At 40.1% G+C, this 47,407-nt stretch carries 46 protein-coding genes and 2 pseudogenes (1 of these 48 only partly in view); 24 read left to right on the top strand and 24 right to left on the bottom strand.

Going from position 1 to position 47,407, the window contains the following annotated elements; genetic code table 11:
- Positions 1–547 carry the start of a hypothetical protein gene (locus GO495_RS19705; protein WP_157301425.1) on the bottom strand. 821 nt of this gene lie to the left of the window's left edge, so the window shows 547 of its 1,368 coding nt (coding positions 1–547); the start codon lies at positions 545–547; its stop codon lies beyond the left edge, outside the window.
- A gap of 85 nt (positions 548–632) precedes the next feature.
- Between GO495_RS19705 and GO495_RS19710 the strand changes: the two genes are divergently transcribed.
- The 3 genes from GO495_RS19710 to GO495_RS19720 all read left to right on the top strand — a co-directional run bounded on the left by GO495_RS19710 (position 633) and on the right by GO495_RS19720 (position 3,435).
- On the top strand, positions 633–1,535 hold the full coding sequence (locus GO495_RS19710; RefSeq protein WP_157301426.1) for a helix-turn-helix domain-containing protein: 903 nt from the start codon (positions 633–635) through the stop codon (positions 1,533–1,535).
- Positions 1,536–1,607: 72 nt separating this feature from the next.
- Entirely contained in the window at positions 1,608–2,339 is a 732-nt protein-coding gene (locus GO495_RS19715; protein WP_157301427.1) for an SDR family oxidoreductase, read from the top strand.
- 139 nt (positions 2,340–2,478) lie between these two features.
- On the top strand, positions 2,479–3,435 hold the full coding sequence (locus GO495_RS19720; protein WP_157301428.1) for a C40 family peptidase: 957 nt from the start codon (positions 2,479–2,481) through the stop codon (positions 3,433–3,435).
- A 340-nt stretch (positions 3,436–3,775) separates the two neighbouring features.
- Here GO495_RS19720 and GO495_RS19725 read toward each other — a convergent pair whose 3' ends face one another.
- From GO495_RS19725 to GO495_RS19780, 11 genes and pseudogenes are all read right to left on the bottom strand, one after another.
- Positions 3,776–4,279 carry an SRPBCC family protein gene (locus GO495_RS19725; RefSeq protein ID WP_157301429.1) on the bottom strand — a complete coding sequence of 168 codons (504 nt, stop codon included), beginning with the start codon at positions 4,277–4,279 and terminating at the stop codon, positions 3,776–3,778.
- Entirely contained in the window at positions 4,279–4,596 is a 318-nt protein-coding gene (locus GO495_RS19730) for an ArsR/SmtB family transcription factor (RefSeq protein ID WP_157301430.1), read from the bottom strand. Before GO495_RS19730 ends, GO495_RS19725 begins: the two co-directional genes overlap by 1 nt.
- A gap of 51 nt (positions 4,597–4,647) precedes the next feature.
- Complete coding sequence (locus GO495_RS19735) at positions 4,648–5,028, bottom strand: DoxX family membrane protein (protein WP_157301431.1); 381 nt, start codon at positions 5,026–5,028, stop codon at positions 4,648–4,650.
- A 291-nt stretch (positions 5,029–5,319) separates the two neighbouring features.
- A complete protein-coding gene (locus tag GO495_RS19740) occupies positions 5,320–8,013 on the bottom strand; it encodes a cation-translocating P-type ATPase (RefSeq protein ID WP_157301432.1) in 2,694 nt (897 codons plus the stop codon).
- 28 nt (positions 8,014–8,041) lie between these two features.
- The gene (locus tag GO495_RS19745; protein ID WP_157301433.1) at positions 8,042–9,175 is read right to left on the bottom strand and encodes a permuted SH3 domain-containing protein; all 1,134 of its coding nucleotides are present in this window, start codon (positions 9,173–9,175) and stop codon (positions 8,042–8,044) included.
- Positions 9,176–9,187: 12 nt separating this feature from the next.
- The gene (locus tag GO495_RS19750) at positions 9,188–10,489 is read right to left on the bottom strand and encodes an efflux RND transporter periplasmic adaptor subunit (protein ID WP_157301434.1); all 1,302 of its coding nucleotides are present in this window, start codon (positions 10,487–10,489) and stop codon (positions 9,188–9,190) included.
- Between the two features lie 2 nt (positions 10,490–10,491).
- Entirely contained in the window at positions 10,492–11,751 is a 1,260-nt protein-coding gene (locus GO495_RS19755) for a TolC family protein (protein ID WP_157301435.1), read from the bottom strand.
- Between the two features lie 20 nt (positions 11,752–11,771).
- A pseudogene (locus tag GO495_RS32750) lies at positions 11,772–15,002 on the bottom strand (efflux RND transporter permease subunit).
- A gap of 47 nt (positions 15,003–15,049) precedes the next feature.
- Entirely contained in the window at positions 15,050–15,241 is a 192-nt protein-coding gene (locus tag GO495_RS32755; RefSeq protein ID WP_157301438.1) for an ArsR/SmtB family transcription factor, read from the bottom strand.
- A 1-nt stretch (position 15,242) separates the two neighbouring features.
- Positions 15,243–15,776 (bottom strand): AAA family ATPase, encoded by a 534-nt coding sequence (locus GO495_RS19775; protein ID WP_205691290.1) that lies wholly within the window; start codon positions 15,774–15,776, stop codon positions 15,243–15,245.
- A 51-nt stretch (positions 15,777–15,827) separates the two neighbouring features.
- On the bottom strand, positions 15,828–16,226 hold the full coding sequence (locus GO495_RS19780; protein WP_157301440.1) for a hypothetical protein: 399 nt from the start codon (positions 16,224–16,226) through the stop codon (positions 15,828–15,830).
- Positions 16,227–16,726: 500 nt separating this feature from the next.
- On the opposite strand from GO495_RS19780, the gene GO495_RS19785 reads away from it, so the two are divergent.
- Positions 16,727–16,987 carry an alpha/beta fold hydrolase gene (locus GO495_RS19785; protein ID WP_170302693.1) on the top strand — a complete coding sequence of 87 codons (261 nt, stop codon included), beginning with the start codon at positions 16,727–16,729 and terminating at the stop codon, positions 16,985–16,987.
- Positions 16,988–17,652: 665 nt separating this feature from the next.
- Here GO495_RS19785 and GO495_RS19790 read toward each other — a convergent pair.
- From GO495_RS19790 to GO495_RS19800, 3 genes are all read right to left on the bottom strand, one after another.
- Entirely contained in the window at positions 17,653–19,896 is a 2,244-nt protein-coding gene (locus GO495_RS19790; RefSeq protein ID WP_157301442.1) for a tetratricopeptide repeat-containing sensor histidine kinase, read from the bottom strand.
- A gap of 121 nt (positions 19,897–20,017) precedes the next feature.
- Positions 20,018–20,914: a LysR family transcriptional regulator gene (locus GO495_RS19795; protein WP_157301443.1), complete on the bottom strand. Its 897-nt coding sequence runs from the start codon at positions 20,912–20,914 to the stop codon at positions 20,018–20,020.
- A gap of 241 nt (positions 20,915–21,155) precedes the next feature.
- The gene (locus tag GO495_RS19800) at positions 21,156–23,108 is read right to left on the bottom strand and encodes a sigma 54-interacting response regulator (protein ID WP_157301444.1); all 1,953 of its coding nucleotides are present in this window, start codon (positions 23,106–23,108) and stop codon (positions 21,156–21,158) included.
- Between the two features lie 278 nt (positions 23,109–23,386).
- Between GO495_RS19800 and GO495_RS19805 the strand changes: the two genes are divergently transcribed.
- The 6 genes from GO495_RS19805 (at position 23,387) to GO495_RS19825 (ending at position 27,650) form a co-directional block, all read left to right on the top strand.
- Positions 23,387–24,061: a putative quinol monooxygenase gene (locus GO495_RS19805; protein WP_157301445.1), complete on the top strand. Its 675-nt coding sequence runs from the start codon at positions 23,387–23,389 to the stop codon at positions 24,059–24,061.
- A gap of 348 nt (positions 24,062–24,409) precedes the next feature.
- Positions 24,410–25,315, top strand: a complete 906-nt coding sequence (locus GO495_RS19810; RefSeq protein ID WP_157301446.1) for an alpha/beta fold hydrolase — start codon at positions 24,410–24,412, stop codon at positions 25,313–25,315.
- A 105-nt stretch (positions 25,316–25,420) separates the two neighbouring features.
- Positions 25,421–25,660, top strand: a complete 240-nt coding sequence (locus GO495_RS31980) for a hypothetical protein (RefSeq protein ID WP_170302694.1) — start codon at positions 25,421–25,423, stop codon at positions 25,658–25,660.
- A 6-nt stretch (positions 25,661–25,666) separates the two neighbouring features.
- Entirely contained in the window at positions 25,667–26,284 is a 618-nt protein-coding gene (locus tag GO495_RS19815) for a pyridoxamine 5'-phosphate oxidase family protein (protein WP_157301447.1), read from the top strand.
- A 17-nt stretch (positions 26,285–26,301) separates the two neighbouring features.
- Positions 26,302–27,171 carry a helix-turn-helix domain-containing protein gene (locus tag GO495_RS19820; RefSeq protein WP_157301448.1) on the top strand — a complete coding sequence of 290 codons (870 nt, stop codon included), beginning with the start codon at positions 26,302–26,304 and terminating at the stop codon, positions 27,169–27,171.
- 35 nt (positions 27,172–27,206) lie between these two features.
- Positions 27,207–27,650 carry a DMT family transporter gene (locus tag GO495_RS19825; RefSeq protein WP_157301449.1) on the top strand — a complete coding sequence of 148 codons (444 nt, stop codon included), beginning with the start codon at positions 27,207–27,209 and terminating at the stop codon, positions 27,648–27,650.
- A 119-nt stretch (positions 27,651–27,769) separates the two neighbouring features.
- Here GO495_RS19825 and GO495_RS19830 read toward each other — a convergent pair whose 3' ends face one another.
- Positions 27,770–28,816 (bottom strand): proline iminopeptidase-family hydrolase, encoded by a 1,047-nt coding sequence (locus GO495_RS19830; protein ID WP_157301450.1) that lies wholly within the window; start codon positions 28,814–28,816, stop codon positions 27,770–27,772.
- A gap of 123 nt (positions 28,817–28,939) precedes the next feature.
- The gene (locus GO495_RS19835) at positions 28,940–29,515 is read right to left on the bottom strand and encodes a Crp/Fnr family transcriptional regulator (RefSeq protein ID WP_240915269.1); all 576 of its coding nucleotides are present in this window, start codon (positions 29,513–29,515) and stop codon (positions 28,940–28,942) included.
- A gap of 254 nt (positions 29,516–29,769) precedes the next feature.
- Here GO495_RS19835 and GO495_RS19840 point away from each other — a divergent pair, with 254 nt between their 5' ends.
- A complete protein-coding gene (locus GO495_RS19840; RefSeq protein ID WP_157301452.1) occupies positions 29,770–30,582 on the top strand; it encodes an alpha/beta fold hydrolase in 813 nt (270 codons plus the stop codon).
- Positions 30,583–30,621: 39 nt separating this feature from the next.
- Positions 30,622–31,479: an alpha/beta fold hydrolase gene (locus GO495_RS19845; RefSeq protein ID WP_157301453.1), complete on the top strand. Its 858-nt coding sequence runs from the start codon at positions 30,622–30,624 to the stop codon at positions 31,477–31,479.
- A gap of 72 nt (positions 31,480–31,551) precedes the next feature.
- Here the strand turns inward: GO495_RS19845 and GO495_RS19850 are convergent, their stop codons facing one another.
- A complete protein-coding gene (locus GO495_RS19850) occupies positions 31,552–32,127 on the bottom strand; it encodes a TlpA family protein disulfide reductase (protein WP_157301454.1) in 576 nt (191 codons plus the stop codon).
- Between the two features lie 129 nt (positions 32,128–32,256).
- On the opposite strand from GO495_RS19850, the gene GO495_RS19855 reads away from it, so the two are divergent.
- Complete coding sequence (locus tag GO495_RS19855) at positions 32,257–32,628, top strand: hypothetical protein (protein WP_157301455.1); 372 nt, start codon at positions 32,257–32,259, stop codon at positions 32,626–32,628.
- Here the strand turns inward: GO495_RS19855 and GO495_RS32210 are convergent.
- From GO495_RS32210 to GO495_RS19865, 3 genes and pseudogenes are all read right to left on the bottom strand, one after another.
- Positions 32,605–32,831, bottom strand: a pseudogene (locus GO495_RS32210) (transposase); the annotation flags it as partial. The gene GO495_RS19855 and the pseudogene GO495_RS32210 overlap by 24 nt on opposite strands.
- Positions 32,832–33,404: 573 nt before the next feature.
- Positions 33,405–35,285, bottom strand: a complete 1,881-nt coding sequence (locus GO495_RS19860) for an AAA family ATPase (RefSeq protein WP_157301456.1) — start codon at positions 35,283–35,285, stop codon at positions 33,405–33,407.
- A gap of 224 nt (positions 35,286–35,509) precedes the next feature.
- Positions 35,510–35,977 (bottom strand): hypothetical protein, encoded by a 468-nt coding sequence (locus GO495_RS19865; protein WP_157301457.1) that lies wholly within the window; start codon positions 35,975–35,977, stop codon positions 35,510–35,512.
- A 473-nt stretch (positions 35,978–36,450) separates the two neighbouring features.
- On the opposite strand from GO495_RS19865, the gene GO495_RS19870 reads away from it, so the two are divergent.
- The 4 genes from GO495_RS19870 to GO495_RS19885 are packed head-to-tail and all read left to right on the top strand — an operon-like array spanning position 36,451 to position 40,746.
- Positions 36,451–37,464 carry a CBASS cGAMP-activated phospholipase gene (locus GO495_RS19870; protein ID WP_157301458.1) on the top strand — a complete coding sequence of 338 codons (1,014 nt, stop codon included), beginning with the start codon at positions 36,451–36,453 and terminating at the stop codon, positions 37,462–37,464.
- A 4-nt stretch (positions 37,465–37,468) separates the two neighbouring features.
- Positions 37,469–38,503, top strand: coding sequence for a cyclic GMP-AMP synthase DncV-like nucleotidyltransferase (locus GO495_RS19875; RefSeq protein WP_157301459.1), 1,035 nt, complete (start codon positions 37,469–37,471; stop codon positions 38,501–38,503).
- Positions 38,504–38,522: 19 nt separating this feature from the next.
- Positions 38,523–40,292: an E2/UBC family protein gene (locus GO495_RS19880; protein ID WP_157301460.1), complete on the top strand. Its 1,770-nt coding sequence runs from the start codon at positions 38,523–38,525 to the stop codon at positions 40,290–40,292.
- Complete coding sequence (locus tag GO495_RS19885; protein ID WP_157301461.1) at positions 40,282–40,746, top strand: Mov34/MPN/PAD-1 family protein; 465 nt, start codon at positions 40,282–40,284, stop codon at positions 40,744–40,746. Before GO495_RS19880 ends, GO495_RS19885 begins: the two co-directional genes overlap by 11 nt.
- 289 nt (positions 40,747–41,035) lie before the next feature.
- Here the strand turns inward: GO495_RS19885 and GO495_RS19890 are convergent, their stop codons facing one another.
- The 3 genes from GO495_RS19890 to GO495_RS19900 form a co-directional block, all read right to left on the bottom strand.
- Complete coding sequence (locus GO495_RS19890) at positions 41,036–41,665, bottom strand: hypothetical protein (RefSeq protein WP_157301462.1); 630 nt, start codon at positions 41,663–41,665, stop codon at positions 41,036–41,038.
- Positions 41,666–41,674: 9 nt separating this feature from the next.
- Positions 41,675–42,736, bottom strand: a complete 1,062-nt coding sequence (locus GO495_RS19895; RefSeq protein ID WP_157301463.1) for a DUF262 domain-containing protein — start codon at positions 42,734–42,736, stop codon at positions 41,675–41,677.
- A gap of 658 nt (positions 42,737–43,394) precedes the next feature.
- Positions 43,395–43,658, bottom strand: coding sequence for a hypothetical protein (locus tag GO495_RS19900; RefSeq protein ID WP_157301464.1), 264 nt, complete (start codon positions 43,656–43,658; stop codon positions 43,395–43,397).
- Positions 43,659–44,304: 646 nt separating this feature from the next.
- Here GO495_RS19900 and GO495_RS19905 point away from each other — a divergent pair.
- The 7 genes from GO495_RS19905 (at position 44,305) to GO495_RS32430 (ending at position 47,310) form a co-directional block, all read left to right on the top strand.
- Positions 44,305–44,694: a response regulator gene (locus tag GO495_RS19905; RefSeq protein WP_157301465.1), complete on the top strand. Its 390-nt coding sequence runs from the start codon at positions 44,305–44,307 to the stop codon at positions 44,692–44,694.
- A 236-nt stretch (positions 44,695–44,930) separates the two neighbouring features.
- Positions 44,931–45,266, top strand: coding sequence for a hypothetical protein (locus GO495_RS19910; RefSeq protein ID WP_157301466.1), 336 nt, complete (start codon positions 44,931–44,933; stop codon positions 45,264–45,266).
- 257 nt (positions 45,267–45,523) lie between these two features.
- Entirely contained in the window at positions 45,524–45,799 is a 276-nt protein-coding gene (locus GO495_RS19915) for a helix-turn-helix domain-containing protein (RefSeq protein WP_157301467.1), read from the top strand.
- Between the two features lie 26 nt (positions 45,800–45,825).
- Positions 45,826–46,659, top strand: a complete 834-nt coding sequence (locus GO495_RS19920; protein ID WP_157301468.1) for a hypothetical protein — start codon at positions 45,826–45,828, stop codon at positions 46,657–46,659.
- Between the two features lie 33 nt (positions 46,660–46,692).
- Positions 46,693–46,905 (top strand): hypothetical protein, encoded by a 213-nt coding sequence (locus GO495_RS19925; RefSeq protein ID WP_157301469.1) that lies wholly within the window; start codon positions 46,693–46,695, stop codon positions 46,903–46,905.
- 22 nt (positions 46,906–46,927) lie between these two features.
- Complete coding sequence (locus tag GO495_RS19930; protein WP_157301470.1) at positions 46,928–47,191, top strand: hypothetical protein; 264 nt, start codon at positions 46,928–46,930, stop codon at positions 47,189–47,191.
- Entirely contained in the window at positions 47,188–47,310 is a 123-nt protein-coding gene (locus GO495_RS32430) for a hypothetical protein (RefSeq protein WP_276611826.1), read from the top strand. Before GO495_RS19930 ends, GO495_RS32430 begins: the two co-directional genes overlap by 4 nt.
- Positions 47,311–47,407: the final 97 nt, after the last annotated feature.

Raw genomic sequence — 47,407 nt, forward strand, 5'->3', positions numbered from 1 at the left:
AACATCCGTGGATAAAAGAGGAGACGACAGACTCCGAGTATGTTGTAAAAGCGAGTTCAAATAATTCAAGGACCTTCAGGAATTCATCGTCTGTGAACTCCTGAGTGATCAGCATCTTGTCGAGCAAGGCGTTGGCCAGTGGTGCATTAACCAGGATATTCTCACTTTTTTTCAGTGCGTCTGAATATTCATCAATCGCTTTTTGAATGTTCAGCAGTTTGTCTGTTTCCTCCCCTTTCAGTTCGGAAAGAAATTCATAACATTGGGCCCGTTCTCCGTAATGCGTATTCTCAGGATCAATTTTTTCCGCCAGTGTAAGAATGTCAAAAAGCTCTTGAACAATCCCCTCCTGATGTTCTTCTTTTATCTTGCCGCAAATCAGATCATAATACCATAGAGAATAGATATTTGCATAGGCTTCTAGTAGTTCCGTTTTGTATAATTCCAGCTCTTCTGCATTCAGACTATTCACCAATGCTGCTATTCCTGCGATATCTTCTTTGTCTGTCAGCTTTTCAAGGGTTTCCTGAAACTCGTTCTGTTCCATAATGTTGGCTTCGTCTTCTTTTGGGATTTAAAGTTACTACTTTCATCTTTGGTATTTTAATATTTGAATTGCATAACTTTAGAGTATGAGGAAAACAGAGACAGCGGGAGATTATCTGGAGCGTCATGGGAAGGAGTATTCCGATGCGGGGCAGTTTAATGTGTATAAAGTGGATGAGCATTATAAAGGCGTTTCTTCTCCACCCGGCAGACGTGACTTTTATAAGATTTCCCTGGTCCTCGGTACGGAAGGAGTGATTTCTTATGCAGATAAAGTGATCCATGTAAAGGATAATGCCCTCGTTTTTGGTAATCCCATGATCCCTTATGCCTGGGAGGGGTTGTCTGAAAGGCAGGCGGGTTACTTTTGTCTGTTTACAGAGGAGTTTGTTAATAAGCAATTGAAAGGGGACAGTCTTTCTGAGTCTCCTTTATTCCGGATTAATGGCAATGCGGTGTTATTCCCGGATCAGCAATCGATGGATTTCCTGGCAGGTATCTTTGAGCAGATGCTGAAGGAGATGGCCTCTTCCTATAAAAACAAGTATGAGCTACTGCGCAGTTATGTGCAGATCCTTATGCATGAGGCATTGAAGATAGAACCACCGGAGCATATTGCTCATACATTATCATCGTCTGATCGTATTGCCGGTCTGTTTCTTGAGTTGCTGGAAAGGCAGTTCCCTGTTACGTCCCCCCGGCATGTTATCCAGCTTAAGAATGCCGGTGAATTTGCGCGTCAGTTATCTATACATACGAATCATCTGAACAGGTCTTTAAAAGAAGTGACCGGTAAAACAACCTCGGAACATATTACAGAGAGGATGATAAAAGAGGCAAAGGCTTTACTGCTTCACAGTAACTGGGATATTGCAGAAATAGGCTATTGCCTGGGTTTTGAGCATCCTTCCAACTTCAATATCTTTTTTAAGAAACAAACGGGTCAAACGCCTAATCATTTCCGGAGGCAAATTGTTGTCAGATCATAATTATTGATTTGATTCGCATAATTCTGGCGCTTATTCTCCTTGCTATCTTTGTACCACAAAACAGATAATGCAATGGAAAATATTAAAGACAAGGTTGTTGTTATTACCGGCGCCAGCAGTGGCATGGGTGCAGCTACTGCCCGTAAGCTGGCTCTTTTGGGCGTTAAAGTGGTATTGGCCGCGCGCAGGGAAGATCAGTTAAGGGCGATGGTAGCGGAGTTGGGCGAGAACTCTATGTATGTAAAAACAGATGTTACCAAGCGTGTGGACCTGGATAACCTGATTCATCAGGCAATAGAGCGCTTTGGCCATGTGGACGTGTTATGGAATAATGCAGGTATTATGCCGCTTTCCTTTTTTGAAGAGGGGCTTGTAGAAGAGTGGGACCGGATGATTGATGTTAATATTAAAGGAGTGCTGTATGGTATTAATGCTGTGCTGCCTCATATGCTGGGAAGAGGACAGGGGCATATTCTTACTACGTCTTCTGTGGCTGGTTTAAAGACGTTACAGAGCGGTGGTGTGTACAGTGGAACAAAGTTCGCTGTGCGGGCTATTATGGAAACATTACGGGAAGAAGTAGCTCAGACGATAAAAGTAACCACTATCTACCCTGGAGCTACGCATTCTGAATTAGGACATGATATTAGCAGTCCGAAGGTGAGGGCGTTGTACGGTAACCTGGAGAACATGGTTAAGATGGATGAGGAAGCGATCGCCAATGCGGTGATATATGCGATCAGTCAGCCCGGGAATATTAATGTGAATGAGGTGGTCTTGAGACCGCTTGGACAGACGAGATAAATATGACAGGGTATTCTCAAAAAATACAAACTTGTTGGTATTTTTTGAGAATACCCTTAATCCTACCTTGAGAATAGTTTTCTATAGACGTTATGTGATATACCCCTTTCTTGTTTTATTAACCTCAAAAAAGTGTTTTATGTCTCGTGAATCAATTCTTGCTACTGCAGCCGCAGAAAACGGTACAAAAGAATCTCCTAAGGAATCAAACAGAACAAAATATGGTAAATGGTATGGTCTTGACGGTGTAAAATGGTGCGCCATTTTTGTAAGTTTTGTGTATGATCATGCCGGTAATCCATTGGAACAAATAGATAGCGTACATGGTTATCAGGCTTGTCAATCCGGTTACAACTTCTGGAAAAGAAAGGGCAGGCTAACAAAGGATCCTCAGCCGGCAGACATTGTTTTATATGACTGGGACGGCGATGGAGTTTGCGACCATACAGGCATTTTTGTAAGATGGATTGATGCAGGGAAAACGAAATTTGAGGCATGGGAAGGTAATACGACCCAGGGCAATGATAGTGATGGCGGAGAAGTGATGTTACGGACACGAAACAGATCTACGGTACGCGCTTTTGTCTCTCCGCTTGCCCTTGAGAACGCGTCTCCTCTCAATAATAATGATGTCCTGGAACGGGGAGATTCCGGTACTGATGTAGTGGTTTTGCAAAAGATGTTGTTCGACCTGCATTTCAAGATTACCGTAGATGGTGATTTCGGTCCTGAAACAGAAAATGTGGTAAGGCAATTTCAAGAGAAACATCATTTAGCAGTTACAGGAAAAGTAACTACTGAATTATTCGGTGCTATTCAGGAAGAAGTGAATCAGCCGCGTATTGCAGACCCGAAATTTACGACTGGTTCATACCTGCGTAATGGGGACGCCGGCAGTGCTGTATTGGCTATTCAGAAAGCGCTTAATAAAAAAGGAGCCAATCCTAAACTGGAAGAAAATGGTGTATTCCAGAGTGCTACTCTTTCAGCGGTGAAGGAATTCCAACAACAAAAAGGGCTTGAGGTAGATGGTATAGTTGGCCCGCTGACATTCACGGCATTGGGCATTAACAATACCGTAGCAATGGTCGCATAAAAGAATCTGTTCATAACAAAAGGGAATAAGCATCATATTGATGTTTGTTCCCTTTTTGTTATCAGCCATAACTATTTATATAACGCTGCATTGAACTTGTAAATACCTGCATCGCATTTCCTTCAAGATCCTGATTTTTAAAAGCACCATACATAGTGTCAAAGCGGAGTCCTGACGTTCTTTTGTAAAAGTCGTAGAACTCGGATTTTGAAAGTAATATCTGATTGGGATAGCTGTACATAACTGCTGTGTGGCGTTTGCTGGGGGAGATGTAAATACTGTCTCCGCATAAAATGGTCCCGTCAGTGCCATCGTCATGTACTATCTCAGTTAGTTCAATTTATTTGTTTAGGGTTAACAATAATTCATCCAGTTTTTTCAGGGTTGCTAACATTCCTTGTTCCATGCCCATTTGGATGACCTGTTCCAAATCTGAAAGAGATTTATACTTAACGATGGTTTCTACTAAGGCGTTTTCGCCTTTATCTGTAAAGGTTACAAGCCATTCTGCACGGGGCAGGTCTTTATTTATTTCGCCTTCTGCATTACTAAAAGCATCCGAAGAAGTGTAGTAGTCAATTGGTTTAATTTTAAGATACTCAGTATACCCCCAATATTCTGTACCGTTGGGTTCTACCATTGCATAATGCCAGTGACCTCCTTCACGAAAATCCATTGACTTAGTCTTGGTGGTTAGCGGCGCCGGCGCAAACCATCTGTCAAGCAATTCACTTTTGGTATAACAATCCCAAACTAATTGCCGGCCGGCTAGAAACTCGCGTCTGATTGTCAGCGTATTTTTTTCCTTATCTGTAATGAAGTCGAATTGCAAATTGTGTGTCATTAATTTTTCTTTTTAATAGTTAATAAAAGTTGATCGAGTTGCAGAAAACGGCTTTCCCAAATCTTCCTGAATTGTTCCAGCCATTTGTCTATTTCTTTCATTTTGTCAATTTCAAGTTGATAATATATTTCCCGGCCATGCTGTTCCTGTTTCAACAGTTCGCATTCCGTTAAAACTCTCAGATGTTTTGAAATTGCTTGTCGTGTCGTATCAAAATGCTCGGCAATAGCATTAGGTGTCATTGCCTGCATTGCAATTAAAGCGATGATGGCCCTCCGTGTGGGGTCGGCAATAGCTTGAAAAATATCTCTTCTCATGGAAGTGTTATTTCAATTTGTTGATTCTACCTAACCGTACCGTTTGAATTATTATTTCCTTATCATCGGCAGGTACTTTTCCTTGTTGTCAATAATTACCCAAAGAATAATTGCGATCAATACAAATACGATGGGTAAACCTGATGGAGCCATGCTGATGTTGGCAAGTAGAATACCCGTCAAAACAGGTAAAATAACAATTGCGCCAAGTGCTCTGGTCCTGTTGAAGATTAATAACAAACCGCCAAGAATTTCTATGGCTCCAACCAGCGGAAGAAGCCAGCCTATTTCTATAAATGCTTTTACGGCTTTCATCATTTTCTCAGGCATTTCCTTAGGCATCGGCATGTAGTGGAAGAATTTATCCAGTCCCGAATTAATAAACAGCAGGCCGGTCAGCAGGCATAAAATAAAAAGGATTTTACTTTTCATAATTAGTTATTTATATAAGAAACCATTCGGTTGCAAATATAAGTGCAACTAATTGGTTTCGCAAAATAATTTTAAGAAATTTCTCAGGAGTTCAAAATTTGGAGATGTTCATCTGGGAGGAAATGGATTACCTGAAAGAACTTGCGGGGCCGCAAAGCCATTTACTAAAGTTACCGCTTATTATAACAGTATTTTCAATATTTGAAATTGCAATAAAAATGCAGACAAATTGCAATTTCCTGCAAAAGAGTAAAGACAATTGTAGTTCACAAGCGAATGGTCTGTTTGCTTCTAAAGCACCCATTTCATCTTTTTGACAAATTGTATTAATATTAGAGACAATACAGAAAAAACAACCACAACTGTCCAGTCCTGCCAACTATAGATTGTCACATCAAGCACTTTTCTTAGAGGTATAATCCAGTAAGATAACATTGTTATTAATATGCAAATAGCTATAGCAATCCACACGTATTTATTACGGAATACTTCTGTTTTAAAGAAAGATATTCCTTTTTCAAATGACATATTAAAAACATGAAGGATCTGGGAAAAAATGAGGGTATAGAAAAGTATATTATTGCAAAGTTCAGGACTCCACCTCTCTGCGTTATGCAACCATTCATGGCTGGTTAATACCGCACCAATGGTTGTGATTGACATAATTGTAGAATAAACAAAAATGGCGGTCCACCTTTTTTTATCAATGATCGCAATATTAGGTGAATAGGGTTTCCGCTGCATGATGTGCGGTGCCGCTTTGGTGAGGCCGAGGGCCAGGGCGGGGAGCACATCTGTAACCAGGTTGATAAATAATATCTGCAATGGAAAAAGCTGGAAATGCAAATTGAAAACAGAAGCCGTCGCAATAATTAATAACTCACTGAGATTGCAGGACATCAAAAAGACGACAAATTTTCGGATATTATCAAAAATCGCTCTTCCTTGCCTGATTGCCAGCACAATGGATGAAAATGCATCATCTTTCAATACGATATCTGCCACTTCCTGCGCTACCTGGGTTCCTCTGAGCCCCATTGCTATCCCTATATCCGCTTTTTTTAGCGCGGGTGCATCGTTTACACCGTCGCCGGTCATGCCTACTACCATTTTCTTTTCCTGGTAAAAAGTAACAAGATCCAGCTTTTGTTGTGGGTTTACGCGCGCAAAAACAGTGGCCTTTAGCCATTTGGCTTTATCATCATCTGTTAAATCTTTAAAGTGCTTCATCGAACTGCCATGCACTACTTTATCGTCCTGGTTAGCCAGTCCTAAACGTTGTGCAATATTTTGGGCAGTGGCTGGATGATCACCGGTAATCATAACTACTTTTATCCCGGCCGACTTACACTCCTGAATGGCGGCCGGGACTTCAGGCCTTGGCGGGTCAATGAACCCTATCAACCCGGCCAATGTTAAGTGGTGCAAAAAGTCCTTTTCCTTTTCTTTGGAGTTCCTAAACGCAAACGCCAGCATTCTTAATCCTGATTGTGCCCGGTTTTCTGCCGCTATAAGCCATTGCTTCTTTTTTTCTTCCGTAAACCGGACAATGTTATTTCCTTCCAGCACCGATGTGCAGTGTGAGAGTAATTCCTCCACCGCGCCTTTGGCGGCTATATAGTAACCCTGGCTACTGCTATGATGCAGGGTTGCCATTACCTTTGCTTCAGATGAAAAGGGGATTTCATCCGCTTTAGAAAATTGATGACGATATTCCTGGGCCGACTTTCCGGAAGCATAAACCATTTTTAATAATCCTGTCTCCAGCGGATCGCCGGATTCTTTTTCAATACCATTCTCAAATTCGTAAGAAGCAGTATTGCACAATGCAGCTATGCGTAGCAGGTGCTCAAAGGCGGGCTGCCCGGAGATGCTTTCATTCTCCATCCACCGGATGGATATACCGGGGATATCCACATCAATTCCTGAAGCCGCACCATTTACCTGGACAAATGAGACTTGAATTTTGTTTTGGGTAAGCGTACCTGTTTTGTCCGTACAAATCACATTTGTTCCGCCCAGTGTTTCAACCGCTGATAGTTTCTTCACGATCACATTGTGCCGGGCCATACGTAGCATTCCAAAGGCAAGGGCCAAAGTGGCTACGATAGGCAAACCTTCCGGTATTGCTGCAACGGCAAGGGCAATGGAAGTTTCAAGCATGGTTACCAGTTCGTGACCGTTTAACAACCCGGCAATAAAAACGATGATTACGAGTGCTACTGTTATCCAAATCAGTTTTTTACTAAATGACTGTATTTTCTTTTCCAACGGTGTTGCAGCCTGTTGTGCCTGTTGGACCATTGTAGCGATTGCACCGAGCTCTGTAGACATGCCGGTATTGACGACTGCTGCATACCCATTCCCCAAGGCCACAAATGTTCCTTTATAGAGCATGTTTATACGTTCGGCTAATTGTACATTGGAGGGCAAAGGGAGGCTGTTTTTTTCAACGGGGAGGGATTCGCCGGTTAGCGCTGATTCATTGGTTTGCAATTGTGATGACTGTATTACCCTTGCATCGGCCGTTACCATATCACCCGCTTCCACAAACAGGATATCTCCGGGCACCAATTCTTCCGAAGGTACTTCCTCCCGCTTACCGTTACGCATTACCCTGGCAGGAATGGTGGTTAGCTTTTTGAGCGCCTCCATTGACCGTTCGGCCTGAAACTCCATAAAAAAACCAATGACCGCGTTTATAAATATAACCGCTGTAATGGCAATGCCATCCAGCCATTCCTTGAAGAAAAAGGAAAGTCCTGCAGCGATGGCCAATAGTAATACAAATGGACTTACAAACTGATTTATCAATACCTGGAACAAGCTTGTTTTCTTACCTGCTTCAATCCTGTTATAGCCTGACACTTCAAGTCTTTCTTTGGCTTCGCTGGAAGACAGGCCGCTTTCTGCATTAGTATGAAGATCCTCAATAATGGTTAAATGGTCTTTTACCCATGGTTCTTTTATATCATTAATAGACATATTGGCTATAATATTAAATTCGTGTTCATTACATTTTCATTCCTCCCATGCCCGCGCCTTTTTTTAGCACCAAAGCGCTGTTGAGTAAATAAGCACCGCTGGTTACAATCAATTCTCCCACTTTTATTCCGTGGAGTACTTCAACTTCATTTTTATTCTGAATACCGGGTTCAATTACCCTGTTCTCATATACGCCTTCGCCTGTTTTTACCCAGGCGGTTACCATGTTGCCAATCAGAATAGCTGATTTGGGTATTACCATTGTTTTCCTATCATTTCGCCTGATGTTGACATAGGCCATCATTCCTGGCTTTAGCTGATGCCTGCGGCTGATTATTTGGAAACGCACGAGGCTGATTTTCTGGTCCGGTTCTATTGTAGGGTTATCAAAAACCGCGGTAGTATTAAAGACTTCACCGGGGTAGGTATCAAATTCAACGGTGACAGATGGCTTTTCATGTAGCCATTTTAATTCGCTGGTGTACATCTGAGCCTCGATCCAGATTGCTGATAAATCGGCCAGCCGGAAAAGGGGGCTTCCTGTTTCCACATATTGCCCTTCTCCAACAGAAAGGTCAACGAGGGTACCGGAAACGGGGCTATAATAGGTAACAAGCGGGGAAGCTACGCGAGTCGTTTCCAGGAGGGCAATTTGCTCACCGGTAAGTCCGAGTAACAACAATTTCTTCTTCGCTCCATCTACTAACTGATCCACAATCTGTTTCATGGTAACGAACTCCGCCTGCTGTTGCAGGGCATTCAAATATTCGTTCTCGTATGACAATAATTCCTCGCTGTAAATTGCATATAGCGGTTGGCCCGCTAACACCTGCTGTTGGGGGTTGTTCACAAATAATTTGTCGAGCCTTCCCCTGAGGCGGGATGTGATTACGGTTATTTTTCTTTCATCAAAATTGGTAGTTCCCAATAATGTAGAGTATTCAGCCATTGTTTTCACCCTTACCGTGTCTATATGAATGTTCGCATATTCTTCATCGCGTTTGGTAATGGTTACCATATCCATACCAGTATGGTCCTGCATGGTGGTATTACGATTGCCATGTTTCTGCGGTTTGTTATTTGGATTTCCCCCGGAACATGCAATCTGGCCGGATATTATGACGTAAAAACCAAAAGCAATTATGAGGACCTTGTTTTTCATGTCTATTCCGGTTTAATATTTAATGATGGCTTCACCGTCGGTGAGATAAGCTGCATCCATCGCAATTCTGTCATTTTGTGTTACCCCATTTAGTATTTCCACTTTGTTCATACTCCGGTAGCCGGTTTTAACAACTTTTGGCTGAAAAATATGGCTGCCTTCCCTGGTTATCCCAACCTCAACCCATACAATTGCCACCTCGCCCAGGTAGTAAACACTGCCGGCCGGCACGGTCATTGATTTTACCGGAACAGATATAGTAGCATCGATCAATGAATTTTGCTTCAAATTCCCGGACTTATTAGAAATATATACCCTGGCCTGCGTGAATTTCTGTCCATCCTGGTACAACTGTTCAATCAGTTGAATGGTTGTCTGAATTGGTTTGCCGGGCAGCAACTCACTTGATATTGTTACAGATTGGCCTTTATAAAGATATTTCTCACTTTCCTTGTTAAAGGCAATGATACCCCAGGCCTCTTTAAAATCGTTTATACGGAAAAGCGTCTGGTCTTTGCTTACGTATATGCCTTCCCGGATACTATTGTCGGTTAGCAGAGATCCCTGGATAGCGGTTGGCGAATTGCCTGCATTGCTCATTCCACTACCCATGCTACCGGAAGAATTGCCTGTATTGCCCATAATCGGGGCAGGAGAGGAATTAACCAATACATAACCGTCAACGGGGCTGTATATTGGTATGGAAAAAGGGCTATTGCCGATTTTTCCAATCTGTTGCACCTGGGCGCGGGTAAGGCCCAATAAAAGTAATTTTTCCTCAGCCTTGCGTTGCAGCACTGTATCATTCGTTTTCTGGCGTACATAGAGGTACTCTTCTATATAAGTGTTTAGTTCGGGGCTGTATAGCTCAAGCATTTTTTCACCTTTATGTACATGTTGATAATTGTATTTTACATATAGTTGTTCAATCCTACCGGCTACCCGAACCGACACTTTCCTGTCCCGACGCGTGTCGAACGCGATATATCCATTGCCGGTTATAGTAAAATCCGTTTCAGCGAAAACCGGCTGTGTTAACTTTTGCCGGGCAATGACGATACGGTTTGTTGGAAGGGTATTCCAGTGGGTTTCGCTGGTTGAAGTATCGGTCGGCATTTCATTACCCGATGTATTATCCATACCCGGCATTGAATGATGATTTATACTATCATTTATGCCGGCGGCCGGCGTGGGTTGATGTATATCATGTTTTTTTTCCTCCTGGTGGCATCCGGATAGAGCCAACATCAATGCCACGAATATGGCATTGGCGAAGCTCCTGTTATACCCTTTATATGATTGCACCCTGTTCATAATTACTTTATCTCTCTTTGATACTCAAATTCGCTTTGTATAGTAAAAACCTGACCAAGTTTATCAATACGCTCCAATTCCTTCATCAACAGCATATTCCATGCATCGAGCAATACAAAAAAGTTTCCTGTGTTTTGCCGGTAAGACAGCAGGTTGCTTTCAAGGTTTTTCCGGTAAGACGGCAATATGTTCTGATCGTAGTTATCCAGTTGTTCTTTCTCATACATCAGCATAGTTATTTTTTCATGGGTCATCTGCGTAACCATGAGTTGCATGACAGCCTTTTCCTTTTGCATTGCTTCTATTTCAAACCCCATGGATTTAACGTCGGATTTATACATTTTGGAAGACCATGGTACGATAGGAATGGTGACCATACCCATGATTGAGAACTGATTGTCCATACCAAACATATGCCCGTGTGCAATCTGCACCCCAAAATCCGGGCGGGAACCAGAGGCCGCCAGGCGCTGGTTCAATTTCATTGATTGAATACGGCTCTGCATGGATAGAATATCGTCTCTCAAAAATTGGGAGCTATCGAGTGCTGATAAATAATCGCTACTGTAATCCTTTGGTGATAACAAAGTATCGATAAGGAAAGGAGTATTTACATCCCGCACCATCAGGGTGTTAAGCCCGATATTGCTTTCAGCAATTTGCGACAGCGACATTGTTTTCATATTTGCGAGTTCGCCAAGTGATGCTTCCGCTTTGAAGATGGTGCCCAAATCAGCCTGGTTATAAGTGTACTTGTCTTTGGCTGTCTTAACCAGCATATTGAGCAATTCGCGGTATTCCTTTATCAGCTTCAGCTTCCGCTCCGCTATGTAGCGGCGATAATAGTACAGCCGGGCCGTAAAATGAAGAATATTTATTTGCCACTTAAGATCATTTTGCTGCACATTTTCCATAGATGCCAGATAGTCCCGTTTCGCATTCAACCTCCGTGTATTGGGGATCATCTGCTGCACCGAAAGCATAATACCAGCCTGGTTATCCGGGGATTGCTCCTTTATCATAGATAACCGGTAGGGAAAACGGTCTAAAGCCAGGGATACCGTAGGCGGCATCCAGGCCCTGGCTCCTTCTGCCAACAAATGGATGGAATTTATTTTTGATTCATAAGACTTCAACTGCGGATAGCTTTTGTCGATTTCAGTGAACAGGTTCGGAATAGTCATCCATATAGAGTCCTGCGCGTGAGACGCGGTAAAAACCGATTGAGTAATAATGTATAATATGACTAATTTTGTATTCATGTCGTTATTGACAGTTGTGTTTATTCATTTATTTCCAACACCACCAGCTTACCATACTTTTTTAGTTCCCATTCTTTTAACAGGTTATAAATAACAGGAAGCACAATCAATACAAATAAGGTGGAAGTGATGAGGCCGAATACGAATGGAATGGCAATTGGTTTCATCACGTCGCTGCCCGTGCCGGTGGAAGCCAATACAGGAATTAACCCGATGATATTGGCTAATACCGTCATTAGCAGCGGGCGTACACGCTGTATAGCGCCAAAAAGAATGGCCTCTTTTAGAACGGGAAGTGTGATATTCTGCGTGTTGTTCCCTTTTTCTGCGGCCAGCTTCCGGATAGTATCGTTCATGTATGCAATCATTAGTACCCCGGTTTCCACCGCCACGCCAAATAGGGCAATGAAGCCTACTGCTACGGCCACAGAAAAATTCACATGGTAGTAGTAAAGGGAATAAACGCCGCCTATCAGGGCTACCGGTATGCTAACGAATACTACTACTACCATTGTAAAGGAGTGGAAGGTTACGTACAGAATTAATGCAATAATCAATAAAACAATGGGTATGATGATTTTTAGACGTTGCTGCGCCCGCACCTGGTTTTCGTATTGGCCGCTCCATTCTATAAAATACCCCTGGGGCAATTGCTTAAAGGTTTCCTCAATTTTTCGTTTTGCCTCGTTTACAACCCCTCCCATATCCCTTCCGCGGACGTTAAACAATACGGTCCCTCTTAACATGGCATTCTCGGAATTAATCATTGGAGGGCCTTCTGTAACTTTTACATCCGCAATTGCGGAAATGGGAATAACGCCGTACTTCATTGTTTGTACGGGGATACGCCGTATCTCATCAATGTCGTTCCGGTATTCCTGTGCCAGCCGGAGATTGACGCTGTAACGTTCTCTGCCTTCGACCGTTGTTGTCAGTATCATTCCACCCAAAGCGCTTTCAATGACCATATTCACATCGTCAATATTCAGCCCGTACCGGGCAGCATCTTTGCGGCGAATTTTTATATCGAGATATTTGCCGCCCGTGAGCTGTTCCACATATAGGTCTTCCAATCCACGGATATCTTTTAGTGCGGCTTCTACCCTGCGGGAGATGCCATAGATCGTATCGAGGTTTTTACCGTATATTTTCACCCCAACATCGGTTCGGATGCCTGTGGAAAGCATGTTGATGCGGTTGATGATTGGCTGTGTCCATCCAACTACTACACCGGGGATCTGGATTTTCCCGTTCATTTCTTTAATCAACTTTTCTTTCGTCATACCGTCGCGCCACTGCTTCTTTGGTTTTAATACGATAATGGTTTCAATCATGCTGATGGGAGCATTATCAGTAGCCGTATAGGCGCGACCAGCCTTGCCTAAGACATTTTCCACTTCGGGAAATGCCTTTATAATTTTGTCCTGCAATTGCATTATGCGCTTAGCTTCTGAATTGGAAACATCGGGCAACGTGACAGGCATCAGGAGCAGGGAACCCTCATCGAGGGGAGGCATGAATTCAGAACCGAGGTTAATAACAAGAGGTACACTACCTGCTATGATGGCAAAACACAATACCAGTACCGTTATTCTCCATTTGAGACAAAGCCTGGCAACAGGTTTGTAAATGGTAATAAAGAAGTTGGACACGGGGTTTCTGCTTTCGGGTACCAGCTTACATTTCATAAATACCCGGGTGAGCATGGGAGAAACGGTAATAGAGAGAATGGCAGCGCCGATAAGCGAAAATGTTTTGGTCAATACAAGAGGGGAAAAAAGTTTTTTCTCCTGTCCTGTCAGGAAAAGAATAGGCGCAAAGGAAATAATCATGATGATTACTGAAAAGAAAACAGACCGTCCCAATGTTCGTGAAGATTCTTCGATAATAGCTATCCTTTCCTCTTCAGGTATTTCCCCGGTATGGCCGATGCGTTCCTTAACTTTTATTGATTTTTCGCTTTCCATCGCACCCTATGTTTTTTGATTTTTAAGAACCCGGTTAGTCAGTGCCCGGTAAGCATTTTCTGCCATTACAATACCCGGGTCTACCACATCGCCAATTGCCAATGCGATACCCCCAAGAGACATTATATTTGAAGTGACACCAAATAATTTCATTAACATAAAACCGATGAGAACAGAAAGCAGGATAGAGAAAATGGCGACCAGACCACTGCGGATACTGAACAGGAACAGAATTACGGTGATGCACACAATCAGGATTTCCTGCCACAAGGCCTCTTTCAACGTACTGATGGCTGCTGATATGAGGTTGCTTCTGTCGTAGGCCGTTTTAAATTTGACGCCGGGCGGCAATCCTTTTTCTATGTCTTTCATCCGTATTTTAGTCCTTTCGATAACGTCTTTCGCATTTTCACCAAAGCGCATGACTACAATACCGCCTACCACCTCTCCCTCCCCGTTTTCTTCTACGATGCCTAATCTTAAGTCCGAGCTCATTTGTACGTCAGCGATATCGCTCAGTTTTACGGGGATTGATTTATATGTACCAATGGGTATATCTTTAATATCTTCCAGGCTGGTAATATAACCCTGCCCGCGAATGAGATAACCGGTAGCATTCATTTCATAGAGGCTTCCCCCTACGTCCCGATTATTAGCAGAAACTGCACGGGTAACATCCATGAGGGAAATTCCAAAATACACGAGCTTGTGAGGGTTAACGGTAACCTGGTAACGTTTTTGAAAACCACCAAAAGAAGCTACTTCACTTACACCCTCTACGTTCTGCAGGGCGAATTTTACGTACCAGTCCTGCAAAGCTCTTAGTTCTCCGAGGTTGTAATCATTGGAATTCAATGTATACCAGAATACATGCCCGAGGCCGGTGCCATCCGGGCCCAGTCCGGGGATCACGCCCTGTGGCAAAAACTTTTGCGCATAATTCAAGCGCTCCAATACCCTTGTGCGTGCCCAATAAATGTCTACATCGTCTTTAAACACTACAAAAATAAAGCTCATTCCAAACATGGAAGTGGCACGGATGGATTTGATAAGGGGGATGCCCTGTAGGTTGGACACCAATGGGTAAGTTATCTGGTCTTCTATAATCTTCGGGTTACGGCCCATGAATTCAGTAAGAATAATAACCTGGTTCTCCGAAAGATCGGGCAGTGCATCGACCGGCGTTTCTCTTATGGAATAAATACCACCTGCCACAATCAGCATGATACCCATCCACACAAAGAAGCGGTTGTGAATTGACCAGGAAACTATTTTTTCAATCATTATAAATACATTTCATTGTAAATCTTCAATCCTTTATTACTTTTTGTTTAACAAAAATATTTGGTGAGCGATTCAACGGTTTCGTTTTCTGTACAGATACAGTAATAGATTTTCTGCCCTTCCTGTTTGCGACTGACAATCCCGGCGTTTTTTAGGATATTCAAATGCCGGGAAACAACCGGTTGCTGCAGCTTCAGTTTTCTGTAAATGACTTTTGCCGAATAAGGTTTGAATCTCATATTAAAGATTTTTCAAAATGAAATCTACACGCTTGTCAGGCGGCATAACCGGAACATGAATTACCGGAACCGGGAGTGCTTCGTATATATCGGTAAGCAGCGAATGAATTCGTTTTTGAGCTGACTCATCTTCCTTTCGCGCATAGTCCTGTTGTAGCGGAAGGCAATCGAGAATGAAAATTTTCCGGTATAAAACCTTACTCAACGCTTCCTTTAACTTTTTATCTTCTGGCAGATTCAGGAAACGATAGTATGCGAGTGCATCGGGAATTGCCCGGTCAAGGAAAACAACATCATTGGGAGAAAGCGAATTTTCCTGCTCAATCTGCATATCAAGAATGCCGGACTGGAACTCCTTCTGATTTTTTCTGACATCCTCTACCGTTCTGCCTTTAATAAGCTGAGTATCGAGGTAATGTCGGGCATGTTCAATAGTTGTTTTGTATCCCTTTGCGCCAAGTAAATTAACAATCGTTGTTTTTCCTGCTCCCGGACCACCTGTAATGACGTACCAATTTGTTATTTTTCGAGTCATTTCCATTGTATTTAACAGCGTTTAACCCCTATTGGTCAGTGGGGTTAATTTTCATGAATGCTGTTTCAAAATCCAGCTCACTTTGTACATTTTATGGAAATTATCGTAATTGATAAGCTCCTTATCTTCCTTTATAGTGGCATCTAATGCGTCGTGAAAGGGATGATTATTAGGGAATGCCTTTTTTAGGTTCGATTTTGTAAGGGGCTGTAATACATCAGAAGCGTTAGAGGTAAAAAAATATGTAGGGGCATATTTTTCTGTTTCTTTCGGAGAGTGTGCAAGGTGGGCATATTTGTATATTACAATTAGTTCTCCGGGATTAAGAACTGTATACCCCTTGTCCTTTGTGGCTGTTTTTGAAGTTAACGGTTCCTTCTGCGCAATAGAGTGCTGATTGAATGCCAGAATGCTTCCCGTCAGCAACAATAGAAAATACATCTTTTTCATTGTTTAAATTTTAGGTGTGGTTGAGTTTATCTTTTAAAGAATTGACTTGTAAAATTCTAGCTTAGCAATCAGAAACAGGGTGGAAATGTTTTGAGATCTTATATTCTGAAAACCCTGTTAAAAAGAAAAATGGAGATGAATATTTTGCCAGGTAGCCCAATAGTGATAATTAATTCCCACGCCTCATAAATAAGGACAAGAATTATGGCTTTATTCGCTTCTCTTTATATCAGATTTTGAACTATTATGAAGTTACGACCATCATCGGCATAATACTATGACAGCAGTTAAAAATGAACATGACTTATATCATGTTTTTAAAAACCGATGGATGGAATCTGCTTGTGGCAGGATGTATGCAACTATCCATAGTTGCCGATATAACGAGTAAGATCTATGCGGCCTTAGCAATTTACTATATAATGTGATGGCTATTTCCGAATTTGCAAAGCACATCACAGAGTTATCTTAAACCAGAAAACATAATATATTTAATCCTTATGTTGCTTTGCTTAATGGCCAGGCGCGACAGTTGCAGCCATTTTTTGCAACACTTTACAGGTACTATGGATAATTGGGATCCGGTAATTACAAATGCTTTGGCAAAAAAGCATCATGTTATCCTGTTTAATAACAAAGGAGTAGCCACTACAGGGGGCAAAACATCTGAAAGTGTTTCTGAAATGGCTAAGGACGCAGTTGATTTTATTAAAGTACTTGGTTATAATCAGGTTGATTTAGATTATTTAAACAAATTGTAATTTAAAGGACGCGATTTTTTAATTATACCCAGTTGATAATATGTTTATTATATTGAAAACCAGCATACCGTATAGCACTGTCGACATGGAATTCAAAATTTCCTTGATTTTTAGTGATTTTACTTCAAATGGATACTAATGATACCAGAAGCAAACTTAAAAATATCATTGACGGAGTTATCATTGAGGTGGCAGCGGATAATTGCACCGCAACCAGGAATATCCTGTGCGCAAGCTTTAGCACAAGTACAACGGTTAAAAGAGATTTCGAAAGTAAAGCAATCACAAAAAAAGAGCAGGTCGAATTCTTAATTGCATTGCCTGTAATATTCTCATATTGGGCTGGGACTCAAAATCGGAGGATTACCGGCTTAAAAAATGGGAATTGACAAAGTCAAAAGTTGATAAAGTTAGCTGCACAGGATCGAGAATTGGGAAGCATGCAACATATGTATAGGATATTATTGTCAATTTGGCTTTATCTAGTACAATTGGATATGTTAGAACCAAATTGACATAAAATGAGCAAGTTAATTGGAAGGGAGAAATAATTAAATCTCAAAATAGGAAGAAGCTTGTAATAGCATATTAACCAGCGTGTTTATAGAAACGTTCAAGGATACCTGCAGCAGGTAGTAAAGATGATTTAATGAAAGCGTTTGAGCCTATAAGCTAAATATCTCCGATGGCGTACTGTTTTGCATTTCCGATGTGGGTGAGCCTTTGGGCAAGAACATGATTTTTATAAAGGTGCCATTGTTTGATACGATGAAGGCCTCCCCATTTATATTTCCCGTCAGCCCTTTTACCAGTTGTAAACCGGTCCCAAAGTTGTCTTTGCCGGCATAGGGAAAGCCGATCCCATTGTCTTTAATGACGAGGCTAGCGACGCCGTGCTCGATGGAAAAGGTAACAACGATTTCCGGATACAAAATGGTTTGATCGAATGCATACTTGAATGAATTGGTAATTATTTCATTTATTATCAGTCCGAGGGGTACACCTTGTGAGACATCGAGTTCAATAGGGGAAATATCTAATGTAACAGTTACGAATGTGCTGCTACCAAGTGCATCCTGAAGGTGCTGTACAAGTTCGGTGATATAAACTTTCATGTTGACGGACGACACGTTCTCTGTTCTATAAAGCTTTTGATAAAGCAGAGAGGTAGCGTATACACGGTTTTGGCTGGTTTGCAATGCGAAATGAGCATCTCCACTTAGAGAATCGGATTGTAATTCGAGGAGACTTACGATGGTCTGCAAATTATTCTTAACGCGATGATTTACTTCCTGCAGTAGCCATTCTTTTTCGGTGACGAGGTGTTCCAGGTGTTCGTTTTTGATGGCCATTGTCTTATTGTTGCGCTGTTTGAGCTGGTATTGCCGGTAGAGCAAGCCTATGACGACCAGCGCAAGTACAATACCAATCATGGTGATGTTGCGGATCAGGTGAGCCTGTCGCAGATTGGTGGCCTGCAGGTTGGTTTTTTGGGTGAGCAAAGAGATGGAATCCACTTTCTTAGAGGTTTCGTATTCTACATCCAGTTGTTGAAACTGGCGTGTTTTGACATCGTTGTGGAGTAAATCGTCTTGCGTTTTGTATTTGAGTAAATCGTAAAATGCTGCTCTATAATTTCCTTCGGCCGAATCGACCTTGTAGCTGATATCATATCGGGAAACCCATTCAGGCGAGGTGGGCAACAGCGATACAGTCATACATTTATCGAGGTACAGGCGAGCTTTTGCAATATCATGCTCATTCAAATGATACTTGACCAATGCTATGCAAACGCGGTTGGCCCACTCCGCCGCCAGTGTGTTTTCTTCAATCAACTTTTCCAGGATAACAGCATATTTGTACGCTTTTTCTTGTTGTTTCCAGACGTAGTATCCGTCCATGTATACCATTCCCATGAGGGCTTTTACTCTGGCATTAGAAGAATCGAGCAAGCCCCGGGGAATCGCATCTAAAACTTCAAGGGCTTTGCGAGACTGGTGAAGGTCAAGATAAGTGCGGCCTAGTACATAAGCCATCAGCAGTGCATTCGGACCATCTTTGTGCTGTAAAGCTACGGTCAGTCCTTCATGATAATACGAAATGCTGATCTCTGCTCTGCCGGCGTTCCGGTATAGCGAACCAAGCAGATTGTTAATCGTAGCCATTTGCATACTGGAATCGTTGGTCGCCTTTGCAGCTTTCAGTGCGAGTAATGCATATTCGAATGCACGTCTGTAGTCTCCCTGGTTGTTACAATTCCTGCCGAGTAATTCATATGCATCCTGTGTTTTTTTATGCCCAATGGCCTCATATATTGCCACTGCCTGGAGAAGATATTCATTGGAAACTGCGTATTCTTCCTGTATGCTATGCAGATCGCCCAATGTGGTGAGAGCCCATCCTTCAAGCACCTTGTCTCCTGCCTGGTGGAAGGCCTTTACCGCAAGGCCCGTAATTCGGATACGTTCCCTGCTTTGAGAACTATCTGAATAATTATAAAAGGCCTGCAGCTCAAAATATGCCAGTCCAAGCAAACGTTGACTATTGCTTTTTTGCAACAAGGGAATGGATTGCATTACGGTCGCCTGACCTTCCTTCCTCTTTCCTTGTTCCGTGAGCATAAACCCTTTCATGAGTAACTGGTGGCCTGCCAGTTCCTTCGACTGCACTATTCGATTTAGCCGATCTGCTTCGGTCAAACAGGCATTTGCGCTGTCCAGGTTTATTGCTAATTCGCCCTTCTTCCAGATATGGTACTCTGCCAGGTGTATGAGTGTTTTTACCCGTGTGTAGTTGTCGCTGGTATTCGTCAACTCATGCCTGAGTGAATCGGCCTGGAGCAGACTGAACTCCTGAGCTTCCGCCGGGACGACTGCTGAGGTCATTATAAGCAATAGGAGGAAGCGCATGAGAAAGTTGTTTAAGTATGCAATATACGGGTGCTAACAAGACGATGTGATAAAGTTGTCTTCAAGTGTAGGTATAGCTGGAATTGGTTATGTGTAAATCAATAATCCTTGGGTATCTTTCTCAAAACCAGTTCATTGTCAATATTTGTTCCAGTTGTCGGATCTCATTGGAGTATATCGTCTTTTTCCGTTTGCCGAAATGCAGGGTGTTTTCCACGTGCGGACTTCCCTCCCAGGCGAGTTTAACCGATTTAAGCGCAAGCTCTTTTTTAGCAAGAAAATCCGGTATTACGGCGAAGCCTTTTCCCTTACTTAGGCAACGCAGTATAGAAGAGAAATAAGGAACTACATAGTTTGGCTTAAGGTCTGGCAGGCAGTCAAAATTCGCCGTCCAGAAATGCTCAAGGTACTCCATATCCGCTGCAGTGGTGTACCATATCTGCCCTTTCAGCCATTCCCTGATCGCCGTTCTTTCATTTGTCAATACCAGGCTATCAAATTGTTCGGTATCCGTTTCATTGCCACAGATTAAAATGATACGCTCTGTAGTAAACGGTATATATTCCAGGTTTGTTTGACTGCCCTTTTTCGGGGTCAATATCAGATCCAGTTTCCCGGTGTCAAGTTCTTGTAGAATTTGGCGATACTCACCAAACCGTAAGACAAGATTGAAGGGTAATTGTGTAAGGTGTTCTTCAAGGGTGTATTTAAAGATTTCAAACCCCATACCTACGCTGATCGTTGGCTTCTCCACTTTGGAATTTCTGTGGAAGGATTCTTCTGCTGACTCCAGTTTGTTGATAGGGTCTATTATACAATTATATAGTATAATACCACGTTCCGTGGGTATCATCTTCTTTGTTACCCGCTCAAACAAGCGATATCCGGTATAAGCTTCCAGGGAGTTTAGATGAACACTTACACCGGGCTGGGAAATAAACAGTGCTTGCGCGGCAGTAGATAGGTTGCCCGTCTCGTAAACTGCTTTAAATGTTCTAAACCATTCTAAATTCAACATGGCTTAAGGTTTTTTAAATTGACTTATGTTAGATGTATCATATAAGCCATTTAAATGCCATTTGCCAATAAATAATATAAAAATGAAACTTAAATACGCAATGTGTTGAAAATCAATTATTTCACGGGATGTTTAGGTGAACAGGAAAATATTACTGGCGCTGAGCTCCGAAAATATTGGAGTCGTGTTGATTTTTACGTCCAATATTTTCGGAGTCGCATTAATTGGTTTCCCCATACATTCATAGATCTTCCCGCCTGATTTTCAGCTTACCCATTTTTGATTCCAGTGTCGTAGGTTTAATATTCATTAATTGTGCTGCTCCATTGGAGCCACGGACGCGTCCATTCGCCTGTTTGAGTATCGAAATGATATATTCCCGTTCTGTTTCAGCCTGGGTGTTTTTTACATCCTCAAGCGTTTTAATCACATTCGTGGTTGGTATTGTGTGACCTGTAAGTTTTCGTTTCAGTTCTAATTTTGATTTGCCGTTATTGAGAACGGCAGCCTGTTCTATAACATTTTCAAGTTCCCGGATATTTCCCGGCCAATCATAAGCAATCATGTCTTCCATCATTGAAGTGAGAATGCCATGGAACGGTTTATTAAATTCCCTGCAGAATTTTTCCGCAAAATAAATAGCCAGTTCTTTTATATCACTTTTACGTTCCCGCAATGAGGGTAATGTAATAGGGAAAACATTCACACGGTAATATAGGTCAAGCCGGAAATTTCCTGCAGCAACTTCTTTCTCCAGGTTACGGTTAGTAGCAGCTACTACACGAACATTCACCTTTGTAAGTGAACTACTACCAATACATTGAATTTCCTTCTCCTGCAAAAAACGCAAAATTTTCACCTGCATCTCAGGCAAAAGTTCTCCTATCTCATCTAAGAAAATAGTTCCACCATCAGCCTGTTCGAACTTACCTTTTCTTTTTTCCGTAGCATCGGTAAATGCGCCTTTTTCATGACCAAATAGTTCTGACTCTATTAGCGTAGCCGGAATAGCCGCACAATTTACTGTGATGTAGGGCGCATTTTTTCTTGGCGACAATAAATGAATGGCCCGCGCCAGTTTTTCTTTCCCGGTTCCACTTTCTCCAAGAATTAAAACTGATGTATTGTAAAACGCGACCTGTGCAGCAAGGTCTAATGCCCCTAACAGAAGATGGTGGTTACCGATAATGCTCCGGAATTCGGGGTAATTCAGTGAATCTCCCTGTAGCTTTCTTTCTGCATTAGCCTGATCATATTTTGAAATGGCCGGATTGTCTCCGTAAATTAGTTTTTCAGCCACTTCTTCCAGACTCGTTCTCAAATGGTCCAGCATGGAAATGTGCTTGTTCGTGTATATATTACGTTGACGATTATAGAAAAAGTAGTGAAATGATAGTCCATTGCTTAGCACAACAGGAAATACGAGGTAAGATTGTATATTGAAAGTTTCAATCAACGTTTTTTGAAGTGACGGTATATTCGGCTTTTCACTGGCAGGTTCATTGTTATAAATGGTCGTGTTTATATCCACATGGCTGTTTGCGAGAATTACAGACAGCGCTGTTCTCTTCAGATTTGTAATTGTCAGCAGCTCTTTTTCTCCAATAAACTGGTATTCATCGAATCCAATGCGCAAATACCCTTTATCTTTGAATTGAACAGTATTGAGTGGTCTTAGTCCAGATTTGATAAGATCGAATGGTATACAAGATTGCATGATCCCGGCAATCTTCAACAACTTTTGCTGGCTATCCGAATTTTCATTGCTTATTTCTGTTAACTGTTTCTGTAAAAGTATTTCCTGGTTCGTTTTTGCTTCGAGACTATGCGCATGCCGATACCAGGCAATATCCAACATAATCAGCAAGTCTTTTTTCCTGTATGGCTTAACTAAAAATCCATCAGGATAAGTCATCTTCGCTTCTTCTAATACTTTCTGGTTTGAATTGGCCGATAAATAAACAAACGCAATATGCTCAGATTTTAATTTCCTCGCAATATCGATACCGGAGCGCTCTCCCTGTAAACGGATATCAAGCAATACAATATCAGGCCTATTCCTTTTTAAACTCTCTTCTGCTTCTTCTGCAGATGCAGCTATGCCGCTTACTTCATAGCCCGATCGCTGTAATACCTGCTGCAGATTACTGGCTACAATGAATTCGTCTTCTACAATCAGTACCTTTTTTGTCATAATTGCAGCTGCTTAAAAATGAGGATATATTTAGAAATTATAAAATATTTAGACATTACATATAGAATATTGTACCGTCCTTTATAGACATCGACCAGATAGGTTGGATACAGGTTAAAACTACGTTTAACAAACTTTTATTCAAGATAAAAAAAATCTGCCGCTAACCTTTCATTATTAAAATAATACGACCAATCATTACTGTGTTTGTTTTTCCACCGGAAAATTTATTGCCAACTTTACCTGACAAACTTATCACATTTCTTAATATTATCGCAATGAAAATTCGCAGAATATGGGAGATAGCCTTCTCAAGGTTTTTGCGTGTCAAAAAAGGGCAGACTATTGTTTTAACACAATATCATGTAAAAACTTCCTATCAGGATGAATTTCTCGAAGTTTTAGATCGATATGCGTTTAGCTCCCTTCAGGCAACCGGTAATGCAATGGCAGAAGCATATTATGAGAGAGGAGATAGCTGTATCATGTGGATGATAGAACGATGGAGCAGTTCTGCTTTTTATAAAGAAAATAAAAGAACTACTGCAACAAAAGCTGTCGGTGCTTTAGTTGAGATTGGAATGGCAGGTCCGGTTGAAACCTTTTTTCTACAAGAGCTGGAATTATTTTCTAGAGAAATTAGCCGGGATGCATTAACCATCATGTTATTTGTAGATGTGAAGGCTGGTACAGAAGAACATTTCAAATCAATAAACCGTAATTTAATGCCTGCTCTCCAGAAGTCCCCCGGTTTGTTGTTGTTTCAGTTAAATCAGGTAGTTAACCACAAAACCCAGTTTGTAATTTATAAGAAATTCAATAACTGGGACACATTTCAATATCATCTAAAGGAGCCGGCACTTGATCCTGTAATGAAGTTCCTGCAAACCTCCATCAAAGAATATCCATTTGAAAATGGATATCATCACCTTATTCAATTTGGACAACTTTAAGGAACTCTTTCCCCTTTACGCCTACTATATACCATCACTAACAACCGGCTCTTTCAGTCCGGTCATATCGGATATTTACTTCACCGCGTGCGCATCCTGACGGGAAAAGAATCTGTATGACAAATTCAACTATATATTATCAGACAACCGTGCATATTACTTTTTTGATAGCACCGATTAATACAGTGATTTTAGAAATCGAATTATAGAACTGAGCTTTGATGGTAATAAAGGAAATATATAAAAGCGACATTATTGTTGACTCATCTCATTCCTTCAGCAAGAGAGCAAGCACCTAAAAGAATTATCTCAAACAGACAAAGAATTATTAAACTAAAAACAAACGCAATGAAAAACAAGACACACTATCACTCAGCGGAGATCAGCGGCGTAAATATCTTTTACAGGGAAGCGGGCCCCGCCAATGCTCCGGTTTTACTGTTGTTGCACGGCTACCCAACCTCTTCACACATGTACCGTAACCTGATCAATGATTTGTCAGACAAATACCATTTGATTGCGCCCGATTACCCAGGTTATGGAAGAAGTGAACAACCACCTATGGCCGATTTTGAATATAGTTTTGCAAACTATGCCAGGATTATAGAGGAGTTGCTGCAGCACTTGCATATTGAAAAATTCAGTCTCTATCTAATGGATTACGGTGCTCCCATTGGCTGGACACTCGCCTCAAAACACCCGGAAAGGATAGAGAGCATCATTGTCCAGAATGGCTGTTGCTATGAAGAAGGATTAGAAACCTTCTGGGATCCCATTAAGGCTCTTTGGAAAGACAGAAATGACAAAGAGGCTATTAAAGCTTGTCAGTCCTTTCATAGCCCCGATGGATTGAAGTGGCAATACACACATCATGTTCCGGATGAAAGCATTATATCTCCTGATAACTGGGAGATCGATCTCAGGCACCTGCAACGTCCTGAAAACGACAACATACAGATCGCGCTGTTTTATGATTACCAAAACAACGTAAAACAATATCCTAAATGGCAGGAATATCTGCGTACAGCAAATCCGGAAATGTTAATTGTGTATGGGAAAGACGATTATATTTTTCCTGGTGTTGGTGCAGAGGCGTTCAAAAAAGATGTAAAGAACCTGGAGTTTCATCTTTATCCAACAGGACATTTTGCGCTTGAAAGTTTTGGTGATGAAATTGCAGCAACCATACGGAACTTTTTAGACAGAAAAGTGGGCGATCGCAAGCTGGATGGAGCATTAGTTCAGTCAGTATAAAGCATTGATTAAGAATACAACAGCCCCAAATTTGTAAAAGGGTTTATACGCCGAAAGGAGCTTTGTTGTATCCTATTGTAAACCTTCTAAATTAAATCTGTTTTTATGAGTTCTTCAGACAACACGAAGCCCCTCGGAATAAAGCCACAAAATGCTGTAGCCGGATCACAAGATCCGAATGGGCAAATACCGGAGATAATTGTTATACCAGATGAATGTGGCGATTCGCTATGGGATGATGTATTGGCGCAATATCCGGACCTGACAACAATCATCAGCAAACTTACAGTTCCGGAATCGTGTCAGATCCCTTCCCTTTTAAAATCGAGCGCAACCAAATCATAAATAGTAATGAATTATGCATCATTAGCATTTACAGAAGCGGTCAGGGATATGCAGGAGAAATTGGGTAGTCGTAAAAGCTATGCCCGTTTGGAGAATAGAAGCTATGTGGATGGGCTCACGGGGAATGAAACGGGGTTCATCTCGGACCGGGATAGTTTTTATATGGCTACTATTGGGGAGAATGGATATCCTTACATACAACATCGGGGTGGCCCCCAGGGTTTTATTAAAGTGCTGGATACAAAACAGTTGGGTATTATCGATTATAAAGGCAACGCCCAATATATTACTGTAGGTAATATTACCACCAATAATAACGTGGCATTGATTATGGTGGATTATCCCACGAGAACAAGATTGAAATTGTATGCTAAAGCCAGGATTGTCGAACCGAAAGACGATCCTGCGCTGTACGCACGACTTGACCTGGAGGGCTATGAATTTCGTCCGGAAAGAATGATGGTATTTGATGTAGAAGCTTACGATTGGAATTGTCAGCAACACATCACACCCCGGTATTCCATTGAGGAAATCAATAAAGCTTTTGCTTCACAAAGCAAATATATTTTACAATTAGAAGCCGAATTAAAAAAATTGAAAGAGAGACCCGTTGCTGACGGGTAAGATAAAACTTATTAAAAATGAAAATTAGCCGTAAATTAAAGAAAGACAGTCAGGTTGCTGAGCCGGCGCCCTTTGAGATTCATTCCATCCAATCGCTTCTTGCGAGAAATAAAGAAGGAGAAGCACCTTTTTTTTGCGAAGAAATGTACCTGATTATCTGGATCCTCAAGGGTGCTGTAAAAATAAGTCTTGATACAGATGTGTTCCTTATAAATGAAAACGTGTTTTTCTATGCGAAGCCTGGACAGCTTTTTACAATGGAGATTGATGAAGAGGCAAAAGGTTATGCGATCTCTTTTGTGGAAGAATACATTGAATTAACTGATGTCAGATTGGCCGGTTTATTTCATATCCCGCTTTTCAACCGGTTTAACTCCATACCGATCATCCATATATGGGGTGATGCGATAGCCTTAATGGTATCCTTAGCTGACGAAATGATACAGGAATATAATAATGCGCTGGATTTGCGTTCGGACATACTGAAGGGATACCTGAAGATATTCATGATCTATTTATGCCGGCAATTAAAACAGGATGGCCAGGGCATTTACGGGTCCCGGAAGTCTGATCTGGTTAAACTATTTTTTAAACAACTGGAAAGGCACTATGCTTCCAAAAAGATGGCGAGAGAGTATGCTGAGATCTTATCGGTATCCCCCAATTACCTGAACGATGTGGTGAAAGAATTGTCGGGACGCACGGTTAGTCATCACATACAGCAGCGGATTGTTCTTGAAGCGAAACGAAGGGTGCTTCATGACGGTTATAGTTTGAAGGAGATTGCTTATGATCTGGGATTTTGGAATCCTGCTCATTTCAGCAAGTATTTTAAGAACTGCTCCGGCATTAACTTTACCGAATTCAAAAAAGGGCTTTCAATGTAAATGAACGATCGTTTATCTGATAGAAAAATATAATTATGAAAATAGCTTGGCTTTTTGTGGTCTTTTTATGTGGTGCTTTATTGCCTTTGCAGGGTGGGCTTAATGCCAAACTGGCGAAATCAATCGGCAGCCCTATTTATGCTTCTATGATCTGTTTTATCGTGGGAGCACTTGCCATGGGCCTTTATGTTCCTTTTACAAAAGAAACATTCTCCTGGCAATTGCTTAAGGGCAGCTATATTACGGCAGTGTTGGGTGGTGGTGTCATTGGTGCTGTATTCATTACGGGAAGTATGCTGGCGCTTCCAAGACTAGGTATGGCACTTACGTTCGGGCTTGTGATAGCCGGGCAGGTTATCATTTCAGTATTGCTGGATCACTTTAGTATCCTGGTCGCAGCGCAGCATCCTATTAACATTTGGCGCGGCCTTGGTATGCTGCTGATCATTGCGGGAGTTGCTATAGTAGAAAAATTTTAGAGAAATCATCAGCGCTATTAATACTTCGAACAGAGAAAGCCTTCAAATCGTCAGATTTGAAGGCTTTCGGATTTTATACTGACCCTGGGTTGCAACTTGTCATTTGCTTTCTGGAGTTTTTATTTTAAGGTGTTATTATTGATGTCCTTTATAAAGTGTATTATACCGTTCATGTAAAATGATTGCTGATCGTACATACTCAGGTGACTACCGTCGGCACAGTACAAAAACTGCCCATGTTGTACCTGTTGGCTCATCCATTTTATATGTTCAGGGTTCATTTCATCGTATTTAGCGCCTATAAACAGTGCTGGCACAACAATCTCTTTCAGCCGGTCGCTTATATCCCAGGTAAGTAAACCTCCAATAATGCCGAATTCACTAGGGCCCTGTAATGCCAGATAATAAGGCATATTCAGTTTACCCAGCGCCCTTTTGAGAGGTTCCGGCCATTGCTCTAATGGCAGGCGACAAATAAACTTAGCATAAAAATGCTTTGTTACAAGTTCGGAATACTTCGGGTTAGCATAATCGTTCCTGGCCGACAATTCATTGATTGTGTCGAGTACTGCAGAGGGCAATTGTTTCACTAGCACCTGCTGAATATAATTGTTAAACTCCTTTCCGCTTGACACCATATTCGAGATGATCAACGCTTTCAGATGTTGCTGGTATTTTATCGCATATTCCATAGCCAGCAGGCCACCCCACGAATGGCCGAATACGTAAAAATTTGATGCATCCAGCTTTAATGCCTGCCGTACCTGCTCAACCTCATCCACGGCACTCACTACGTTGTAACGGCTGCTGTCACCTGGTTTATCACTATTGCCATTACCCAATTCATCATAGTAATAAAATTCTATTCCTTCGCCCGGGAAATAACTTTCAAATGCTTCCAGATAATCGTGCGGAAATCCTGGTCCCCCGGCAAGCAGGAGCACCTTTATACTGGGATTATTGCCAATCCGTTTTGTCCATACGTTGAAAATACCTTTAGGTGTCTTTATGGGTACCATTTTGACACCTCCTGTTTGCACGGTCGTTGTATCCGTAATAAAATAGTCAGCCTTATTGCTTTTTGCGTCTGGAGCCGAGCAGTTAGCAAGCAGCATCAACCATATCATGGATGCAATCAATGCGAACGTTTTTTTTAAATACATCATCTTGTTATTTTAATACTGATACTAATTATGGTTTTTCATTGTTTTTTCAATTTCGATGCAAAACTCTGCAATGAAAATCATATGTTAATTACCCTAGGATAATTAATGGTGCTAACAAGTAGTTTAATCATGCCTGAGTTGCTTTCTGATACGACTTAACGACTGGGGCGTCACATTCAGGTAAGTGGCGATCAGATAATTCGAAAACATATTTAACAGATAGGGCTCCTCCTCAAGAAATCTCTTATACCGATCAGGAGCAGGCAATGTAAGTAGTGTATTGATGCGATCATAGACCTGTATAAAAGCCTTTTCGGTCAACAGACGCAGCCAGTGTTCAACTGCAGGCGATTCCCCGACCAGTTTTTTTAATTCATCTGCAGAAAACCGGATAGCGGTTACAGGTAACAGGGTATCAATGGTGAGTGTGGCTGGTTGGCGGGAAAGAAAACTTCTATAGTCTACGGCAAAAATATTCTTTGTGGTGCTTGCCGGGCTGTTGAAGTGAAAAAACCAGGTAATTGTTTTTCCTTTGAAATCGGTGAAGTAGGAAATACATTTTCCTTCAATGATAAAGTAAATATATTGGCATACATTACCTGCTTCCAGCAATCGCTTTCCTTCGGCGAAATTTACCAATCTACAGTTTTCTTCTACCAGCTTTTTTGTCGCATCATTAAGCACAACGTCCTGCGACATGTAATCCAGAAAAGGAGTGCAAAATATTGCTTGATTAATATTATTGCGTGAAGGAAGAGTGATCTTTTTTTTCATCACCGTACAAGCGTGTGTTTTTAGCTGTTTTTTAACACAAATGAAAATGATTTAAAAGAAAGCAACGATTAAAATTATAAGCGTTCCTATTAATTAAGTTATTTGTCCAATCACATACTTCTTTTCAAATTTGATCGATCAATCTGGTCACCCCTAATTATCACTTTAAATTTTATATTATGAAAAAGAATATTGTGGTCGTGATGTCCACTGTAATGGGCGTACTGCTGGTACTTGTATCATTAGTTTCCTTTAAGGGTACGCTGAGGCAGCACACAACCGCTAAAGAGGAAGATAAACCAACCATAGTGCTGGTACACGGGGCTTTTGCCGATGGATCTTCCTGGAATAAGGTAATACCTGCTTTACAGGAAAAAGGTTACTACACGATAGCCGTTCAAAATCCATTAACCTCCTTAAATGATGATGTCGCGTTTGTAGAGCGGGCTATCGCAGAAGTAAAAGGGAAGGTGATACTGGTAGGTCATTCATGGGGAGGCGTTGTTATTACCCAAGCCGGGAACAACGAAAAGGTCCAGTCGCTTGTATATGTAGCCGCTTATGCACCGGATGAGGGGCAAAGCATTGAGAGTCTCAGCAAGGATGCATATGAGGTGAGAAAAATGTCGAATGTGCCGGGGCTTGCAGATCCTGTTGTTAGTAGTGACGGTTATATACGCCTGAAAGAAGAAACGGTTGTAAACCATTTTGCACAGGACCTGCCAGCACAGGAAGCCAGGATCATTGCAGCCGGACAGGGGCGCTTTCACTTTAGTACCATAACAGCCAAAGTAAGTAACCCTGCCTGGAAAAATAAGCCAAGTTTTTATGTTGTCTCGGACAAGGATCATATGATATCACCACAGCTGGAAAGCGAGATGGCCAAAAACATTCATGCCACTACTTATCACGTGGATGCAAGCCACGTGGTTATGCTGTCACAACCAGCAGCTGTCGTAAAGGTGATCCTTGCAGCGGCCGGTGGTAAATAGATAGGTCGTAATATTTATTCTTATGATTTAATGTTTTTTATGAAAGATCAGATATTTTATAGAACGGTCGAAATAGATGGGCTGAACATTTTCTATCGTGAAGCCGGTACAGCAGCGCACCCGGTATTACTATTACTACACGGTTTCCCTTCCTCTTCACACATGTACAGAGACCTTATTGCTGATCTATCGGGTGCATATCATATTGTTGCTCCTGACTATCCCGGGTTTGGGCAAAGTAGTGCCCCTGACGCGCAACAGTTTTCGTATACGTTTGATAATTTATCGGTGATTATTGAACGCTTTATTGATCACCTGCAACTTCAGAATATCAACCTGTATATCCAGGACTACGGCGGTCCAATAGGGCTGAGAATCGCCAGCCGTCGCCCAGAATTGATCCGGTCACTTATCATACAAAATGCGAATGCGTATCATGAAGGTTTAGGACAGGCATTGGAGCCTTTGGTCACCTATATTCAAAAACCGGATGTCGAACAGGAGAAAGCAGCCCGTTTTTTCCTGACATCAGCGGCTACTAAATGGCTGTATCTGAATGGCGCCAATGATGAAACCCGGATAAGTCCGGATAGCTATATAACCGATCAATATTATCTTGACCGGGCTGGAAATGACGAAATACAACTCGCCCTTTTCCGGGATTATGGAAGTAATCTTGCCCTGTACGACGAATGGCATAAGTATTTTAAAGAGCATCAACCTAAGACATTGGTTGTATGGGGGAAGAACGATCCCATGTTTATAGCACCTGGCGGGAATGCTTATAGAAAAGATCTCCCCGAAGCGGAAATAATTCAAATTGATGGAGGGCATTTTCTACTTGAGGAGCATCACGGACTTGTTGCTGACTTAATAAGCCGTTTTATTCCTGGCTGAACTGAATTCGTAAAATGACACAAGTGAACGGCGAAGGCGAACTAATCGTTACTTCGCCGTTTCTATTCTTTATTAATGGCCCAATTTTTTTGTGTCTTCAATTGAGCGGATAAATGCAGCTGCAGCCTCCTCTTCCGTAAGACGTCCATCATATCCTACAAACTTATGACGAATGACCATATTTCCGTCAATGACAAATCGTGTAGGAATTCCTATTGTTCCGAACTCCGTATAGTATTTGTTTTGAATGCTATCTTTTCCTTTTTCATCAAACACAACGTGAAAGTTATAGTTATACTTTACCATGTCTTTTTGCACAAGACTTTTATATTGGGGTGATTTCTCACGTGTGTCCACAAAAAGAAAGGCTACGGTGGTGTCATTTGCATATTGCTTTATTACTTTATTGACCATTGGAAAATCTTTATGGCAATAGTAACACCATGTTGACCAAAAATACACGACCAGCACTTTATTTTTGAAGTCAGAAAGGCTTACAGTTTTGCCGTTTATATCTAACATACTGAATTGGGGAGCAGGTATATTATATAGCGTATCGACGGGTGTTTGCCGATATTCGGTATTTGAATAACCCGGCATGGAAACAGACGTGCAAAAAAGCAGCAGGTAAAAGAAATGTTTTTTCATAATTGATGTAATTTCGATTACAAAAATATCAGACGAAATACGGTTGAATGTTAAAAAGGAGCACTTTTCTGTTAACTAATGTTAACTGAATATTTATGAAAGCGTTATAGTGTAATTTTATCGGGTATTATGAGGAGAGGATTGAAGTTTACATTCTTTGTTGCAGTAATTGCCGTATTGCTGATTGTGTTGTCTCAGGTCTATTGGGTGTATAATAACTTTAAAGTCAGTGAGCGTAATTTTATAAATTCAGCGAAGTACGCATTGAAGAGAAGTGTCAGTTTATACCAACTGCGGCAGAGTGAACTTCCTACGTCGCTGAAGTACAAAGATCCCTCCCTTACATTTTTTCTGAGAACAATTCCTAATCGCGATTCCATTGCTTTTGATACGCCTGCGGTTATTAAACCATTTCATGCTGAATTTTTAACAGTCAAAATTGATGAGTATAATATAAGTGAAGTGAGTGCTATCATGGTAGGAGTAAACCAGGACCTTTAATAACATTCGAGGATGGTAACTACTTGTCCCTCCTGGCTTGTACTGTTGCAGTAACTTTGTAATATCCACTTTAGCCAGAATATCATTCACTGTTCTGACTGGATGATTGGCGGAATCAGATCATTTAAATCTGGTGGTAATAGCATCCCCTGATGTTGGTGATTGCTTTTAAATACGCCTGATAATGTTTTGCCTCTTGCCATAGTCCCTATAACACAATAAGCGTCATATGGTTAGCAAAAAAGGCGTATTTTCTTAAAAAAACTGCATAAAAAGCAAAGCCGTCCCAAATACTTTTGAGACGGCTTATTTTCTGCGGGGTGTAAGGGACGAAGTTCGAACCTGTTTATGGAAAGTTTATCTGCAATTCAAGCATTCATCAGTAAAAATAATTTTCAACTATAATATTAGTAGAAAAATACTATTTGGCTGTCTCTTATTTTCTTCTGAATAAGAAATGAAAATGATTGTTCGACTTCTACCCCCCTCCTGCGTTACGGAAGTTATTTTCAAGACGTACAACAAATTCGAAAAATGTCTATAAAGCTAAGGTAGTTTTATGCCTGCACTCTATGACCTCAAAGCATTGAATATAATTCTGGTTGGATTTTCAACAAAAGACTAGATAAATATTAAGCTGCGTATTTAATAATGGGATTATCAAATTCTTCTAGCATCAAATTTCCAATACGGAATGTCTGCGCTAACTGTTATACCAAATTTCGATGAATTTAAACAGTTCTCATTTTGCTGGGTCAATCAACAAAGTGATAAAGTTACTGATCATCCCATTTCTTAGGTAGCGTATTACCAAACTCTTCATATCTTGGGTTCTCATTGATAATTATTAAATTAGCCTTCGTCCTTGTAATCGCTGTATAGACAATTGAATCCATCCTACTAATACTGTCTTTTGTAATAAATGGAATATACAATACAATATTCAGCAGCTCCCATCCTTTGAAACTATGTATTGTACACATTTTCAATCGGCTGTCTCCCATCCAGAATATTTTCTTATTAGTTTTCAGTTCCTGATCATCTTCAAACACATGATTCACACCAATTTTCTTCTCCTTAAAAAAATGCACAACCTGTAATCCAATCTTATGTGTAGGTAGCAATATAACTATATCGGACGGGTGTTCCCCGGAGTATGTTAATCGTCTATAAGAGTTAAAAATATCATTTAACCATTGCCCCCGAGCTACATTTCGCCATACGATGTGCTCATGTAGACTATTAGTCCGTTCAATTTTTGAAAGTTTTACTTCCTGATTAAGTCCAAATATTTCACTAAATCGATTAGATATTTCAGCAATTCGATTGGGTAAGCGATAAGAGGTAGTTAAGTCAATATACGGATCTTTAAATCTATCAAGCCCAATGCGTGTAACCCGCTTATCTAACCAATCAAGTTCACGCTCATAAATATTTTGCTTTTTATCACAAACAACAACCAGTTCATCCCGGGAGGTTAAAAAGTAACTCATTAATAGTTCATACCATTGATAATAATAATCCTGTCCCTCATCAATTAGTATAGCATCGTAACAATCCACAGACTGCCCTCTTATTGCAGATTTTACTTTATCTGGAATTGTGATTCTAAAAAAATATTCTAAGGCCTGCTCAAAGCTTTCATCATTGTCATAATTATCCCTCTTGGGGCCTTGTGGCCATTTAACACCAAACTTATTTAACCTGTCTTTGCAAAACCCATGAAAATGTGCAAAAGTGAATTGATCCCATCGAAAATTAAATGGTGTTCTTTGAATCATATCTCGGATATAATGCCAAAGAGTGATGTTGAAAGTTACGATCAATACATGCTTACTCATAGAAGCTAACTTTCCCGCACGATATGCTAGTGCTTGTGTCTTACCACTACCTGCTACACCTCTTATTCTATGATGACCCGGTTGAGGTTCTGCTATTTTTGATTGATTTCCTCTTAATGTCAAAACAGTTCCCTGTTCTATGCTATGAAAGGGAGGCAATAACCAAAATAGTAATTCTTCATTCCACTCCTCTTTCCAGAAAGAAAATAATCGATATGCGTCCGGAACAACCTCCTGTAGCTTTTCCACCGTTAATGCATCTCTTCCTATAAACGGGAAATATTTAAAATTTTCGGGTTTAACAGGTGTACCTAATACATCCCGACATTCGGATGTGGTAGAATTATTGCAATAAATACCAGTTTTAATAAGTCCAAAGTTCTTTTTATTCAAATCTACAGCTTCACCTATTGCTGGAACTAGCTGATTTTGAATATTATCTTTATAATGTTCTACTTGATTTTTGGGATGCTTGACGTCATAACTTCCATCCCTGGTATTCACCTTCAGACTTCCTTTGTCAACCTTGTAATGCTTCAAGTCCCAATCCTTGACTTCATAGATCATGAGACCGACCTTTGGATGAAATATTATGATATCAGGCCTAGCCCCGTTTAGAAAGGGTTGAACAAAGATCAGCCAGCCGTTATAAGTTTTTAAATGCTTGTAGTCTTCAATTTTATTGGTCTGCGTCCAATCTTTATCCTTGGGGAGATATAAATCTAAATATCGAACCAAAGCCAGTTCTCCTGCTGTTAAGGGTGTCCTTAACTGGTTAATCTGATCCCATGAAGGGTATAGGCGATTTGAATGCATTCTTCAAGTTTTCAAATTTGAAAGCTGACACACATTTTCTAAAAGTTTCCCTATATTAAGTAAAATATATAACATCCTCAAATTCAAATGTACTTTGAGCACTTTTGAAAAGCCATCCGTCTATTTTTGCTATAGGCACTGTCTTAATGACATTAAAGATCGTCTAACAGACCTGTTTGACATCTATATAGATCCCGAAGAGCAACCAAGTAAGTCTAACTCCTTCAGATAATAGTACCTACAAGCTTGAACAGAACGATTATTTCTTGCAAATTATCTATATCAATTGCTAGTGGGATCTCTTTATATCCAAGCAGGAAACTAATTTTAGCCCGATGTCTTCCATCCTGAAAGACAATCTGTTTACCATTATCAGAGAGGTTTATGCTGGGAGGATCAACAAACTGTTTGTTTTCCCAGCGATCAAGAATTCGGGCAATTCTAGAATCATTTAGTTTTTCACCAGTGAAAAGCGATGAGCAATCCACTTCGTAAAAATCGGCAAGCTTCATAAAGGATGATGGGGCTATCAATTTAACAGCATAACGACCTTCCTTAACCGATTGACTTATATCCAGCAATTTGCTTTTATTGCGCCCCCAAGCCCATTTTGGTATGATCGATTTCAGTTCTTCAATTGATTTGCAAGTATACTTGACGATAAGATCATCATGAATAGTATTATCATCCATTAATAATACTGTTTAAAAGGGAGGCCTCAAGTTTTATCAACAATACAATTACGCCGTCTTTATCTTTCTCCATCCAGAATCCTTGCAACAGTCCCTGCAAAATTTCATTTGTTGAATCAGCAGGCATATAAAAATCGGGCATATATAATATTTAGAATAAATATAGGTTACTTTGTCAGCATTATGACGTTTATGATTCTGAAACATGTTGACCAGAATTTTACATAACAAGTACTAATTGTGTTAGCTGAAACTTACTTTTTTAAGTATATTTGTTTTAATAGCATATGGTTTAAATCAATGATTTACAGTTTTTTGTTTGCTATGTGAAGTCGTGTGCTAAAATAAGCAGTATATGAGATACTGCAGTGTTCTCGTGTTTGTTATATTCTAATGCCTATATCTAACTAATTAGTTATATCTGCACCTGCATCACCACTAAGTTTATATGTATTTAAACTATAAATTAATTAATGGAGGCTCCGAAAAAGACTTTAAAAATTTTAACAATAGATGGGGGTGGAATAAAGGGACTGTATTCCGCAAAAATCTTGGAACAGTTTGAACAAAAATTTGGATGTATTTCTGATCATTTTGATATGATCTGTGGTACATCAACGGGTGGGTTAATTGCATTAGGGCTGTCACTGAAAATTCCGGCTGCGGAACTAGTAGCATTTTATGTGGATAAAGGCCCCAAGATTTTCCCGCCCTGGAGGAAATGGTTCTTGTTAAACATTTTTGACAGCTTAAGACAAGCCACTTTTTTTGGTAAGTTTTCCGACAAAAATTTAAAGAATTCCCTAAAAAGTGTTTTTAAAGATCATGTGATTGGCGATAGTCACAATCTTTTATGTATACCCTCATACCGGGTCACAGAGGGGAAAACAAGAGTATTTAAAAAGGATTATGGGGACCTGGATTGCGATGATGCTACCCCTTATGTAGATGTAGCACTGGCAACAAGCGCTGCACCTACTTTTTTTCCGATGGCAGAACTACCGACTTGCGATAATAATCAATTTATTGACGGGGGGGTATGGGCGAATAACCCTACTCTGGTGGGTTATGTAGAAGCGGTAACCAGGCTCCTTGGCCCAGACAGCAAATATGGGTATAATGCTTTGGAGATTCTTTCCATTAGCAGTCTTGAAATCGGCGCAGGGAGGCCTGTAGGATTAAGACGTCATCGGGGGTTTTTGGGATGGAAGAACAGCTTGTTTGAAACGGCAATAAGTGGACAAAGCCAGTTTGCTGAATATTTTATGAACAATATCAAAGCGATTAGTCCTGTTCCTGTACATTATGTACGGATACCCAGTCACGTTGTCGGATCAGCGCAGGAAAAACACATACAACTGGATAATGCCTCAAAAAAGGCTCTGAAGTTAATTTTAAGTAAGGCTAACCAGCAGGCCACAACATTTAGAAAAAATCCAGATGTCGCTACTTTTTTCAAAACCAAGAAAACATTTGTATTAAAATAGAAGTATGGCAAATTGCAATGAACTATTCTCGCACTACAATAGGGTGATCCGTTTAAGTGAGGAAAAGAGACAAGTTTTAAGGGCAGTCCGGAACCGGCTACGCGAAAAAATGGCAAAGAATTATTCCTTGCTGAGATTTGATGAACAGCTTGAATTTCATTCCCAGGGCTCTTTTGTAATGGATACGATCATTACCCCCAAAGATGATGACTTTGATCTGGATGACGGTGTTTATTTTGTGGGAAGTCTTTCACCAAACCAAAGACCTCCTGTGAGTAAATTTCACGAAGCGGTTGTATTGGCTGTAGGTCATGATGAAGATTATGCCAAAGTTACCGATAAAGACACCTGTGTTAGGGTAGCTTATGAGAAGGAAAAATTCCATATAGACCTTCCGATCTATTACGCGAATTCGATTTATAACCCCAATTTGGCTCACTTGCCGGATGAATGGGTGTTGAGTAATCCAATAGAGTTCATTGATTGGTTTGAAAAAAAGGTAATGTCAGGGTTTAAATCTGCTTACCTGGTTGAAAACAGGTTATATACTGAATATCAACAATGGCTTTCCGATATCAGAAAGAAGGACGCCCAGTTGCGTAGGATGGTACGTTATTTAAAAGCATGGGGAGATGAGTTAAGAGGCGATATGCCACCTGGAATAGTAATGACAATTCTAGCTGCAGAGAATTATTTCCCACATGAGCAGGATGATGTAAGTTTGAAACATACCCTGGAGAATATCGAAAAATTCCTCAAAGCCAATGGATGTAGTTGTCCGAGACCTACAACGCCGAAAGGAGAGGATCTATTTGCGTCCTACAGTAATACCAGAAAAGAATATTTTATGGATCGCCTTGCTACCTTTGTCAACTCTGCAAAACAAGCAATAGCGAGCGATAATCAGAAGGAAGCCTGTCTGAAATGGCAGAAACATCTAGGTTCACGTTTCCCATGCTCCCTGGCCAGTGATAAAATTGAAGGCGCTACGACCTATTCTCGTAGCGCAATTATAGGAGATTCTGCAAACAGTGCCTAATAATGATAATTTGGATCGGATGATGGACTTTGAGAATGCAAAGGCAATTGTACTTCAGGAGTTGGGCCAGATAGAGACGATTTACGAATTAAGCACTGAGGAAAAGGAGCAACTGAAGTACAATGTCCATTCCACTTATCTTTCAGTGGATACGGAGTTTTTGGGTAAAGAAGGTGTGGTACAGAGTATCACGTTCCATATTCACCTCCCAATGAGTTTTCCGATGGTGATGCCCAAAATCAGTTTGCCTGTGGTTGAATTGGAAAAATACCGTTCTTTTCCTCATATTGATGAAAAGGGTGGAATTTGTCTGTTTGACGATGATACGACCAGAACAAACCCTGAAAATCCAGTTGGTATTTTGCTATCATGTCTGCGTAGGGCAAAAGAAATCATTGAACAAGGCCTGGCCAAAACCAATTACAACGATTATAAAGAGGAGTTCCTTGTATATTGGTTATACCGCTACAACGGTGAACCTGATTTGGATATGGCAGTGTTGCAACTGTTTAGCGGTGATCCTGACCCGGCAAAGGTCAACATGATTAAACTTGATGAACCTTTACACCTGTTTAGTTATGTAGTGCATCAGAATGATGAAAATGCAACGACTTTTTTAAATTATCTTGGCTTCAGGAAATTGTCCTATAAAGATCAGCCGATCTGTCACCTTGGACCTGTTTCATGGAATTATGTCCCGCCATTTAACCTAAGGAATAAAGATGTTAAGCAAATTGTCTCGCGGTTGCCAAAGGAAGTGGTAAATCGTTTTAAAAATTTTATCAATTCAGGTAAAACGCCGAAGTTTCTAACCGCATCTGTGCTATTAAATGGAAGGTACCACCTAATAGGATGGCGGCATGCAGACTTTAAGGTAGTTGGCAAACGCAAGGGATTTAGGAATGGTAAAATCACCAACTATGAATTGCTGTCTTCACTACAGGCCAACGATCCCGTCGTAAGAACGAGCCCTCAAGAGTATTCACCGGACCAAAAGCAATTAAGATCAATCGGGAAGATCTTTGACGCAAAGGGCAATAAAAAATTTCTCGTAGCCGGACTGGGAAGTATAGGGTCCAACCTCATTTATTTTTTAAATACTTACAATGACCCGGAATTTCGTCTAGTCGACCCAGATGACCTATCATTAGATAACATAAATCGTCATCTGTTAGGGTTCATCTACTCGGCCCGAGGTAAGGCTGTTGGTGTAAAAAGTTACCTCATCCATAAAAATCCTTTTCAGAAAGTCGAGTATAGGAAGGAATCAGTACTGGACGTAATGCGTAACGCCCCAGAGTTTGTTAACAACGCGGATTACATTTTCATCGCCATCGGGAAAACGAATATTGAGCAATATTTGGGATCACTGGTTGAAAGTGGAAAAATAACTAAGCCTATGTTTATTCTATGGGTTGAGCCTTACCTAAGTGCTGGCCATGCCGTTTATCTCCATCCAGGAAGCAGACCTTTTCGTAGTTATTTTGAGGATTACGAGTTGTTCAAATATAATGTAGTACATAGAGATGCTTATCTCAGCAACCATCCGTTACTCCACTTGAAACAAGCGGGATGCCAAACCACATATGTGCCATATGGTATGGTAGACATTACCCTATTTCTATCTGGAATTTTTCCATACATCAATAAAATTATCAGCCATGGGCGAAAGGATTCATGTGCCTTGAGTTGGGTAGGTGATCTTGATCAGTTAAGAGCGCTGAATATTCCACTTTCCGATTTTGCAACTAGCGTTAACGAAAGAACCATAACTATACATGAAGGCTGAACAATACAAAGTTGATGACTACATATTTCACATCAGTGATACTGTACTTGACATCATGAAATCTTTTATCCAGGACGCCAAGTGGAAACCCGAAAGTGGCGGTATTCTGCTTGGACAAGTGAAGGATAAACAGGTGTACGTACAGAAGGCATCAGTCCCATGCCTTTTTGATCGTGGAAGCAGGTACGCTTTTCATCGAGATAAAGCTGCTGCGCAAATTATAGTTAACTATGAATTTGTCAATAGCAGCAGAACTGTCACTTATTTAGGGGAGTGGCATACCCATCCTGAGGAATATCCAAATCCTTCGCCTCAGGATTTGAGGATGATTAATGGTCAGCATGCCCTCGGTGAGCTCCACATCCCCTTTTTAATAATGGCCATCCAAGGTATATCAGGGCGTTACGTTGGAATGTATAAGAATAACCATCTTTCTAAGGCTGTCAAATTATAAGGTATTCTTTAATATTAGTTTAAATTCAGAAAGATGACAAGCAGCAAGCGGTTAGAACAGCAATACAAGCATAATCTAAGTGATTTTGCCAGTTGGGACCAGAAAGTTCCAGCTGTATCCGTCTAACCCAACATTTTTTGAAACAATACTCAGAAGTCCACAAGTATTTCTGCCTTGTATAATTTCACAGTGCGGCGACCCACCCAATTGAAATTTAATTTTAAAGGCTCAGTAATAGGCGCCTCCTAGAACAAACTAACTGTCAATTCTTGTGAGTGAGGTCAAGAATTTATATTAAGTCTGCGGATATATTTTTCATTGCATCAAAAAAGTCTAACAATAAATAATTTTCTCTCTTTTTTTTAGATGAAAGCATTAAATACTCTCCAGGAGTTGGAATCTTCAATGGAATAATACCGCTATAATATATTCTTACTAATTTTACAAATTCTTGAAGTGATTCATTGGAGTTGTGAGCGATATGATTCCTTAATTTTTTATAGTCTCTTAATACCTGTAAATTTGCTGTGTATGGAAGTTTAATTGGATGACCATTTTCTAAAAAGGTTTCAGCTCTAGCAATAAGGGCATCCGGGCTATTCCAATCCAGGAAAGGCATTCCAGACTTAATAAGTTCTTCACAATGAGTAAAATCTTTGGGCTTTAAGTAGGATTTTATCACAGGGCGTTTAGATGATTGTTTCTCCAAACAATATAAAATAAAAATTTCTTTTAAGAACCCCTCATATTTTCTAAATCCTGCAAAAAAAATGGATTCTACAAGTAAAATTATTTGCGATTTTGTAAGTTCCCCACGAGAAAATTTTTGGTGATTTGAATAATCAAATTTCTGAAGACGGGTGATTTCTTTAATGAAATCAGCATATGAAGCACTTATTTTGATTCTGTGATTGGCCATAAATATAGCTTATAATGCATCAATAATCTTTTTACAGATAAAATTTGACCGATACACTCTAGCACCAGAGTCCGTTGTCCCTCTTCTAGAATAATTTATAAAATCTTTAAATTCTTTACCGTATTGAGGAGAGTCTATATTGTCTGAGATTTCATCATACTGAGCACTTAAATTGTCTAATGCGACCCTGATCTTTCCAATAGATTTTTCATTAATACTTTTCTTCAAGTTTTTATCCAAATTTTTTATTTGAAAAAGTAAATGTGCCATAGAAGCAAATAAGCTATAGAATAAGTGATTTCTCGAAAAATTAGTATTTTTCAATTCTTCAGGTTTATAAATAGAACCTATATAACTCATTACTTTATCAAATCGTGCTTCGATTTCCTCTAAATTATCAGCCTCATCTTCATACTTCTTATAATAGATTTCTACCCCTTTATTTGTCTGGACTCCATCAATTAAAGCGACCATTAAATCTCCAGCTAGCTCCGCCTCCGCCATTCTTGTCACTTTTGATTTTGTCAATATACCTCCATTTATAAAATAACTAACATATCTATACCCTAAACCGTATACCGTCTGTTTAAAAAAACCTAAATATTTTGCATTGAATATTTCTTGCATTTCTAGTTTAACTGTATACGAATTAATTCTTGCAAAAATGTCAAGGATTTCTTCATAAGGAACATCAAAAAGTAAATCTACGCCTAACTCATATTTTAGAAATTCTTTCTCTAATCCATTAGGCAAAGACTGATATGAAAATTTGGAGAGTTCCTTATTATGAGCCTTTGACAGTTTAAAATCTCCATTATAATATCCTAATATAGCTCGTAATCTTTGTTGCCCATCTACAACAACTCTAATATTTTTTCCTCCTTCCAGCTTTTGAGTTATTATTATTTTAGGCATGGGTTTGCCTCGAAGAATTGTATCAATTAGATATGATTTCGCTTTATCTGTCCAGACCGATCGCCTCTGGAAATCTGGAGAAAGCTCTATCAATCCATTTCTCTCCCATTCCACAAAATCAGCTATACTATAAGCTCTTGTATCGAAATTTTTCATACCATATTGCATTAAATAGTTTATATAATATATTTACTTTAATTTTTATAATTAAAAACTAGTACTAGTGAGAATCTTCTTGCTAAAATCTCGTCTTTTACACCCAGTAAGAATTGATTGTTAAACAAACTGATTCCTCTAGCTTTGATTATAGCAAAATACAAGTAAAGGTTTACTTATTGAAAGGTGCATCATTGGAATTATTAATTAGGAATAACCAATACAAATGTTCAGTTAATAATTGTTGTAGAATAGGCAAATCCATAATATATCAAACGAAAGCAGATTTACCAATACTTATTTCCCTTATGAAAAAAATAGCTAATTGATTAATATAAAGCTTTGTAAATTTAATAGCCTGAAGTTTCTGAGGTAAAATTTGCATAAGAGCAAATTTTCAAGTTAAGGGATTTCCTTCGCAATCAATAGTAATAAGAAATTCTCAGTCAATACTATTTGAAAGTTTTAAGTTTGAGAATTCTATTTTTAGATTCATTAAGGTATAATACCATTAGGCCAAACTTTAAGCATACGTATTATAATAATTATCGACAACCTCTATATCCTTTTATCTACTCGGTTTTTGTAATCTGCTTATGATGCAATTTAGAAAGTGAAGCCAAGGTGTCCACCCATGGCTTACTGCTTCTATTAATCCTTATTTTTTCTTTGTCTTCTTAATATTAATCAACGCCAAATCAACCAGTACTCTTGGATCGCAATTAATCAAATCCGCTAATCTTATAAACTCATTCAGGGTAAATATAGAGTGATCTTCGATCCTCTTTCTCAAACTATTATAATTCAAATGGAGATCTGATGCCGCTACAGAAGGTGGAATTATCTCAAATATCTCGGCAAAATTTGCCAATTTATTTGCGTCTATTAGTTTCTTTATTGTTTGATAGCGTTTATCACTCATAGCTCCAAGAAGTAACCGAAGGTAATAATCCGCTAATTATATGTATTGGAATACTTATATAATGACAATAAAATACTACGATATGTAATTATAATACTACATTTGGTAGTTTATTTCTTTGTTTGTAACTTTAGAAAGTTAAAAAATATTTTAGCTTTGCGCTCGAAGTAATTAAGCGCATTGTCTATTGTTCTCGTCCTGCAAACGTGAGAAATTTAAAGGAAGCGAGGAGCGGTAGGCGTGCCCACCTTAAAACGTGGGCCCTCTTACTCGTTTCCGGGCTTCTCACGGCCAGCAGGACAGTAAGATGTGGCCTGCGTTTTTTATTTCCGCAGGTCAATATTAAACCCAAAAATTGACCGCAGCATGAATCCACTCGCTAAACACTACACCTTCGAGCACATCGTTCTGAAGCATGGTATCCCACCGCAAAGAATCCCTTTCTTAAAGAAAGTATATACGGATAACTGTCATAGCTTAATTGTTCTCCGGAATAAGTTAATAGAATTGAGGTTAAACAAATCTGAGATGACCGCGATATTAACATATCATGGTGCCGTTATAGCAGGTGTAGCAATCCCACAATGACTCCCATTCATTAGCCATTGGCTGCCCTGATCAAATTAACCAAAAATAACTGTTAGCTATGGTGACTCCCCCATTACCATTGATCCTACTCATTGATGATGATCCCGACGAGTATTTAATATTAAGCATGTTTTTCACTTGTGACATAGCCAGATTAGACTGGGCAAGTCAGCCACTTGCGGGTGTTAAGAAAGCTGAGTTAATAAGACCTAATATTATTATCCTTAACCAGTATATTCCTGGCTTCGATGCCATAGAATCTGTAAAGCAAATAAAAGCAGTAGAGTCACTGCGAAATATACCTATACTCATAAGTACAGGAACTATTAACCCAACAGTGAAAACAGCCCTTCTGGATGCAGGAGCAATAAACGTGCAGGAAAAGCCTATTCTGGTTGGGGTATTAAACAATATTATCAGCCTCCACTTATGTACACCCGGAAAATAACGATTGGTAACACCATTGTTTATCTCGCAAGTTTGCCTGGAACAAATTTGGTACGCGCAAGAATTAAAGGAGATATGTATTACGTACATAGAGAAAAAAATGCAGTTACAAAGTTTGTAATACCATCTGATCTTCCTATAGAATTACAGGAACGCATTATCTGGGCTGTAGATAACTACTTCCGACTTCGGAAATAATTTATATACATCATTAACTGAACTATTAAACGTTACCCCATGCAATTAAAGAAAAAACTACAAACGTTTTCTAAACACTATCATGGTAGTGTAATTGACAGAATGAGCGAAAATGAACTAAAACACTATTCCAAAGTACTTAATTGGAGAATAAGAATATTCTATTGGTTTTTCCTGATATGTAAAGCAACAGGCTTTAAAGCTGATAAATTAAGGCGGCATATCCTTTTCTTATATGAGGTCTGTGTATACGTTCACTTTGCCTACAAACGTAAAGTAGCAAGAAGGTTAATAAAGGAAAGCCCGATACTACAAAAATATATTGCGATGGGCGTTATTCGTAATGATGAAGGTCCTTCTGATAGAAATGTGTAATAAGTAACCTTATTGTCGTTCTTTATAGCTTATTGTTATTAATTGTTTTTTGTCTGTTATTGGTTTGAAATAGAAAGGTGTTGGTATTTCACAGAATATAATATGTCTCTTTTAAAACCCCTTCATGAAGGATGTTAAAAAAATCTTTGGTGATTTCGTACACGTTTGTACACGTTTGTACATAAGTGGTAAAGTGGTTTTTCGCGTTGTTATATCTTCGTTTCTTCAATATATTTTTAACCCACAAAACAAAAAACATGAGAGAAGAACAGGATGAAATTCGCAGGAGACTAGATGTATTAGAAACAAAAATAGACTTGCTATTACAATTGGCAAGAGATGATGGAAATAAGCATCCTCCGCTATCTATAGAACAGGCAGCAACCTACCTCCATCTTTCTGTATCAAGGATATACTGCCTGATCAGTGAAGGTCAGTTGCACCCCTTGCAGCGAAAGAAGTATGGTCGTATCCTTTTTAGGCCGTCAGACCTCCAGGAATATCTTACACAACAGGAGAATAAAGCAGCATAACTATTACTCACTTCTTAATTCATTATATGAGTATTGTAAAAGAAAAGTATAGCGGTAACAGGGTTAACCTGATTTACCAAATGTTATGTAATGAAGCAGAACAGGCACAACCCAAAGAATACGATGTGCGGGTAGATGAACTGAAGGTTGTATCCCGTACTAATGACCCTGAACGTTTCTTCCAACACGAGGATTTCATACTGCCTGATACGCGTTATGTCACTGTTTGTTTATATGATGGTGGTTCACGCAGGTGTACCCGTTATGTGTTATTGCTAAAAGAGGAAGAGAGTACAGCAAAGGGAACATTGGATGGTATAGAACATACCATAGGGGAGAAACTACAACAGGAAAGGCGGCAATGGCAATATGAGTTATTGCAAAGAGAGAATGAGGATTTAAAGGAAAAGCTTGCAGATGCTGAAGAATACCAGGAACAACTACAGGATACTGTGCGGCAAATGCAAGGAGAGAAAAGCTCAACAACCAATAAGATCACGGAAACAGTATTAAACTTTGCGGGGCTTTATTTTTCCAAAAATCCACAGGTACTAGGCGGTATCCCGTTATTGAGTGATTTGGTAAATTCTGGTAGCATTCCCCCTCAGCAATCCACCGAGAGGGCTTCTTATAGCAAACAGGAAAGCGGCGATGCCGGAAACATAAAACCCACAGAACAAAATACAACCACATTACGCAAAACACTGATTCTGCTGTTTCCTGAGCTGTATGCCGAAAAGGTAGAACGTATCATTCAGTACCTGTATGCAAACAACGAGCTTGCAGATCAGCTACTGAGAATACTCCAACAAGCCTGTCCTGATGAGGAAGAAGAGGATGAAACTGAGCTGGCAGCATAATAACAATATCTAACCATTAAAATGTCAAATACCATGGCAAAGCATCTGTTAACAATAGAAATAGAAGCAAACAGCCGCAAGGAAGCCGAAGATAAACTGAGCGGAGTGATGCTCATGTTAGGCGTATTGTACAAAATAGATCAATCAAGTGTTATAGGTAATGCGGTAAAGCTCTGGGTTCTTTGGGAAGCCATCATGAATGATTGCAGTCCTAAAATAAGCCCTTATCACTCAGCTGTAAAGTAACCCGTCAAACAAAGAATAATTTATGAAGCCTCATAGTTCTGAATCACAACAACAAGAGATTTCCATGCCATCCAAGCCCAAACGGTTAACACCGGAGTTTCTTCGCAAAAGTTCGGGTTTACAGGATTTAAGTGACGAACAGGCAATGGAGATCATAGACAGTTTATATGCGCTTGCCATGATCTTACTTTCTGTAACTCTTCCCAACACCGGGGAAGAGTTACAGACACCCATGATTGCAGAATATATCAATCCATTACCCGAACAAAATAGAATAGCAGCATGAGTAATTTAAATGCCTTTGCCAAATTTGGTAACTACCCTAAGAAGTTTACACAGAAAGTCACACAAAAGGTAGCGGTAGCGTATACACGTGTATCCACCAAAGAACAGGGTGCGTCCTGAAACCTGAGGCTGCGTAAGTAGCTGAAGGGTGCTGTAGCAAAGATGGAGGTAGGCCCTCCGGTAGCGGCTGGCAAGAGCAGCTACCAAACCACCCTAA

Source organism: Chitinophaga oryziterrae (assembly GCF_009758125.1).
Lineage (GTDB): Bacteria > Bacteroidota > Bacteroidia > Chitinophagales > Chitinophagaceae > Chitinophaga > Chitinophaga oryziterrae.

Excerpts from the sequence above, each read along its gene's own strand:
- GO495_RS19710 (WP_157301426.1), top strand. The coding sequence starts at position 633 with ATGAGGAAAACAGAGACAGCGGGAGATTATCTGGAGCGTCATGGGAAG.
- GO495_RS19715 (WP_157301427.1), top strand. The coding sequence starts at position 1,608 with ATGGAAAATATTAAAGACAAGGTTGTTGTTATTACCGGCGCCAGCAGT.
- GO495_RS19720 (WP_157301428.1), top strand. The coding sequence starts at position 2,479 with ATGTCTCGTGAATCAATTCTTGCTACTGCAGCCGCAGAAAACGGTACA.
- GO495_RS19725 (WP_157301429.1), bottom strand. The coding sequence starts at position 4,279 with ATGACACACAATTTGCAATTCGACTTCATTACAGATAAGGAAAAAAAT.
- GO495_RS19730 (WP_157301430.1), bottom strand. The coding sequence starts at position 4,596 with ATGAGAAGAGATATTTTTCAAGCTATTGCCGACCCCACACGGAGGGCC.
- GO495_RS19735 (WP_157301431.1), bottom strand. The coding sequence starts at position 5,028 with ATGAAAAGTAAAATCCTTTTTATTTTATGCCTGCTGACCGGCCTGCTG.
- GO495_RS19740 (WP_157301432.1), bottom strand. The coding sequence starts at position 8,013 with ATGTCTATTAATGATATAAAAGAACCATGGGTAAAAGACCATTTAACC.
- GO495_RS19745 (WP_157301433.1), bottom strand. The coding sequence starts at position 9,175 with ATGAAAAACAAGGTCCTCATAATTGCTTTTGGTTTTTACGTCATAATA.
- GO495_RS19750 (WP_157301434.1), bottom strand. The coding sequence starts at position 10,489 with ATGAACAGGGTGCAATCATATAAAGGGTATAACAGGAGCTTCGCCAAT.
- GO495_RS19755 (WP_157301435.1), bottom strand. The coding sequence starts at position 11,751 with ATGAATACAAAATTAGTCATATTATACATTATTACTCAATCGGTTTTT.
- GO495_RS32755 (WP_157301438.1), bottom strand. The coding sequence starts at position 15,241 with ATGAGATTCAAACCTTATTCGGCAAAAGTCATTTACAGAAAACTGAAG.
- GO495_RS19775 (WP_205691290.1), bottom strand. The coding sequence starts at position 15,776 with ATGACTCGAAAAATAACAAATTGGTACGTCATTACAGGTGGTCCGGGA.
- GO495_RS19780 (WP_157301440.1), bottom strand. The coding sequence starts at position 16,226 with ATGAAAAAGATGTATTTTCTATTGTTGCTGACGGGAAGCATTCTGGCA.
- GO495_RS19785 (WP_170302693.1), top strand. The coding sequence starts at position 16,727 with ATGTTGCTTTGCTTAATGGCCAGGCGCGACAGTTGCAGCCATTTTTTG.
- GO495_RS19790 (WP_157301442.1), bottom strand. The coding sequence starts at position 19,896 with ATGCGCTTCCTCCTATTGCTTATAATGACCTCAGCAGTCGTCCCGGCG.
- GO495_RS19795 (WP_157301443.1), bottom strand. The coding sequence starts at position 20,914 with ATGTTGAATTTAGAATGGTTTAGAACATTTAAAGCAGTTTACGAGACG.
- GO495_RS19800 (WP_157301444.1), bottom strand. The coding sequence starts at position 23,108 with ATGACAAAAAAGGTACTGATTGTAGAAGACGAATTCATTGTAGCCAGT.
- GO495_RS19805 (WP_157301445.1), top strand. The coding sequence starts at position 23,387 with ATGAAAATTCGCAGAATATGGGAGATAGCCTTCTCAAGGTTTTTGCGT.
- GO495_RS19810 (WP_157301446.1), top strand. The coding sequence starts at position 24,410 with ATGAAAAACAAGACACACTATCACTCAGCGGAGATCAGCGGCGTAAAT.
- GO495_RS31980 (WP_170302694.1), top strand. The coding sequence starts at position 25,421 with ATGAGTTCTTCAGACAACACGAAGCCCCTCGGAATAAAGCCACAAAAT.
- GO495_RS19815 (WP_157301447.1), top strand. The coding sequence starts at position 25,667 with ATGAATTATGCATCATTAGCATTTACAGAAGCGGTCAGGGATATGCAG.
- GO495_RS19820 (WP_157301448.1), top strand. The coding sequence starts at position 26,302 with ATGAAAATTAGCCGTAAATTAAAGAAAGACAGTCAGGTTGCTGAGCCG.
- GO495_RS19825 (WP_157301449.1), top strand. The coding sequence starts at position 27,207 with ATGAAAATAGCTTGGCTTTTTGTGGTCTTTTTATGTGGTGCTTTATTG.
- GO495_RS19830 (WP_157301450.1), bottom strand. The coding sequence starts at position 28,816 with ATGATGTATTTAAAAAAAACGTTCGCATTGATTGCATCCATGATATGG.
- GO495_RS19835 (WP_240915269.1), bottom strand. The coding sequence starts at position 29,515 with ATGTCGCAGGACGTTGTGCTTAATGATGCGACAAAAAAGCTGGTAGAA.
- GO495_RS19840 (WP_157301452.1), top strand. The coding sequence starts at position 29,770 with ATGAAAAAGAATATTGTGGTCGTGATGTCCACTGTAATGGGCGTACTG.
- GO495_RS19845 (WP_157301453.1), top strand. The coding sequence starts at position 30,622 with ATGAAAGATCAGATATTTTATAGAACGGTCGAAATAGATGGGCTGAAC.
- GO495_RS19850 (WP_157301454.1), bottom strand. The coding sequence starts at position 32,127 with ATGAAAAAACATTTCTTTTACCTGCTGCTTTTTTGCACGTCTGTTTCC.
- GO495_RS19855 (WP_157301455.1), top strand. The coding sequence starts at position 32,257 with ATGAGGAGAGGATTGAAGTTTACATTCTTTGTTGCAGTAATTGCCGTA.
- GO495_RS19860 (WP_157301456.1), bottom strand. The coding sequence starts at position 35,285 with ATGCATTCAAATCGCCTATACCCTTCATGGGATCAGATTAACCAGTTA.
- GO495_RS19865 (WP_157301457.1), bottom strand. The coding sequence starts at position 35,977 with ATGGATGATAATACTATTCATGATGATCTTATCGTCAAGTATACTTGC.
- GO495_RS19870 (WP_157301458.1), top strand. The coding sequence starts at position 36,451 with ATGGAGGCTCCGAAAAAGACTTTAAAAATTTTAACAATAGATGGGGGT.
- GO495_RS19875 (WP_157301459.1), top strand. The coding sequence starts at position 37,469 with ATGGCAAATTGCAATGAACTATTCTCGCACTACAATAGGGTGATCCGT.
- GO495_RS19880 (WP_157301460.1), top strand. The coding sequence starts at position 38,523 with ATGATGGACTTTGAGAATGCAAAGGCAATTGTACTTCAGGAGTTGGGC.
- GO495_RS19885 (WP_157301461.1), top strand. The coding sequence starts at position 40,282 with ATGAAGGCTGAACAATACAAAGTTGATGACTACATATTTCACATCAGT.
- GO495_RS19890 (WP_157301462.1), bottom strand. The coding sequence starts at position 41,665 with ATGGCCAATCACAGAATCAAAATAAGTGCTTCATATGCTGATTTCATT.
- GO495_RS19895 (WP_157301463.1), bottom strand. The coding sequence starts at position 42,736 with ATGAAAAATTTCGATACAAGAGCTTATAGTATAGCTGATTTTGTGGAA.
- GO495_RS19900 (WP_157301464.1), bottom strand. The coding sequence starts at position 43,658 with ATGAGTGATAAACGCTATCAAACAATAAAGAAACTAATAGACGCAAAT.
- GO495_RS19905 (WP_157301465.1), top strand. The coding sequence starts at position 44,305 with ATGGTGACTCCCCCATTACCATTGATCCTACTCATTGATGATGATCCC.
- GO495_RS19910 (WP_157301466.1), top strand. The coding sequence starts at position 44,931 with ATGCAATTAAAGAAAAAACTACAAACGTTTTCTAAACACTATCATGGT.
- GO495_RS19915 (WP_157301467.1), top strand. The coding sequence starts at position 45,524 with ATGAGAGAAGAACAGGATGAAATTCGCAGGAGACTAGATGTATTAGAA.
- GO495_RS19920 (WP_157301468.1), top strand. The coding sequence starts at position 45,826 with ATGAGTATTGTAAAAGAAAAGTATAGCGGTAACAGGGTTAACCTGATT.
- GO495_RS19925 (WP_157301469.1), top strand. The coding sequence starts at position 46,693 with ATGGCAAAGCATCTGTTAACAATAGAAATAGAAGCAAACAGCCGCAAG.
- GO495_RS19930 (WP_157301470.1), top strand. The coding sequence starts at position 46,928 with ATGAAGCCTCATAGTTCTGAATCACAACAACAAGAGATTTCCATGCCA.
- GO495_RS32430 (WP_276611826.1), top strand. The coding sequence starts at position 47,188 with ATGAGTAATTTAAATGCCTTTGCCAAATTTGGTAACTACCCTAAGAAG.